This window comes from Streptomyces rubrogriseus, assembly GCF_027947575.1.
Taxonomy (GTDB): domain Bacteria; phylum Actinomycetota; class Actinomycetes; order Streptomycetales; family Streptomycetaceae; genus Streptomyces; species Streptomyces rubrogriseus.
On sequence record NZ_CP116256.1, the window covers coordinates 6,373,511 to 6,430,272 of the forward strand.

Consider the following 56,762-nt stretch of genomic DNA (forward strand, 5'->3'; position numbering starts at 1 on the left):
TCACCGGCGAGGAAGGACAGGATCTCCGACTCGGCACGCAGCCGGGCCGCCTGGTGGGTGCGGCGGGTCGCGACGTCGACGACCGAGGCGACGGAGAGCGCCACGCCCACGAATATGGCGAGCGCAAGCATGTTCCTGGGGTCGGCGATGGTGATCCGGTTGACGGGCGGCGTGAAGAACCAGTTCAGCAGCAGCGACCCGACCGCGGCCGAGGCGAGCGCCGGGTACAGCCCGCCGAGCAGGGCGGCGGCGACGGTGAGCGCCAGGTAGAACAGAACGTCGTTGGCGAGCCCGAGATGGACCGTGCTGAGCAGCAGCGTGAGCAGCACCGGCCCGCCCAGACCCGCGAACCAGCCCCAGACGATCCGGGACCGGCCGAGCCGCGCGCCCCTGGCCACCGGCAGCCCGCGCCCCTTGGCGACCTCTTCGTGGGTCACGATGTGGACGTCCAGGTCGGAGCCGGACTCGCGGGCGACGGTGGCGCCGACGCCGGGTCCGAAGACGTACTGCCAGGTCTTGCGGCGCGAGGAGCCGAGGACGATCTGGGTGGCGTTGACGCCGCGCGCGAAGTCGAGCAGCGCGGCCGGTATGTCCTCGCCGAGTACGTGGTGGAAGGTGCCGCCGAGGTCCTCCACGAGGGTGCGCTGGACCGCCAGCTCCTTCGGGGAGGCCGAGGTCAGCCCGTCGCTGCGGGCTATGTAGACCGCCAGCACCTCGCCGCCGGCACCCTTCTCGGCCAGGCGAGCGGCCCGCCGTATCAGCGTCCGGCCCTCGGGACCGCCGGTCAGGCCGACCACGATGCGTTCGCGCGAGCCCCAGATCTTCGAGACCCGGTGCTCGCTGCGGTACTGCTGGAGGTACTCGTCGGCCCGGTCCGCGACCCACAGCAGGGCCAGCTCGCGCAGGGCGGTGAGGTTGCCGGGGCGGAAGTAGTTGGACAGGGCCGCGTCGACCTTGTCCGGCTGGTAGATGTTGCCGTGGGCCATGCGGCGGCGCAGCGCCTGTGGCGACATGTCGACCAGTTCGATCTGGTCCGCGCGCCGCACCACCTCGTCCGGCACGGTCTCGCGCTGCCGTACGCCGGTGATGGACTCCACGACGTCGCCGAGTGACTCCAGGTGCTGGATGTTGACGGTCGAGACGACGTCGATGCCGGCGGCGAGGAGTTCCTCGACGTCCTGCCAGCGCTTGGCGTTGCGCACGCCGGGGACGTTGGTGTGGGCCAGCTCGTCCACCAGCGCCACCCGGGGGGCGCGGGCCAGTACCGCGTCCAGGTCCAGCTCGGTGAAGGCCGCGCCCCGGTACTCGACCTCCCGGCGCGGCACCTGTTCCAGGCCGCGCAGCATCACCTCGGTGCGTGCCCTGCCGTGGTGCTCGACGAAGGCCACGACGCAGTCGGTACCCCGTTCGACGCGCCGGTGCGCCTCGGAGAGCATCGCGTACGTCTTGCCGACGCCCGGTGCCGCACCGAGGTAGATCCGAAGCTTGCCGCGTCCCATGGCCTCATTGTCTTCCGGTCACCGCTGACTGCGCAGCGTCGACCCTACGACCCACAATGGCGGCAAAAGGGGCGGGGGCGGGGAAGCCGGTCGTCCTTGACGGAACCCTGACGGCCGCCCGCTCCCGGTGGCGTCACTCCTCGACGATCTCCCCGTCCCGCAGCTCCAGCACCCGGTCGGCGAGGTCGAGCAGGGTGGCGTCGTGGGTGGCGACCAGGGCGGTGACCTGCTCGCTGCGTACGACGGCCCGCAGCAGTTCCATCACGGAGTGCCCGGTCTCGGCGTCCAGCTGGCCGGTGGGTTCGTCGGCGATCAGGAGGGCCGGGTTGTTGGCGAGGGCGCGGGCGATGGCGACCCGCTGCTGCTGTCCGCCGGACATCTCGCCGGGGCGCTGGGCGGCGTGGTCGGCGAGGCCGACCAGGGAGAGCAGCAGCTCGACGCGTTCCTCGCGTTCGCGCGCCGCGACCCGGCGCAGCCGCATCGGCACGCCGACGTTCTCGGCGGCGGTGAGGATCGGGATGAGCCCGAAGGACTGGAAGACGAAGCCGACCCGGTCCCGGCGCAGCGCGAGCAGCCCGTCCTCGTCCAGCTCCGCGAGGTCCCGGCCGTCGACCTCGACCCGCCCGGCGTCCGGGGTGTCGAGACCGCCGACGATGTTGAGCAGCGTGGTCTTCCCGGAGCCCGACCGCCCCTTGAGCGCGACCAGCTCACCGCGCGGCACGTCGAAGGAGACGCCGCGCAGGGCGTGCACGGCGGCGCTGTCCCGGCCGTACGACTTGCGCACGTCCTCGACGCGCACCATGGTCTCCGTGACCACCTGGGTCATGTCGTGCCCTCCCCCGTCGTACTCGGTGAACCGGGCGCCAGTATCACCGGCGGCGGCGGACGGATCAACGGCCGCGGCCCGATCGGGCCGCACGACCCCGCCGACCGGCCGGCAGCGCGAAGGGCCGCGTCCTCCTGGGGACGCGGCCCTCGTGGCGCGCGCGTACGGCCGGCGGCCGTACCGGGTCCTGGCCTACCGCACCTCGGTGATCTCCGGTCCGCGCTGGAGCTGGCCCATGCCGCCGGCGAAGCGGGAGCCCTCCTCCTGCTGCACGCCCTCGGGGACCATCTGCGCGTCGTTCGGCAGCTTCAGGACGATGGGGTCGCGGGGGGCCATCGGGCCCTCGCCGCGGACGACGACCGTGTCCCGGAAGATCTGCTCCAGCAGACCGGCGGCCTGCGGCTGCACCGCGCCCTGGCCCGAGATCACACCGCGCAGGAACCAGCGGGGCCCGTCCACACCGACGAACCGCACGACCTGGAAGCCGCCCGTGCCGTCCGGCAGCTGCACCGGAACCTGGGCCCGCAGCTCCCAGCCCAGCGGACCCTCGACCTCGTCGATGATGCCGCCCTGCTGGGTGATGCCGGAGCCGATCTCCTCGCGCACCTCGCCCCAGATGCCCTCGCGCTTGGGCGCGGCGAAGCCCTGGAGCTGGATGGCGCTGTCGCGCAGCACGACGGTCGCGGCGACGATCGCGTCGCCCGCGACCTCCACCCGCAGTTCCATGCCGTCGACGCCGGGGATGAACAGGCCGCCCAGGTCGACGCGGCCCTCGCCCGGGTCGCGGACCTCCGTGCTGTCCCAGGGCCCGTCGGGGCGCGGCTCGGGCTCGAGCCGCACGCGTTCGCGCTCTTCGTCCGCCTCGGTGTCGACGCTGTCGACGACCTGCTCGGTCTCGCCGGCCGCGTCCTCGGCGGCGTCGTTCTTCTTGCGACGTCCGAACACGTCACTGTCCTTCCCGGTCGGATACGACCGAAGCGTATCGATTCCCACCCGTCGGGCCGCCTTCGGCGACCTGACCGCTTGTGCCGCTCGCAGGGTCCAGCCCGGCGTGCCCGCCGGTGGACCCGAAGCCCCCCTCGGCCCGCGCCGAGCCGGGAAGTTCCGCGACCTGACGGAAGCGGACCCTCTCGACCTGCTGGACGACCAGTTGGGCAATCCGGTCGAAGCGCTCGAACCGCACGCTTTCGCGCGGGTCGAGATTCACCACGATCACCTTGATCTCCCCACGGTACCCGGCATCAATCGTCCCCGGGGCATTCACCAGGGCGACGCCGCAGCGTGCGGCCAGTCCGGAACGTGGGTGCACGAAGGCCGCGTACCCCTCGGGGAGCGCGACAGACACGCCGGTGGGCAGGACGGCGCGTTCACCGGGCGACAGCTCGCGCGCGACGGTGGTGCGCAGATCGGCGCCCGCGTCCCCGGGCTGCGCGTACGCCGGGAGCGGCACGTCCGGGTCGACGCGGCGGAGGAGCACCTCCAGGTCGGCCCGGCTCACGGGTTCACCTCGAAGGCGCGGGCGCGGCGGAGCTGGTCGGGGTCGTCCATGGCGGCGCGGATCTCCTCCTCGCGGCCGTTCTGGACGAAGTGCTCGACCTTGACCTCGATGAAGAGGGCGTCGGCGCGGACGGCGACGGGGCCGTCGGGCCCGCCGATCCGGCCGGTGGCCGTGGAGTAGATCTTCCGGCCGGCCACCGCGGTGACCTCGGCCTCCAGGTACAGCGTGGTGTCCACGGGCACCGGCCGCCGGAAGTCGGTCTCGAGCCGTCCGGTCACCGCGATCGTGCGCAGCAGCCAGTTCAGCGAGCCCAGCGTCTCGTCCAGGGCGGTGGCCAGCACGCCGCCGTGCGCCAGACCGGGAGCGCCCTGGTGGGCCGGGCGGACGGTGAACTCGGCGGTGATCGACACGCCTTCGCCCGCGCGCGCCTGGAGGTGCAGTCCGTGCGGCTGGTCGCCGCCGCAGCCGAAGCACTGGCCGTAGTGGGCGCCGAGCAGCTCGCCGGGGGCGGGCGCGTCGGGGTGCCGTACGGGTTTCACGGCGTCGGCGGGGTGCTGGAGACCTGGGGAAGTACCACTCACAGGCGCAGACCTTACCCGCGCGTCGGCCGAACACCGATACCGTGCCAAGCTTGCTTCATGCAGCTCTCCACGGCTCCGTACGAAGAACGCCTCACCGCGCCCCGCTCCTGGTGGCTGGTCTCCTTCCTGGTGGGGCTGGCGTTCGCGCTGATCCTGCTGCCCTTCGGCACGCTGCCGATGCTGGGCGGTCTGGTGGGCGGCACCGCGGTGGCGGCGGTGGCGGCCAGTTCGTACGGCGCGGTCCGCATCCGGATCGTGGGCGACTCGCTGATCGCGGGCGAGGCGAAGGTGCCGCTCTCGGCGCTGGGCGAGGCGGAGATCCTCGATCCGGAGGAGGCCCGCGCCTGGCGCACCTACAAGGCCGACACCCGGGCGTTCCTGCTGCTGCGCGCCTACATTCCGAGGGCCGTGCGGGTGCTGGTCACTGACCCGCAGGACCCGACTCCGTACCTGTATCTGTCGACGCGCGAGCCGGAGCGGCTGATCGAGGCGCTGGAGGCGGCGAAGGCCGCGGCCGCGTAGGCGCGGCCCGCGGGTCAGCGGTCGTCTTCGCCGAATTTGCCGAAGTTTTCCCCGCGGCCGGGCCGGCCGGGCCCGATCCCCTTGGTGATCTCGCCCATGTCGAGGGCGTCCTGCGGGCGTTCCAGGGCCGGGAGGTCGCCCAGGGCGCTCCAGGCGACCTGGTTCCTGCGCAGGTCGGTCCGGATTCTCGCGGCCAGTTTCCGGGTGTCGCGCCGGTTCATGACGGCGCCCACGGCCGCGCCGACCATGAAGGGCATCAGGTTCGGCAGGTCGCGCACCATCCGCTTCATGATCTGCTGGCGCAGCTGGCGCTTCATGTGGCTGTTCATCGCCGAGCCGAGGGTCGACGGCTTGGACACGTCGACGCCGCGTTCGTCGGACCACGAGTTCAGGTACGCGGTGCTGCGCTGGGCGAGGCCGCCGGGCGGGCGTACGCCGTAGACCTCGTGGAGTTCGGCGATCAGCTTGAGCTCGATCGCCGCGACGCCGGTGATCTCGGCGGCCAGTTCCGTGGGCATCGCGGGTGGTACGGGCAGCATCGCCGCCGCTCCGATGCCCGCTCCGACGGTCGCCGTGCCCTTCGCCGCGCCGGCCACGAGCCGGTCGGCGATCTCCTCGGGGCCGAGGCCCGGGAACTGCCTGCGCAGCGCCGCCAGGTCCCGTACGGGCACACGCGGGGCCAGGTCGATGATCCGGTCGGCGAGGTGCCCCAGGGCGGCCCTGGCGCGGGCGCCGCCGTTGCGGACCCCCTGTCCCGCCTTCTCCCGGAACGCCGCTGCCCGGCGCCGGGCAGCGGGTGCCGGCGGCCGGGTGGTCGCCGGGAGGTCACTCCGGTCGGCCACTGGCTCGAGCGGGGCCTTCCCCGTATCGGTAGGGCCCCGCTCGTCGTCACGCGCGCTGTACGGACCGTCGGACGGTCCTTGGTCCGCTCCTCGTCGGGAGAAACGGCGCTTCCAGGGAGGGGTCGAGCCGGTCACGGCCGACCCCGCCTCAGTCGCAGTCGCGGCAGATCGGCTGGCCGTTCTTCTCCCGGGCCAGCTGGCTGCGGTGGTGCACCAGGAAGCAGCTCATGCAGGTGAACTCGTCCTGCTGCTTCGGCAGTACACGGACGGCCAGTTCCTCGTTCGAGAGGTCGGCGCCGGGAAGTTCGAGGCCTTCCGCGGCCTCGAACTCGTCGACGTCGACGGCCGAGGCGGACTTGTCGTTCCGCCGGGCCTTCAGCTCTTCGAGGCTGTCCGAGTCGACGTCGTCGTCGGTCTTGCGTGGAGTGTCGTAATCGGTTGCCATGGTCGCTCTCCCCCTCTGGGTGTCTGCGGTGTCTTCAGCGCACGTAACGCGTGAGAGGCCGGACTTGTGCCCGACCTGAGGCGGAGATTTTGCCTCACATCAAGGTCTGTTACTCAATCGACACCCAACCGGACTCCTCATGAGTGATCGGCTTGGATGGCGATGGGGACCGTACACGGTCCGAATGCCGCACTTCAAAGGCGTCTCACCGTGTACTTCCCGTGATCAGGGGCCCTGAAAACCGGGATTTTCCCGGCTTTCCGACAGGGTGCATGATCACGGAGAGTGGAGGGCGGGAAAGCCTTCGCTGTGATCGATCACACAGGCGACTCCAGGGCCGGTGGCCTGGAAATTCCGCTCAAAGCGAACATCCTCGGGTCTCGGTGAGATGTCGGGGTCATGATCTCAGATCTCAGACGGGCAGCGTCACGCGCATCACGAGTCCGCCGCCCTCGCGCGGCCGGGCGGAGATGTGGCCGCCGTGCGCCCGGGCCACGGACCGCGCGATGGACAGCCCGAGCCCCACGCCCTTGTCGCTGCCCGTCCGCTCGGTGCGCAGCCGCCGGAACGGCTCGAAGAGGTTGTCCACCTCGTACGCCGGTACGACGGGGCCGGTGTTGGTGACCACCAGGACCGCCTGGCCGTTCTCGACGCCGGTGGCGACCTCTACCCAGCCCTGTTCGGCCACGTTGTAGCGCACGGCGTTCTGGACGAGGTTCAGGGCGATCCGCTCCAGCAGGACGCCGTTGCCCTGGACCACCGCGGCCTCGCGCGTGCCGCGGACCTCCACGCCCTTGCTCTCGGCCTCGGCGTGCACCTGGTCGATGGCCTGGCTGGCCACCTCGGCGAGATCCACCGGCTTGCGCTCGACGATCTGGTTGTCGCTGCGGGCCAGCAGGAGCAGGCCCTCGACCAGCAGCTCGCTGCGTTCGTTGGTCGCGAGCAGCGTCTTGCCGAGCTGCTGCAGCTCCACCGGGGCGCCCGGGTCGGACAGGTGCACCTCCAGGAGCGTGCGGTTGATCGCCAGCGGCGTGCGCAGCTCGTGGGAGGCGTTGCCGACGAAGCGCTGCTGGGCGGTGAAGGCCCGCTGCAGCCGCTCCAGCATGTCGTCGAAGGTGTCGGCCAGCTCCTTCAGCTCGTCGTCCGGACCGTCCAGCTCGATACGGCGGGAGAGGTCGGAGCCGGCCACCGCGCGCGCGGTGCGGGTGATCCGCCCCAGCGGGGACAGGACGCGCCCGGCCATGGCGTAGCCGAAGGCGAAGGCGATCACGGCGAGACCGAGGAGCGCCAGCAGGGAGCGGCTGAGCAGGTTGTCCAGGGCGACCTTGCGCTGGTGGTCCATGCAGTCGCTGATGGCGGCGTTGAAGTCGGACAGCGACAGGCCGCCGTTGTCGACCACGGGACAGGTGCTGCTGGAGACCTTGAGGTCGGTGAAGTCGACGATCTTGTACAGCGGTTCGTTGCCGGTGCGCACCGCCTGGGCGGCGAGCAGGTAGATGATCGACAGCAGCAGGATGCCGGCGATCAGGAACATGCCGCCGTACAGCAGCGTGAGCCTTATCCGGATGGTGGGGCGCAGCCACGGCAGGGGCGTGGCCGAGCGCGGGTCCCACGTGGGCTTGGGGGGCGCCCCGGGGGGCGCGGGTGTCGTCGCCACGGCCGGTCAGATCCGGTAACCGGAGCCGGGGACGGTGACGATGACGGGCGGCTCGCCCAGCTTGCGGCGCAGGGTCATCACGGTCACGCGCACGACGTTGGTGAAGGGGTCGGTGTTCTCGTCCCAGGCCTTCTCCAGGAGCTGCTCCGCGGAGACCACGGCGCCCTCGCTGCGCATGAGGACCTCCAGGACGGCGAACTCCTTGGGTGCGAGCTGCACCTCCTTGCCGTCGCGGAAGACCTCCCGGCGGTTCGGGTCGAGCTTGATCCCGGCCCGCTCCAGGACGGGCGGCAGCGGCACGCTGGTGCGCCGGCCCAGGGCGCGCACGCGGGCGATCAGCTCGCTGAACGCGAAGGGCTTGGGCAGGTAGTCGTCGGCGCCGATCTCCAGGCCCTCGACCCGGTCGCTGACGTCGCCGGAGGCCGTGAGCATGAGCACGCGCGTGGGCATACCCAGCTCGACGATCTTGCGGCAGACGTCGTCGCCGTGCACGAGGGGGAGGTCGCGGTCGAGGACGACCACGTCGTAGTCGTTGACGCCGATGCGCTCCAGGGCGGCCGCACCGTCGTACACGACGTCGACGGCCATGGCCTCCCGGCGCAGTCCGGTGGCCACCGCATCGGCGAGCAGCTGCTCGTCCTCGACGACGAGTACGCGCACGTCGCTTGTCCTTCCTGTGTCCACCCGCGTAGCGCTTGTCGGACGCACGAGGGCAGGGGCCTGGTGGGTGTGTTGCCTCCATCCTGCCCTTTTCGGCCATAAGTCGGCTGTAAGCCGGGGGAGGAGCCGGTGCCGAAGCGGGGCGCGGAAAGGCCTCGGAAGCGGGAATGCGAGATTTTCTCGTGTGGTTGAGGTTTCCGCGAAGGGGAGCTGGGGGAGGACGGCTTTACACCCCGCGATCACGCTCTGCCTGTACCGCGTTACCGCGCGGTACGCCGCGGTCCGCTTCCGCAGAGCGGGCGTGGGTGTCCGGCACGGTCGCCGCCCGGCAGGGCAGCGCTGGGCACTCCACCGGAGGCGTGATCGTCCCTTCCGATCGGCACACCCCCGTGCCAACGACCCACGACCCAGGACGAGGGGGCGCAGCATGGACGCTTTCACCGCAGGACTTCTGCAGCGCATAAAGACGACCGAGTCCGACCTGTCCCGGGCCCGCGACGAGGGCGACGAGTTCCTTGTCGAGGTGGAGCTGGGCGAGCTCGACGATCTGCGCCGTCTCGCTGCCGAGCACGGTGTGGAGGTCAGCGCGACCAACGCCTGACCGGCCCGCGCAGAACGAGGCCCCGGCGAGATCCAGCGCCGGGGCCTCGTCGTGCGCGGTGCCGTGGTTGCGGTGCGTGTGTGCCCCGGCGAACACGGAGTAAGGGCAGCACGGGTGGGGTGGCCCGGGGCAGGTCGGACGGCAGGGCCGGGCAGAGTGACTGCCCGATCCGACCCGGCCGGGGGGCACGCCCGAGTGGTCTCCGGGACCACGCGACCCGGACGCGGTCGAACCCGTCCCGCGGGAGGCGCAGCCGACGCGGACGCGCGGTCCGGACCTACGCGCCGGGCCGTGCGGCCGACGGGCCGACCGCCCGAGCATGCCGGTGTCGGCCCGCTCGGGCGGAGGAGCCGCCGCCCCGCACCGGGCGCGGCGGCCGACGGGCCGCGGCGTGCCGCGGCCCCGCACGCGCGGGCGTCGTGTGCCCGCCCGGGCGCCCGGCACATCCGCGGGGCGGTCCCGGGGCAGCCCAGCGACGGGACTCCCCGCGGCGCCCGGCGCCGTCCTTCGCGCGACCGCCGGGGCCTACGCGCCGAAGTCCGTCAGGAGCCGCTGGAGGGGTTCGAAGACGGCCGGGGTGGCGGCGATGGTCAGGGCGCCGGTGGGGCGCTCACCGGGGCGGCCACCGGTCACCGCGCCCGCCTCCCGGGCGATCAGGTCGCCCGCCGCGAGGTCCCAGGGGTGCAGCCCGCGCTCGTAGTAGCCGTCGAGGCGTCCCGCGGCCACGTCGCACAGGTCGATCGCGGCCGAGCCGCCGCGCCGGATGTCCCGCACCAGCGGAATCAGCCGCCGCGCGATCTCCGCCTGCTCCGCGCGGACGTCGGCGACGTAGTTGAACCCGGTGGAGACCAGCGCCTGGTCCAGTGGGGCGGCGGACCGGCAGGCGAGCCTGCGTTCGCCCTCCCAGGCGCCCGTCGCCCAGGCGCCGCCGCCCAGCACCGCGTGGTAGGCCTCGCCCCGCATCGGGGCCACGACCACGCCGGCCACCCGCTCGCCGTCCTGCTCGGCGGCGATGGAGACCGCCCAGGTGGGCAGTCCGTAGAGGTAGTTCACCGTGCCGTCGAGCGGGTCGATGACCCAGCGGACGCCGCTGGTGCCCTCCGTGGCGGCGCCCTCCTCGCCGAGGAAGCCGTCGTCGGGGCGGCGCTCGGCGATCAGCCCGGTGATCAGCTTCTCCGCCGCGATGTCCATCTCGGTGACCACGTCGATCGGGCTGGACTTGGTGGCGGCGACCGCGAGGTCGGCCGGGCGGCCGTCCCGCAGCAGCTCGCCCGCGCGGTGGGCGGCCTCCTGGGCGATCCTCAGCAGGTCGGCGTGGAGCGGGTCGGGCGTCACGTCGGTCACGGGGGTCCTCACGCGTAGGGGCTGTCGACGCCCGCGGCGGCGGGCCGGGGGGCACGGGCCGGGCAGCAGCCGACCGGGCACAGGTTGTGGCTCGCGCCGAGCGTGCCGAGGGCGCAGGGCGTGACCTCCTGCCCGCGCTCGTCGCCCGCCCGCTCCAGGACCAGGTCGCGGACGGCCGCGGCGAACCGCGGGTCGGCGCCCACGGTGGCCGAGCGGCGGACCGGCAGCCCCAGCTCCTCGGCCTTGGCGGTGGCCTCCGTGTCGAGGTCGTACAGGACCTCCATGTGGTCGGAGACGAACCCGATGGGGGCCATGACCACCGCGGGGACGCCGGCCGCCTGCCGCTCCTCCAGGTGGTCGCAGATGTCGGGCTCCAGCCACGGGATGTGCGGGGCGCCCGAGCGCGACTGGTAGACGAGCTGCCAGGGGTGGTCGACGCCGGTGCGCTCGCGGACGGCGTCGGCGATCAGCCGCGCCACGTCCAGGTGCTGGCGCACGTACGCCCCGCCGTCGCCGTGCTCCTCGACCGGCCCGGAGCTGTCGGCGGCGGAGGTGGGGATCGAGTGGGTGCAGAACGCGATGTGCGCGCCGTCCCTGACCTCCTCGGGCAGCTCGGCGAGGGAGCGGACGACCCCGTCGACCATGGGCTCGACGAAGCCGGGGTGGTTGAAGTAGTGCCGGAGCTTGTCGATCTTCGGCAGCTCCAGCCCTTCGGACTCCAGGGCGGCGAGCGCGTCCGCGAGGTTCTCGCGGTACTGGCGGCAGCCCGAGTAGGAGGCGTAGGCGCTGGTGGCGAGGACCAGGATCCGGCGCCGGCCGTCGCCGACCATCTCGCGCAGGGTGTCCGTCAGGTACGGCGCCCAGTTGCGGTTGCCCCAGTAGACCGGCAGGTCCAGGCCGTGCTCGGCGAAGTCCTTGCGCAGGGCGTCCAGCAGGGCACGGTTCTGGTCGTTGATCGGGCTGACGCCGCCGAAGAGGAAGTAGTGCTGTCCGACTTCCTTGAGGCGTTCCTTGGGGATGCCGCGCCCCCGGGTCACGTTCTCCAGGAACGGGACCACGTCGTCCGGCCCCTCCGGGCCGCCGAACGAGAGCAGGAGCAGGGCGTCGTAGGGGCTGGCATCGAGCACGTCTGGCATGCCCCGATCCTGCCACCCGGCACTGACAGCGGGGAAACGGTGGGGTACCGACCGTGCGTTTCACCAGGTCCGAGGGGGTGTTTCCGGCCGCGCCGACGAGTAAGCTGTATCGACCACGTTCGCGCCTTACCAAGCCGTGACCGAGCCGCTCCGGAGACCTCGTTGGCCAGTCCCTACCGCGCCCTGTTCGCCGCCCCCGGCACCAAGGGCTTCTCCGCCGCTGGTTTCCTCGGCCGGATGCCGCTGTCGATGATGGGCATCGGCGTGGTCACGATGATCTCGCAGCTCACCGGGCGGTACGGGCTGGCCGGGGCGCTGTCGGCCACCATCGCGCTCGCCGCCGCCGTGGCCGGGCCGCAGGTCTCCCGCCTGGTGGACCGGTACGGGCAGCGCCGGGTACTGCGCCCGGCGACCCTGGTGTCGCTGACCGCGGCGGCGGTCCTGCTGCCCGCCGCGCACTACGGGTGGCCGGACTGGGTGCTGTTCGCGGCCTGCGTCGGCATCGGCTGCGTGCCGAGTCTCGGTGCGATGGTCCGGGCCCGCTGGGCGGCCCTGTACCGGGGCACGCCGCGACTGCACACCGCGTACTCCTTCGAGTCCGTGGTGGACGAGGTCTGCTTCATCTTCGGCCCGATCATCTCCATCGGCCTGTCCACGGCCTGGTTCCCGGAGGCCGGGCCGCTGCTCGCCGCCTGCTTCCTGGCGACGGGCGTCTTCTGGCTGACCTCGCAGCGTGCCACCGAGCCGGAACCGCACCCGCGCGAGCACAAGGGCGGCGGCACGGCGCTGCGCTCCCGGGGGCTCCAGGTCCTGGTGGGCACCTTCGCGGCCACGGGGACGATCTTCGGGGCCATCGACGTCGTCACCGTGGCGTTCGCCGAGGAGCAGGGGCACAAGGCCGCCGCCAGCCTCGTCCTCGCCCTCTACGCGGCGGGGTCGTGCACGGCCGCCATGATTTTCGGGCTGCTGCGCTTCGCCGGTCCGCCGGAACGCCGCTGGCTCCTGGGCGTGTGTGCGATGGCCGTGAGTATGATCCCCCTCCTACTGGTCGGAAACCTGCCGTTTCTGGCCGCGGCGCTGTTCGTTGCGGGTCTGTCCATCGCTCCCACGATGATCACGACCATGTCCCTCATCGAAGAGCACGTACCGCGCACGCAGCTCACCGAGGGCATGACCTGGGTGAGCACCGGACTCGCGGTGGGGGTCGCGCTCGGCTCCTCCGCGGGAGGCTGGGTGATCGACGCCTCCGGGGCGCGTGCCGGGTACGGGGTTCCGGCGGTGGCCGGGGCCGTCGCGGTCGCGGTCGGTTTCCTCGGGTACCGCCGGCTCAAGCGGCCGGAACCGCGTCGGGGAGGGACCGTTGAGCAGCACACGCACGGCGAACGGCAGGACGAGCGGCCGGAACGGCACATGGCGTAACTGGGGCGGAAACGTCTCGGCGCGTCCCGCGCGGGAGGTCACTCCCGCCTCCGTCGACGAACTGGCCGACGCCGTCCGCCGGGCGGCCGAGGACGGACAGCGGGTCAAGGCGGTCGGCACCGGGCACTCGTTCACGTCGATAGCCGCGACGGACGGTGTGTTGATCCGGCCTCAACTGTTGACGGGCATCCGCAGCATTGATCGCGACGCCATGACGGTCACGGTGGAGGCGGGTACCCCGCTCAAGAGGCTCAACATGGCGCTCGCGCGCGAGGGCCTGTCGCTGACCAACATGGGCGACATCATGGAGCAGACCGTCTCCGGGGCCACCAGCACCGGCACCCACGGCACCGGCCGCGACTCGGCCTCGATCGCCGCCCAGATCCGCGGCCTGGAACTGGTCACGGCGGACGGCTCGGTGCTGACCTGCTCCGCGGACGAGAACCCCGAGGTGTTCGCCGCCGCCCGGATCGGGCTCGGAGCACTGGGCGTCGTCACCGCGATCACCTTCGCCGTGGAGCCGGTCTTCCTGCTCACGGCCCGCGAGGAACCGATGCCCTTCGACCGGGTCCTGTCCGACTTCGACGCGCTGTGGTCGGAGAACGAGCACTTCGAGTTCTACTGGTTCCCGCACACCAACAGCACCAACACCAAGCGCAACAACCGCAGCGCCGGTCCGGAGCGGCCGGTGGGCCGGTTCCAGGGCTGGCTGGACGACGAGTTCCTGTCCAACGGCGTCTTCCAGGCGGCCAACTGGGTCGGCCGCGCGGCGCCCGCCACCATCCCGGCGATCGCCCGGATCTCCAGCCGGGCACTCTCCGCGCGGACGTACACGGACACTCCCTACAAGGTCTTCACATCCCCGCGCCGGGTGCGGTTCGTGGAGATGGAGTACGCCGTGGCGCGCGAGGCCGTCGTCGAGGTGCTGCGCGAACTGAGGACGATGGTCGACCGCTCAGGGCTGCGGATCAGCTTCCCGGTCGAGGTGCGCACGGCCCCGGCCGACGACATCACGTTGTCCACCGCGTCGGGCCGCGACAGCGCGTACATCGCCGTGCACATGTTCCGGGGCACGCCCTACCAGGCGTACTTCACGGCCGCCGAGCGGATCTTCACGGCGCACGAGGGCCGGCCGCACTGGGGCAAGGTGCACACCCGGGACGCCGGGTACTTCTCCCGGGTGTACCCGCGCTTCGGCGAGTTCACGGCGCTGCGGGACCGTCTTGACCCTGACCGTCTGTTCCAGAACGACTACTTGCGTCGGGTTCTGGGGTCGTAGCCGAGGCGTCCGGGTCGGGGGCTCCGGTGCCGTCGGCCTCCTCGTCGCCGTCGGCGTCCGGGGTGGGCGTCGGGCTGGACGCCGTACCGCCGCCCTCCGTCGAACCGGCGCCGGACGACGGGCTCCCGTCGGTTGCGTCCGGGCTCCCGGAGGGGGTGGGGGCCGGGGCCTCGCTGCCGGAACCGGAGTCCTTCGCGTCGCCCGGGTCACCGGAGCCCCCGGAGTCCCGGCCGTCCTGCGGGTCTTCCGCGCCGCCGGAGTCGCCGGACTCCCCCGAATCGGCGGCGGACTTGCCGTGTCCGGTGAAGGCGCTGCCGACGGTGGTGCTGTGGCCGCCGCTCAGGTTCTGGCCGGAGGCGACCTCGTACACCGTGATCCCGGCCATGGTGACGCCGAAGACGAGGGCCGCCGCGACCAGCGGGCGGCGCCAGCCCCTGGTCCGCGCGCGGTAGACGGTGCCCTCGGTGAACTCCCCCGAAGCCGAAGCCGAAGCCGGGTCCGGCGCCGCGGCCGGAACCGACGCGGTTCGCCCGTCGATCCGCACGGCAGCGACGGTGCGCTTCACCCGGATCTGCTCCCCGGTGCGCTTGAAGAAGTGCTGGAGCACCGAGCCCCCGCAGGTGGCGACGACACTGATCAGGCCGGCTCCGGCGATCGTGCCGTACACACCGAAGGAGGAGGCGAGTTTGGCGGCCACCACCGCCGCCAGGGCGCTGCCCGCGACCTGGGGGACGCTCAGGTCGATGCGCCTGGACTCCCCCTTCGAACGCACGTCCGCCACGCCCGCGTCATCGGACCTTTCACGCATCGTCGGACCTTGCCTGCCTTTCCCGTACGGGATCGATCAACTGCATGAGAAAGGGACGTGCGGCCGAAACCATTAGTTCCGTTTCTGGTGATTGCGTGAAGTACGCCACGTCCAAGATCGCGGAAATCGCGCCAGGGACGGCCGAGCGCCACCTCTTGCCAGAAGTTGGGCGGCGCGCCAATCCACGCACGTGGTCCGAATGGAGTACTGTTGCGAGCCCTGGAGCTGGTCTCCCGACAGGGGGTCCGGCACCTTGAAGGACCGCCGGGAGGGGGCTAGTTGCACAGGGTGACGAGGTTGGTCACTTAGCGTTGCGAACAGGTAACCGTGCCATAACGGCGATCCAGGGCCCGTGCCCGACACGCCGGGCAACTCGGCAAGGTTGTGGCAGGCTGCACCCGGGCAGGCCACACTCGACAGAGCGGAAGCAGCGACGCACGTGACGTCGGCAGGCACCACCCGGGAGGTCCCCATGCCCGAACTGCGTGTCGTGGCCGTCTCGAATGACGGCACACGGCTGGTGCTGAAGGCTGCGGACAGCACGGAGTACACGCTTCCGATCGACGAGCGGCTCCGTGCCGCCGTACGCGGCGACCGTCCCCGCCTCGGCCAGATCGAGATCGAGGTGGAGAGCCATCTCCGCCCCCGCGACATCCAGGCGCGTATACGTGCCGGCGCGACCGCGGAAGAGGTCGCCCAGATGGCCGGCATCCCCGTCGATCGCGTACGGCGCTTCGAGGGCCCCGTGCTGGCCGAGCGCGCCTTCATGGCGGAGCGGGCCCGCAAGACCCCCGTCCGCCGCCCCGGCGAGAACTCCGGGCCGCCCCTCGGCGAGGCCGTCCAGGAGCGGCTGCTGCTGCGCGGCGCCGACAAGGACACCGTCCAGTGGGACTCCTGGCGCCGCGACGACGGCACCTGGGAGGTCCTGCTGGTCTACCTGGTCGCGGGCGAACCGCACTCGGCGAGCTGGACGTACGACCCGCCCCGGCGGCTCGTCCAGGCCGTCGACGCGGAGGCGCGCGCGCTGATCGGGGAGTCCGACGACCTCGCCGCGCCCGAGCCCAGCTTCCCGTTCGTGCCGCGCATCGCGCGACTGCCGCGCGACCGGCCGCTGGACCGCACCCTCGACCGGGAGCAGCGGGAGCGTCCGAGCCTGCCCCCGCCGCCGTCCGAGCCGGTCGACGACACCGCGGCCACCGCCTCGGCCGAGCGCGAGCGCGACTCGCTCACCAGCCTGCTGGAGGCCGTACCGAGCTTCCGCGGCGACCTGGTGGTGCCCGAGCGCGCTCCGGATCCGGTGGAGGAGCCCGTCGAGGAACCCGAGGTGGAGGAGCCGCCCGCGCCCGCCGCGTCGGCCGGTTCCGCCTACGCCGACGTGCTCATGCCGCGCTCGGTGGCGAGCCACCGCGACCGCCTCACCGGCTCCACCGACCGCCAGGCCGAGGCCGACGGCGTCCGGCCGGGTCGCCGCGCGGCGGTGCCGAGCTGGGACGAGATCGTGTTCGGCACGCGGCGCAAGAAGCAGGAGTAGTCGGTCCTCGCCGAATGACGTGACCGAGGTCGGGGCCGCACCCGGGTGGGTGCGGCCCCGATCGCGTGCCAACGGCCGACTGCGCGTACGGACTTGCCGCGGACGGGTCGACGGGTTCGGCCCTCGTGCGGGCGCCGCGCCGCCCTCGGTGCCAGGTCCTGCTTCCGGACCGGCCCCCGCTCCCGGCGGGCATGGCCCCGCCACACCCCGGCCCGGGGTCCCACGCGCGGTGACCGGGGCCTCCTGCGCGCGAGTCCGCCACCCACGCGCAGCGCACCCCTCTACTGCGGGTCGGGGCCCACCGCGACCGGCCGGGCCGGGTCCGACGACCACTCGGACCAGGAGCCCACGTACAGCGCCGCCTCGATCCCCGCCACCGCCAGGGCGAGCACTTCGTGGGCACCCGACACGCCCGAGCCGCAGTACACGCCGACCGCGCCGTCCTCCGTGGCGCCGAGGGTCTTGAAGCGTGCCCGGAGTTCCTCGGCGGGCAGGAAGTGCCCGTCCGGGGCCACGTTGGCGGTCGTCGGCGCGGACACGGCGCCCGGGATGTGGCCGCCGACCGGATCGATCGGCTCGACCTCGCCCCGGTAACGCTCCCCCGCGCGGGCGTCGAACAGCACCCCGGACCGGGCCAGCGCGGCCGCCCCGTCCGCGTCCAACAGACCCGTGGCGCCCGGCGCCGGCGCGAAGTCGCCCTCCGCGGGCGCCGTGACGTCCGTCGACAGCGGCGCCTCCCAGGACGGCAACCCGCCGTCGAGGACCCGCACGTTCGGGTGACCCGTCCAGCGCAGCAGCCACCAGGCGCGGGCCGCCGCCCATCCCTGCCCGCCGTCGTAGACCACGACCGGCCGCCCGTGCGACACGCCCGCCCGGCGCATCGCCGCGCCGAACTCTCCCACCTCGGGCAACGGGTGCCGGCCGTGCGCGCCGGGCGCGGAGGCGAGTTCGCGGTCCAGGTCGACGTAGACGGCACCGGGCAGGTGCCCGGCCGCGTACTCGGCCCGGCCGTCGAACGGCGGGGCGCCGGCCGCCTTCGCCGTGCTCAGCTGCCAGCGGACGTCGAGCAGGACGGGCGGATTGGCGCCCGCCAGTTCGTCGACGAGTTCGGATGCGGAGATGATGGCGTTCATGGCCCCATCCTGACGTACCGAGTGGCCGAGGCGTCGTTGTCGGGCTACTCTGCCCGCCGGACAGTACCGATCACGAGGCGTACGGGTTCGGCCACATGCTGTACTGCCCGGGCAGGCGGGCTGCCCCACGAGCGCGAGCACGCCCGAAGCACGCACCGGAACCCGGTGCCGGTGCCGAGGCCCGTCGGAGCGGAAGCGGACGCACGGCCCGGAGGGCCGAGAAGAGGGTGACGATGACCGACGCACGGGGATCGGACGGCCGGATCGGCGAGACGAACGCCCGACGCGCGCCCGGCACGCCCTGCTGGGTGAGTCTGATGGTGCACGGACCGGCCGCCACCCACGACTTCTACGGTGCCCTGTTCGGCTGGGAGTTCCGGCCCGGCCCCCAGCAACTGGGCCCCTACGCGCGGGCCCTGCTCGACGGGCGGGAGGTGGCCGGCATCGGGCAGCTGCCCCCGGACCGGCAACTGCCCACCGCCTGGACGCCGTACTTCGCCTCCGACGACGTCAACCGGACGGCGGAAACGGTGCGCCTGTGCGGTGGCACGGTCGGTGTCGGCCCCCTGGACGCGGGCGAGGCCGGCCGCATGGCCCTGGGCTCCGACCCGGCCGGCGCCGTCTTCGGGGTGTGGCAGGCGGCCGCGCACCTGGGCACGGCCGTCACGGGCCGGCCCGGCACACCGGCCTGGAACGAACTGCTGACGTACGAGACGGCGGGCGTCGCCAAGTTCTACGAGACGGTCTTCGGCTTCGAACTGCTCCCGGATCCCTCCGCCGACCGCGACTACGTGACCCTGCGCATCGAGGGCCGCCCGGTCGCCGGCATCCACGGCGTGGGCGACGCCCTGCCGCGCGAGCGGGGTCCGCACTGGACGACGTACTTCGAGGTGGCAGACACGGACGAGTCCGCGGCGCACCTCGTCGACCTGGGCGGGCACGTGCTGGTCCCGGCCCACGACACGCCCCACGGCCGGGTGGCGACGGTGGCGGATCCGGAGGGGGCTCGGTTCACGCTGCTGCACGCTCGGCGGTGACGTGGTGACGGGACCGGCCGTACGCCTGCGACCTCCCGCAGGCCTCGGACCCGCTCAGCCGCTCACCACGGCGAGCAGGGCACGTACCGTCTCCGCCATCGTCTCCCGGCCGCGGGCGACGTAGGGGCGGGGGTCCGTCAGGTCGGGGCGCGCCGCCAGCGTCTCGCGCACCGCGCCCGTGAAGGCGATGTTGAGGGCGGTGCCGACGTTGACCTTCAGGATGCCCGCCCGGACGGCCCGCCGCAGTTCGTCGTCCCCGACTCCCGACGAACCGTGCAGTACCAGGGGTACGGGCACGGCCTCCCGGAGCCGTTCGATCAGCGCGTGGTCCAGGGACGCGGAGCGTTCGGTCATCGCGTGGCTGCTGCCGACGGCGACGGCCAGCGCGTCCACGCCGGTGTCCGCCACGTAGCTCGCCGCTTCCTGCGGGTCGGTGCGCACCCCGGCCGCGTGGGCGCTCGCGGGGGCGTCGGGTTTGCCCCCCACGTACCCGAGTTCGGCCTCCAGCCACAGGCCCGCGCCGTGGGCCCACTGTGCCGCGGCGCGGGTGGCGGCGAGGTTCTCGGCGTAGGGCTGTGCCCCGGCGTCGAACATCGCGGAGGAGAACCCGGCGTCGGCGGCCGTGCGCAGCAGCCGCATGTCCGTCACGTGGTCCAGGTGCAGCGCGACGTCGACGTCGCATGCCTTGCCGACCTCGGCCGCGGCCCGTGCGATCGGCTCGACGCGGCCGCCGTGGAACCGCACGGCGTTCTCGCTGATCTGCAGGATCACGGGGGCGCCCGCGGCCTGCGCACCGGAGGTGATCGCCTCGGCGTGCTCCAGCGTGATCACGTTGAACGCCGCGACGGCCCGGCCTGCGGCGGCGGCCTCCGAGACGAGTTCGCGCGTGGGAACCAGGGGCATGGGGGTGTTCCCCTCGCTTTCGTGTTGCTTCGACGGTCGGTCGGTCCGGCCGGTACGGCGGTTGCCGTCCGCACCGGCCGGTACGGGTGGGTGGGCGTTCGGGACTAGCGTGCGACGGAACTCACGTCGTCGTCCGCCGCACCCGGTGCCACGGAACTCTCGCCGCTCTTCTCGTCGCTGTAGACCATCAGCGTCGAACCCGCGAGGGCGAGCACGATGCCGAGGGCGCCCCACACGCTGGGCAGCGTCTGGTAGACCGCCAGGGACAGCACGATGGTCAGGACCGGGGCGAGTGCGTTGGTGATGGGGGCGACCACGGTGGCCTTGCCCCGGCTGAACGCCATGACCAGGAACAGCGCGCCGACCGCGTTGAGGACCTGCGTCACCGCGGTGAGGGCCGGTGCCTGCCAGGGAGCCCCGGACGGGAAACCGCCCATGATCGCGAACGCCACGGGAACCAGCAGCAGTCCGCTGATGGTCATCCATCCGAAGGTGGTCGCGTCGTTGACCCCGACGAGCGCGGCCTTGCGCATGCAGAACGCCTGCACGCCCCAGGCGACGCAGATCAGGATGGCCATCGGCAGCCACGGGCCGTGCGCGTCCGAGTCGCCACCGCCGCTGGGGATGCTGAGCAGCACGATCGCCACCAGCGCCGCGACCACGCCCACGACGGCGAGCCGGGTGATCCGCTCCCGCAGCAGCACCGTCGCCATGAGGACGGTGATGACCGGGGACAGGGACACCAGGGGGAAGATCAGGTACGCGGGCCCGTCGGCGAGCGCCTGGAACAGCAGCAGTTGTCCGCCGGCGCCGGTGAGGCCCGCGATCAGTCCGTACATCGCGGCGACCGGCCGGCGGTCGAACGTGTTGCCGCGCATCGCGAAGTACGCGGGGATGAGCATCGTGAAGGCCCAGATGATGTAGATCATCTCGTTGGGGTAGCCGTACCTGCTGTTCGGCTCGCTGGAGAAGGCGCCCCACACGCCCCAGAACAGGACCAGCAGCGACGCGTACAGGATCCAGCCTCTTGTGCCGTTCTTCATTGTTCGTCCTCTCCTGAGGCGAGGGACCCTGAGGCCTTGCGCAGCGCGTCGAGCGCCGGCCGGTCGAGCGGGGTTCCAGCGAGTTTCGCCGCGTACAGGGCGGCGCCCACGACGGGCTCGTACAGGGGGTGTCGCAGCTCGTAGCCCGCGAAGCGGCTCTTCAGCCCGGTGGTGAACGCCTCCAGGACCGGGGCGGCGCCGAAGGTACCGCCGGAGTAGGAGACGGGCACGGTCTCGTCCGGGCCGAACCCGAGCCGTTCGCGGGTGGCTTCGACCAGCAGGGCGAGTTCGCGGCCGGCCTCCGCGAGGATCGCCGCGGCGGTCTCGTCGCCCGCCGCGGCCGCCTCGGCCACCGAGCGGCTCAGTGCGGCGATCCGGCCGCGGTCGCCCTGCCACCGGTTGTGCACGACGTCGATCACGTCGAGGTCCGACTCCAGGCCGAGCCGGCTTCGGAACACCCCGGCCAGGGGGCCCTCGGGGAGCCGTCCGTCGCTCATCCGGGAGAAGGCGTTGAGGCCGCGGATCGCGATCCAGTACGCCGATCCCTCGTCGCCGAACGACTCGCTCCAGCCGCCGATGCGTACGCCCCGGCCCTGCCGCTCGCCGTAGGTCATCGAGCCGGTGCCGCTGATGACGTTGATGCCGTCGGCCGCGCCCAGCGAACCGGCCCAGCCGCAGACCATGTCGTTGTCGCACGCGTAGCGGTCGTGCCCGAGCACGGCCCGCGGTGTCGCGTCGAGCACGGGCAGGTCGCGGGCCGCCTCCCCGTAGCCGGGCAGGCCGAAGAAGGCGTACTCGATGTCGGCCGGGGACAGTTCGGCCGCCGCGCAGACGGTGCCGACGCCTTCCCTCAGCACCCGCTCGACGAGCTCGATGCCGTGGGAGAAGTAGTACGAGCTTGCCGCCTGGGCACGCGCCACCACTTGTCCGGACCGGTCGACCAGATAGAACGCGGTTTTCGTACCGCCGCCGTCGACACCCAGGAACATCGTCGTACCTCCGTCCGGCGCCCTCGATCCGCGCCGTTGCTGACTTCGATCAGTCGTTCAAGGAGTGCAGGGTCACGCCCTGCACCACGCGGTTGACCTCACCCGAGGGGAACGGGTTGTCGGGCCGCAGACCCCGGACCCGGGAGGCGCGCAGGGCGATGAGCTGGGCGTACACCACGGCGGGCAGTGCCAGGGCGGCGTCCTCGACGTCGCCGAGGCCCGGGAGCGGCCAGGCATCGGTGCCCTCCGTTCCCGCGCCGCTCTCCGCGGAGACCGCGACGACACTGCCGACGGGAAGGTTTCCGCGCAGCTCCGCGACGATGTCGTGGTCGTACTGGCGGGTGTACGGGTCGTTCGACACGTACACCACCGCGACGGAACGTTCGTTGAGCACCGCCTTGGGACCGTGCCGGAAGCCCAGTGAGGACTCCGCGACGGCCATGAGCGTCCCGCCGGTGAGCTCCAGCACCTTCAGCGCCGACTCCTCGGCGAGGCCCTTCAGCGGGCCGCTGCCGAGGAAGACGATGCGCTCGGGTGCGCGGTCCACCAGGGCGCCGGCCGTGCGGTCGGCGGCGTCGTCCTCGATGATCGACTCCGCTGCCCGTGCCAGGCGTTCGGCGAGCCCGTCGCGGCCGCCCCCGCCCAGGGCGAGCAGTGCCGCGAGCGTCATGCAGGTGAAGCTCGACGTCATGGCGAAGCCGCGGTCGTTGGACGCGGCCGGCATCAGCAGCACGTGCGACCGCTGCCGCTGCGCGTGTTCGCGCGCCAGGCGGCCCTGGTCGTTGCAGGTGATCACGAGGTGGTGCACCTCGGAGAGGACCTGGTCGGCCAGGGCGGTGGCGGCGACGGACTCCGGGCTGTCACCCGACCGGGCGAAGGAGACCAGCAGCGTGGGCAGGTCCTCGGCGAGGCACCCGCGGGGGTCGGCGACGAGGTCCGTGGTGGCAACCGCGTCGACGCGCCGCCCCAAGTGCCGTGCCAGGGAGGGCTGGAGCACCTGCCCGGCGAACGCGGAGGTCCCGGCGCCGGTGAGCACCACGCGCAGGTCGCCGCGTGCCACGAGCGGACCCAGGAACGCGTCCAGCGCTTCCCGGGAGGTTCCGACGATCCGGTCGACCTCCCGCCACAGGGCGGGCTGCTGGGCGATCTCGCGGACGGTGTGGACGGCGCTGTCGTCGACGGGCAGCGTGCCGGGGGGCGTGGTCACACGAACTCCCTCTGGTTCTGGTTCCGGTTCTGGTTCCGGTCCTGGTCGGCGGCGCGGTCGTAGTCGCGCAGGACGTCGCGGACGTGGTCCACGACCAGTTCGCGCGGGCGGGCGGCCAGCTCGCCGCGGCGGACGCGGGCGTACTGGAGCGGAAGGTGCGCGCTGAGCAGGGGCAACGGGACGGCCGTGGCCGAGAGGTTGGCCAGCAGTCGGGTCTGGGCCGCTTCGATCTCGGGGTCGGCCCAGTAGTAGCGCATCCGGTCGCTGTAGCTGTAGCGGCGTGCGAGGCGCTGCTCGGCGTCGCCGCCCGGGTAGTAACCCTCCCACTGGGCGGGCTCGGCGAGCATCCGCCGCTCGACGACCTCGGGAAGCCGTGACCGCTCGCCGGCCGGCACCAGCTCGTCCTCGATCGCGGCGAGGGCGAACAGCGCCTCGCGCAGGGCGAAGGTCAGCCCGGGGCCCACCTTGAGGACCGCCCAGTGGTCCTCGACCAGCGCGGTGAGCGCCTCGGCGGTCTGGTAGTCGGTCGAGTGGGCCTCGTAGACCATGGTGGGCTCGTCGTCGAGGACCTTGCGCAGTTCCTCGGTCGACTCCCGCCGGTAGTCGACGACCCGCAGGTGGTCGAACTCCACGGCCGGCTGCACCACCAGGGCCATGACGCGCGGCCAGGCCCCTTCGACGCCGTGCCGGGCGAACGCCTTCCGGTGCTGCTCCAGGGTCGCGCAGGCCGCCTCGGGCGTGGTGGGCACCAGGGCGCCGAGCGTCTCGTGCGCGCCGCCGGGCGTCGGCACCTCGGTACCGATCACATACCGGATCCGCTCCGCCCGCTCCGGGCCCACCGTGTCCTCGGCCACCCGGATCAGACGCGCGGCGCGTTCGGCGACCACGTCGTCGGTCAGCGGTGCGGGGTCACCGGCGCACGCGAAGCTGCAGTCCAGGTGGATCTTGGTGAAGCCCGCCTCCGCGTAGGCCGCGACCAGCGCGTCGGCCTCCCCCATCGCCTCGTCGGGCGTCAGGGACTGCCACCGGTTCGGTCCGAGGTGGTCGCCGCCGAGGACGACGCGGTCCAGTGGCAGACCGTGTTCCGTCGCGATGCCGTGCACGAGGTCGCGGAAGTCCGCGGGCCGCAGGCCCGTGTAGCCGCCGTACTGGTCGACCTGGTTGGAGGTCGCCTCCACCAGTACCGGACCACCGGTCTCACGTGCCTGCAGCACGGCCGCCTCGATGACCAGCGGATGGGCCGAGCACACGGAGGTGATGCCCTGCGGTCGTCCGGCCTTCTGACGCCGGACGACCTCGTCCAACGGGCTCTCCATCGCCAACCCCTCACTGAAGTGCGATTTGAGCCCGTTTGCCGCGATGGCCCGAAGCTCATGCGGAACGTTACTGGTCTTATTTTCGGCCGTCAATAGTCTCTATTGGTATGGTTCTGGTATGCCTCCATGTCTGCTGGAACGGCGACGGGCCGGGCGTCGGCTGCTCCGACGCCCGGCCCGGGCAGGTTCAGGTCTGGTCCGGTCTGGTCCGGTCGGTTCAGGTCTGGTTCGTGATGGAGGCCCGGAACCGGTAGCGGTCCCCCCGGTAGACCTGGACGGTCAGTTCGATCGGGCGGGCGTCCTGGTTGGAGGTCAGCTGGGTCGCGACCAGCATCGGCATGGTCGCCCCGATCTCGAGCAGCTCCATCTCCCGCGCCGTCGGATGGCGGGCTTCGACCGAGTAGTCGGCGACCCGGGGAAGCTGCGGCGGGTCGGCGGCGCGCAGGGTGGCGTACAGCGAGGCGGTGCTGAAGTCGGCGTCGGCCAGGGCCGGGCAGGCCGACAGCGGCAGCCGGTTGTGCTCCAGCACGACCAGCAGGCCGTCCAGGAAGCGCAGCCGGTGGAGGTCGAAGAGGTCGGCGCCCGGGGCGATCCGGAGCTGCTCGGCCTCCGCCACGGTGGCCGGGCGGACGGTGGCGGAGAGCACCTTGCTGGCCGTCGTCAGACCGTTGGCCTCGGCGTAGTCGGCGAATCCCTGGACCTGGGGGGCGGCCGAGGCCGGCGCCGTCACCGTTTCGGGGAACAGGCCGGGTTCGGCGACGAACCACCCGCGCGACGACGACGGCCGCACGACGCCTCGCGCCTCCAGCTGGGCGAGGGCGGCCCGCAGTGTCACCCGCGAGACGGCGTACCGGGTGACCATGGCCCGCTCGGAGGGCAGCCGGTCACCGGGGCGGGCGCCGGCGGCACGCAGGTCGTCGAGGAGCCGCGCGGCCGTGCGCTCGTACAGCGGGAGGGCGTCGTCGGCGAAGAGGCCCCTGGGCATCGGCGTACTCGCTTCGGTCATACCAGAAACATACCGGTTCGACCGGCCGCGCAGGCATCCGGATCCCTCGCCCCCTCACCGGGACGGGGTGAACTCCTGCGCCGCGGTGGACCATTGGACCATTGACATGCCAATCGAATACCACTTACGTTCTCGATGCAGGCCACCCGGAGCCCGAACGGTGCCGCCCTCGCCCTCACGGGTGTCCCGACTCCGTCCGAGGAGCCGGTTGCGGACGGAGCCTGCTCCGAGAGAGAGGCCGACATGACGGATGTGAACCGGCGCAGCGTACTGAAGGTGGCGCTGGGAGGTGCCGGCCTGGCCGCCTTCCCCTCGGTGGCCCTGGGTGCCACACCCGCGGCCGCGGCACCGCACGGCGGCCCCGAACTCGTCGGGGTCGGCGACACCTCCATCACCCTGGAGTTCGACGACCGGCTGCGCAGCCGGGTGGCTTTGCGGGGCGTCGACGTCACCCGCTTCGACGCCGGTGAGGCCCTGCTGGTGGACGGCGGGGCGATCGACGAGTTCACGTACGGCGGGCACGAGACCCGCAGGACCCGGCATTCCCGGCACGGCGCAGGCGTGAGCGTGACCGTCTGGGGCGAGTCCGCGACCGGAGTCCGCAAGACGGTGGAGCTGACCTCCTACCGGCGCCTGACCGGGATGATCGTGATGAAGGTGACCTACACCAACGGGACCGGCGCCCCGCTGGCGGTCACCGGATGGCGCAGCGGGGCCCACGAACTCCTGGAGGTTCCCGGCGGCTTCCACACCTTCTCGGGAACCACGTACGAGGACCGTCGCGACTGGGTGCGGCCGATGACGGACGGGTTCGTCCAGGAGAACTCGCTGGGGATGGACGCCTCCGACTACGGCGGCGGCACCCCGATGGCGACCGTGTGGCGGCCGGGGGCGGGTCTCTCCGTCGGACACGTCGAACCCGTGGCCAGGATGCTGCGCCTGCCCGTTCGCAGGACGGTCGGCGGAGCGAGCCTCGCCGTCGAGGGCGACACCCCCGTGACCCTGAAGCCGGGGCGGCGTCTGACCACCGACACCACGTTCCTGACCGCGCTGCCGGGCGACCACTTCGCACCGCTCCAGCGCTATCGCGACTACATGAGCGACATCGGCCGGCGTGCGCCCAGGACGCCCGGGCCGGCCCTGGAACCCATGTGGTGTGCCTGGGGCTACGAGCGGGACTTCACCGTCGAGCAGGTCGTCGCAACGCTCCCCAAGGTGCGTGAGGTCGGCCTCAAGTGGGCGGTCCTCGACGACGGCTGGCAGACCAACGAGGGCGACTGGGAGCTGGACCCGCGGAAGTTCCCGGGGGGCGCGGCGGACATGCGGGCCTTCACCCAGCAGATCCGGGACGCCGGTCTGCGGCCGCGCCTGTGGTGGGCTCCGCTGGCGGCGGACCCGGAGAGCAGCCTGTACCAGGACCACTCCGACATGCTCCTGCTGGACCGTGAGGGCAACAAGCAGCGGGTGAGCTGGTGGGACGCCTGGACCCTGTGCCCCGCGTACCGGCCGACGGTGGACTACTTCGTCGGGCAGGTGAAGCGGTTCATCGGCGACTGGGGATACGAAGGGCTCAAGATCGACGGCCAGCACCTCAACGCCGTCGCGCCCTGCTACAACCCGGCGCACGGGCATGCCCGCCCCGAGGAATCGACCGAGGGTCTCGCGCGGTTCTGGAAGGCGGTGTACGAGGCCGCGCACGAGGCGAACCGCGACGCCGTCGTCGAGCTCTGCCCCTGCGGCACCGCCTTCGCCTTCCACAACCTCCCCTACGTCGACCAGTACCCGAGCTCGGACCCGCTCTCCTCGTACCAGGTCCGTACGAAGGGCAAGACGATGAAGGCGCTGATGGGCCGGGGCAGCAGCTACTCCGGCGACCACGTCGAACTGAGCGACGGCGGCGACGACTTCGCCTCCAGCTACGGTGTGGGAGCCGTGCTGTCGACGAAGTTCACCTACCCCGCGGGCCCGGACGACGCCATCGTGCTCACGCCGGAGAGGGAAGCCCTCTGGCGCCGGTGGGTGAACCTGTACGAGGAGAACCTGCTGTCCACGGGCGAGTACCGGGGCGAGCTGTACGACATCGGTTTCGACAAGCCCGAGGCGCACGTGGTGGCCAAGGGCGCGACCCTGCACTACGCGTTCTACGCCGGGCGGTGGGACGGGACGGTCGAGCTGCGTGGCCTGGGCCGCGGCAGGTACCGCCTGACCGATCCGTTCAACGGCACCTCTCTCGGCACCGTCGACGCTCGGCACAACACCGTGGAGCTGGCCTTCGAGCGGTTCCAGCTCGTCGTGGCCGAGCGCATCGGCTGAGCAGAACCGGCGCGCACCGGTCCCGGCACTCAGGTGGCGGTGACCGGCAGCACGTCCGGCGAGAGCGCCGCCGCCCGCGCCGTAGCGCTCGTCATCCGCCTGCGGTGGTGGCGGCGGCACAGCACCTCGTAGCCGATCTCGTCGGGGGACTGGGCGACGTCCCCGACGACCACCTGGGCGCCCTCGACGACCATGACGCCGCCCACGGTGCGGGCGTTGTGCGTGGCGCGGGCTCCGCACCAGCACAGGGCCTCGACCTGGAGCACCTCGACGCGGTCGGCGAGTTCCACCAGCCGCTGGGAGCCCGGGAAGAGCTTGGAGCGGAAGTCGGTGGTGATGCCGAAGGCGTACACGTCGACGTCGAGGTCGTCGACCACGCGCGCGAGCTGGTCGATCTGGTCCGGCGCGAGGAACTGCGCCTCGTCCGCGATCACGTAGTCCACCCGGCCGCCCTGCGAGAGGTGGTCGACTACGTGGGCGTACAGGTCCTGGCCGTCCCCGACCTCGACCGCGTCGGTGACGAGGCCGAGGCGGGAGGAGAGCTTGCCCTCGCCCGCACGGTCGTCGCGGGTGAAGATCATGCCGGCCAGTCCGCGCGCCGATCGGTTGTGCTCGATCTGGAGAGCCAGTGTCGACTTCCCGCAGTCCATCGTTCCGGAGAAGAACACCAGCTCGGGCATGAGGGGTTGGGCACCTTTCGGCAGCGGGATCGGTGGGGCGCAGAGGGTCAGGAGCGTACTTCGAGCAGCGGGACGAGCTGCTCGGCAGGGGTCATCGAACCGTGGTTGCCGACCATCGCCGACTCCTTGGGCTCGCGCTCGGAGGCGATGACCAGGACGTCGTCGCGCGCCGCGGCGACCACGTCGCCGATGCGGTCGTACACCCGGTCGTCGATGCTCGGGCCGAACCAGCCCGCGTCGACCGCCTCGTCCCGGGACGCCACCCAGAACTGCTCGCCGAGCACCTCGCGCCAGCAGAACAGCACGTCGTTGTGGGCGCCGGGGACGGCGTAGACGTGGCGGGCGCGGCCCTCGCCGCCGAGGAGGGCGACGCCCGCCTTCAGCTCCCAGTCCTCGTCGAAGTCGATGCGGTGCTCCTCGTCGAAGGGCACGTCGACCATGCCGTGGTCGGCGGTGACGTACAGGGCGCTGCGCGGCGGCAGCTGCTCGGCGAGGCGCTGGACGAGCCGGTCGACGTGGCCGAGCTGCCCGCGCCAGGTGTCGGAGTCGACGCCGAAGCGGTGTCCGGCGCCGTCGACCTCGGCGTAGTAGGTGTAGACGAGGGCGCGGTCGGCGCGGGCCAGCTGTTCGGCGGCGCAGTCCATCCGGTCCTCGCCGGACAGGCGTCCGTGGAACTCGCCGCCGCTGAGCGCGACCTTGGTCAGCGGGGTGTTGGCGAAGGTGGGCGAGGAGACCTGGGCGGCGTGCACCCCCGCCTCGTGGGCCAGGCCGAAGACGGTGGGGTAGGGCTGCCAGGGGCCGGGCGCGGTCCACGGCTGCCAGCGGAGCTGGTTCATCAGGGCGCCGGTGTCGGGATTGCGCACCGTGTATCCGGGCAGGCCGTGGGCGCCCGGTGGGAGGCCGGTGCCGACGGAGGCGAGGGAGGTCGCCGTGGTCGCCGGGTAGCCGGCGGTGATCGGGCGCCCCGTGCCGCCGCGCGAGCTGCCCAGGAGGGAGCTCAGGAAGGGCGCGTCCTCGGGGTGCGCGCGCAGCTGCTCCCAGCCGAGGCCGTCGATCAGGAAGACGCAGTTGCGGTCGGCGGGGGTCAGTTCGGTGATCCCCGCGGTCATGCCGGGGACACCGAGGCCGGCGGCCAGGGTGGGCAGCAGGTCGGCGAGGGAGCCGCGGCCGTACTCGGGTACGGGGGCGGAGTCGACGGGGAGCGGTTCCGGGTGGGTGTCCCAGGCGGTGTGCTGCACCATCAGCGGGCGGAGTCCGCGGTCGCCTCGGAGAGGGCCTGGGCGAAGGTGAGCGCCTGGCGCACCGTCTCGGGGCCGTCCCCGGCCTCGCTGACACGCAGGCTGAGGTCGTCGGCCGTCGAGCTGCCCGTGTAGCCGTGGTCGGCCTCGCAGTTGGGGTCGCCGCAGGCGGCGGGCTCCAGGTCGAGCCGGGAGACGGCGCCCCAGCCGATGGTCAGCACGATCTCGCGCGGCAGGGTGCCCGGCTTGTACTGCTCCGGGTTGGCGACGACGCGGCTGACGACGATGGACGAGATCCGGCCGAGCTTGACGGACTCCGTGGACGTCGTGGCGTACGGCGTCGGGGAGGTGTCGTCGGCGGCCTGCTCGTCGGTGTGGCTGACGATGAAGCGGTTGCCGGTGAGCACCAGCACGGTCACGTGCCGGCGCACCTCGTTCTGGTCGAACGTCGTCTCCTGGTGGACCAGGTACGACCGCACGGGCTCGCCGCCCACGGCGGCCTCCACCGCCTCGGCCACGAGGGCCGGGTAGTAGCCGCTGCGCTCGATCGCCGCTCGCAGCCCCTGGGTCGTCGTACTGGTCTTGGCCATGCCGTCCATCCTACGGGGACCCGCTGACTGCGAGGCACGCTCCCGCGGTACCCGTCCGGGGCCGTACCCGGCGCGGGCACCGGGCCGGGTACGGGGCGTGGCGGGTCAGTAGGCCGGCAGGGTCCGCGGGCCCAGGTCGTCCCTGGCGGGAGGGGGCGCGAGGCGGACGGAGGCGCCGAGGACGCTCAGGCCGTGCGGGGCGACCACGACGGGCTCCAGGGTGACCGCGACGACCTCCGGGTGGTCGTCGACCAGCCGGGAGACCCGCAGCAGCAGCTCCTCCAGGGCGGCGGCGTCGACCGGGGCCGAGCCGCGCCAGCCGAAGAGGAGGGGGGCCGTACGGACCGAGCGGATGAGCGAGGTGGCGTCCCGGTCGGTGACCGGAATCAGCCGGTGCGCCATGTCGCCGAGCAGCTGGGTGGCGGCGCCGGCGAGGCCGAAGGAGAGCACCGCGCCGGCCGCCGGGTCGATGACCGCCCGTACGACGGTGTCGACGCCGCGCGGGGCCATGCCCTGCACCACCGGGCGCAGCTCCGCGGGCTTTCCGAACAGCTCGGTCAGTTCGGCGTAGGCCCGCCGCAGTTGCTCCTCGTCCGCGAGGTCGAGGCGTACGCCGCCCAGGTCGGCGCGGTGGCGCAGGTGCGGGGCGGTGGCCTTGAGGGCCACCGGGTAGCCGATGGTCCGCGCGGCGGCCGCTGCGTCGTCGGGAGTGGCGGCGGGCAGGGCGCGGTGGACGTGGACGCCGTACCGGCCGAGCAGGTCGCAGGTCTCCCGGCTGCCGAGGGTGAGCCCCTGCCCGCGCGCGAGGTGCCCCGCTATCTGCTGGGCGGCGCCCTTCTCGTCGATGTCCTCGTACTCCGGCACCTTGCCGGGGTCGGCGGCCTCGCGCCGCCACTGGGCGTAGGCGACCGCCTCGCCGAGGGCGCGGACGGCACGCTCGGCGGCGGGATAGGCGGGGATGAGGTGGGCTCCCTCCGGGGCCCTGACGACGGACTGCGTCCGGCCCGGGGTCGCGGACGGGCGGGGCGGCCCGGACGGGACGGGCGCGCCGGTCCCGGACGGGACGGACGGGACGGGCGCGCCGGACGGGGGCTGATCGGCGGGGCCGGGAGCGGCATGGGGTCCGGTGCCCGGGGTGGCTCGGGAGGCAGGGCCGCCCGGGGTGCCCTGCGGCACGGCACCCGGGTCGCCCGGCCGGGCCGCGCTCGAAGCCGCTTGGGCGGCGGTGCCCGCAGCCGCCTGGGAAGTGGTGCCCGCAGTGCTCTGAGCCGTCTGCGGGGCCGTGCTCGCCGCCGCGGACAGGGCCTCCGCCAGGCCGCCCAGCTCCACGTGGACCACGAGGACGGGCTTGGTGGGGACCGCGGCCGCCGCCGAGCGCAGGGCCTCCGCGAGCGCGGCGTCCCCGGCCGCCCCCTCCCCCAGCGTCGGGATGGCGGTCACCACGACCGCGTCGCACGTGTCGTCGGCCAGGGCCCTGGCCAGGGCCGCGTGGAAGTCGTCGGCCGAGGCGGCGGTCGTCAGGTCCAGCGGGGGCTGCGGGCGCAGGCCCTCGGAGAGGCACGCGTCGTACGTGAGCAGTCCCAGGGACTCCGAGTTGCCCAGGATGGCCACCCTCGGTCCGGCGGGCAGCGGCTGGCGGGCGAGGAGCAGCCCCGCGTCGACCAGGTCGGTGATGGTGTCGACGCGGATCACGCCGGCCTGCCGCAGCAGCGCGGAGACCGTCGCGTGGGGCAGCCGCGTCGCCCGTACGGCGTGCCCCTGGGGTGCCACGCCGCCGTGCCGGGCGCCCTGCACCACGACCAGGGGCTTGGCGGCCGCCGTGCGCCGGGCCAGGCGGGTGAACTTGCGGGGGTTGCCGATGGACTCCAGGTACATCAGCGCGACGTCGGTCTCCGGGTCGTCGTACCAGTACTGGAGGACGTCGTTGCCGGAGACGTCGGCGCGGTTGCCGGAGGAGACGAAGGTGGACACGCCGGTGACGCCGGTGACCCCGCCGCCGCGCCGGTGCAGCCGGGAGAGCAGGGCGATGCCGATGGCGCCGGACTGCGCGAACAGGCCGATCCGTCCCGCGCGCGGCATCTCGGGGGCGAGAGAGGCGTTGAGCCGCACGTCGGGGGAGGTGTTGATGATCCCGAAGGCGTTGGGCCCGATGATGCGCATGCCGTACGACCGCGCGTGCCGCACGAGGGCGCGCTGGCGTTCGCGCCCCTCGGGGCCGCTGTCGGCGTATCCGGCGGAGATCACCACCAGGCCCTGCACCCCGTGCTCGCCGCACGCCGTGACGACGTCCGGGACGTGCTCGGCGGGCACGGTGACGACGGCGAGGTCGACGGGCCCGTCGATGTCGCGCACGGAACGGCACGCCGGAACCCCGTCGAGCTCCTTCATGTCCTCGGGGAAGGCCCTGTTCACGGCGTACAGGCGCCCCGTGTAGCCGGCGTCCCGGATGTTGCCGAGGATGCTGCGGCCGACGCCGCCCGGGGTGCGGCCGGCGCCGACGACCGCGACCGAGCCGGGCTGCAGCAGCCGCTGCACGGAACGGGCCTCCGCGCGGTGCTCGCGCGCGTACTGCACGGCCAGCGAGCGGTCGGTGGGTTCGAGATCGAACTCCAGGCGGACCACCCCGTCCTCGAAGCTTCGCTTCTGGGTGTACCCCGCGTCCATGAAGACTTTGATCATCTTGTTGTTGGCGGGCAGCACCTCGGCGGCGAAGCGGCGGATGCCCCGCTCGCGGGCGACGGCGGCGATGTGCTCCAGGAGGGCGGAGGCGACGCCGCGCCCCTGGTGGGCGTCCTGGACGAGGAAGGCGACCTCGGCCTCGTCGGCCGGTGCGGTGGCGGGTGTTCCGCCGGCCCCGATCCGGTCGTAGCGTACGGTGGCGATGAACTCGCCGCCGATGGTGGCCGCGAGTCCCACCCGGTCCACAAAGTCGTGGTGCGTGAAGCGGTGGACGTCCTTGGCGGACAGGCGAGGGTACGGCGCGAAGAAGCGGTAGTACTTCGACTCGTCGGAAACCTGCTCGTAGAAGCTGACCAGGCGCTCGGCGTCATCGACGGTGATGGGGCGGACGCGCGCGGTGCCGCCGTCGCGCAGCACCACGTCGGCTTCCCAGTGGGCGGGGTACTCGTGCCGGTCCGACGAGGTCTGCATGGGCCCCAGAGTACGGCTCGCGTACGACAACGGCGCGGGGCAGTCTGTGGGGGACGGAGGTCCGGACCGAGGCCGCGGTCCGGGACCCGGACGGGGCGGCCCACGTGGTCGTCCCGGCTCGCTTCACGATGTGGGAAACTGGTCTAGACAAGACTGGTCTAGACAACTCCAACGCCTCTGAACACCTGAAGGGCAGCATCACATGGCTGAGCGCCGCGTCAACGTCGGCTGGGCCGAGGGTCTCCACGCCCGCCCCGCCTCCATCTTCGTCCGAGCCGCCACGGCCACAGGCGTCCCGGTGACGATCGCCAAGGCCGACGGGTCCCCCGTCAACGCGGCCTCCATGCTGGCCGTCCTCGGCCTCGGCGCCCAGGGGGGCGAGGAGATCGTCCTCGCGTCCGACGCCGAGGGCGCGGAGGCGGCCCTGGAGCGGCTGGCGAAGCTGGTCGCCGAGGGGCTCGAGGAGCTTCCCGAGACCGTCTGACGGACGGGACAGCAGCACCGAAAGGCCCGCCGGGACCACCGGGCGGGCCTTTCTCCTTTTCCGCTTCCGCTTCTGCCTCTGCTTCTGCTTCTGCTTCTGCTTCTGCTTCTGCTTCTGCACGTTCGGGACGGCAGAAATAGCCGCCGGAATTCCCCCGCTTTTGTATACGGAACCTGTGTTACCGGAGCGGGCTCGCGGTGTTTACGGAATGTTGCGTATTCCTCACACGCTCTGCCGTCGCGCCGCCGGAGGCGAACCGGAGCCGGTACCCGGACGCCGACCGCTCGATGTGCCGGGTCATGAGCGCCCGCGCGCGTTCGGCGTCGCCCCGGGCCACGGCGTCGGCGATCGCCGCGTGCTCCGCCCAGTGCTCCACCGGTCCGACCGGTGCCTCCACGACGTACATCCAGGCGATCTTGTGGCGGAGCTGGGTCAGCAGCGCGGTCAGGGAGGGGCTGTCCGCCGCCCTGGCGAGGGTCTCGTGGAACCAGCCGCCCAGGGAGCGCAGCTCGTCCACGGTGCCCCGCCCGGCCCGTTCCTGCCCCAGCCTGACCAGGCCGCGCAGCACCTTGAGGTGTGCGTCGGTGCGCCGCCGCGCGGCCCGGGAGGCGCCGAGCGGCTCGAGGAGCGTGCGGGTCTCCAGCAGGTCGGCGGCCTCCCGCCGGGTCGGTTCCGCGACGCACGCGCCCGCGTGCCGCCGGGTCACCACGAAGCCCTCCGCCTCCAGCGTGCGCAGGGCCTCGCGGACGGGGACGCGGGAGACGCCGTAACGGCGGGCGAGGATCTCCTCGGTGAGCCGGCTCCCGCGTCCGTGGACGCCGGTCACGATGTCGTCCCGAATCGCCGTGCACACCGAATGTGCCGGAATACGCATGACCGACCTCCGCCTTGATCCCCAGAAACGTCGACGATGGACGCGCTTTCAGCGACTCTAGGCCAATCAAGCCGGCATGGAATACAAAAAGCCCCGACTCGGGAAGCCGGGGCTTTTTCGTCAGACGTTCACTCCGTGGGAGCGGAGATAGGCGACGGGGTCCATGTCCGAGCCGTACTCGGGGCTGGTACGGGCCTCGAAGTGCAGGTGCGGTCCGGTGACGTTGCCGGTGGCACCCGAGACGCCGATCTGCTGGCCGGGCTCGACCGACTGGCCGACCGAGACGCCGATGGACGACAGGTGCCCGTACTGGGTGTACGTGCCGTCGTGCATCCTGATCACGACCTGGTTGCCGTACGCGCCGCCCCAGCCGGCCTCGACGACGGTGCCGACGCCCACGGAGTGCACGGACGTGCCGCTGGAGGCGTGGAAGTCGATGCCGGTGTGGCTGCCGGAGGACCACAGGGAGCTGCCGGCCTGGTAGGCGGTGGAGACGTACGAGGCGGTGATCGGCGCGACGAAGGTGTTGAGGCGCTCGCGCTCCGCCTCCCGCGCGGCGCGCTCCTTGGCCTCGCGCGCCTCCTTGGCCGCCTCGGCCGCCCGCTCGCGGGCCGCCTCGCGGGCGGCGGCGTCCGCGGCCGCCTGCTTCTGGGCGAGGGCCTGGGCGTCGATCTCGTCGGCTATGGAGTCGCCGATGGTGACGACCGGGGTGAGCCCGGTCTGTTCCACCTCGGGCTCGGCGGCCAGCGCCGGAGCCGCGAGGGTGCCGACCACGCCGGTGGTGGCGAGGGCCGCGACACCCGCCGCGCGGGCGGTGGTGCGGTGCACCCGACTGGGACGGCGGTGCTTCCCGGTGGCGCGCGTGAACGCCATGTAGAGGCTTGTCCTTTCCTTCCCTCTCGCCTACCGGGTTAGCTGACGGGTTCGGAGGTGGAAGGTCTCCTACGGACCCCCTCGCGGTGCGCGCGGGCGTCCGATTCACCCCAGGGACTTCGATGGGTCCCCGGCTCCCCTGGCTCGCGCCGTACGGGGACTCGGCGATGACTGTCCGGTGCCGCGGATGCGGCGCACTGCCTGACGAACAGCCCGGACGACGCTAAACGCGGCTGCGTTCAATCCTCAAACGCAACAGGCTTTTTGTAGCGCACGCCACAGGGCAGACGAGCAACCACTCCCCCAATCCGGACAAACGGCGGCCCCGGTGACACACCGGTCACCGGGGCCGCCGCGCGCGCGTGCCGCTACTCGGCCGCCACCACGGTGACTTCGCCGATGCCGAGGGCCTCGACGGGCTCCTTGATCTGCGCCGCGTCGCCGACCAGGACCGTCACGAGACGGTCCACCGGGAAGGCGTTCACGACCGCCGCGGTGGCCTCCACGGTGCCCGTGGCGGCCAGTTGACGGTAGAGCGTGGCCTGGAAGTCGTCGGGCAGGTGCTGCTCGACCTGGTCGGCCAGCGTGCTCGCCACGGCCGCCGCCGTCTCGTACTTCAGCGGCGCCACGCCCACCAGGTTCTGCACGGCCACGTCGCGCTCGGCGTCGGTGAGCCCCTCCGCGGCCAGCTTGCGCAGCACCGTCCACAGGTCCTCCAGGGCGGGACCGGTGTTGGGGGTGTCGACGGATCCGCTGATGGCGAGCATCGCGGCGCCCGTGCCGTCCGGCGCGGAGCGCAGGACCTGGCCGAACGCCCGCACACCGTAGGTGTAGCCCTTCTCCTCGCGCAGGACGCGGTCCAGGCGCGAGGTGAGGGTGCCGCCCAGGCAGTAGGTGCCGAGCACCTGCGCGGGCCACACGCGGTCGTGCCGGTCGGCGCCGGTGCGGCCGATCAGCAGCTGCGTCTGGACGGCGCCGGGACGGTCCACGATGACGACCCGGCCCCGGTCGTCGGCGGTCACCGGGGGCACGGGACGCGGCTCGGCGGCCGAGCCGGTCCAGGCGCCCAGGGTGTCGCCGAGCAACGCGTCCAGGTCGACGCCGGTGAGGTCGCCGACGACCACCGCGGTGGCCGTGGCGGGGCGGACGTGCCGCTCGTAGAAGGCGCGTACGGCCGCCGCGTCGATGGCCTCGACCGTCTCCTCCGTGCCCTGGCGCGGGCGCGACATGCGCGCGTCGGCCGGGAACAGCTCCTTGGAGAGTTCCTTGGCGGCACGCCGGGAGGGGTTGGCCAGCTCGTGCGGGATCTCGTCGAGCCTGTTGCGCACCAGCCGTTCGACCTCGCCGTCCGCGAAGGCGGGCGCCCTGAGGGCGTCGGCGAGCAGGCCGAGTGCCTTGCCGAGGCGCGAGGCGGGCACCTCCAGGCTCAGCCGGACGCCGGGGTGGTCGGCGTGCGCGTCCAGGGTGGCGCCGCAGCGCTCCAGCTCGGCGGCGAAGTCCTCCGCGGAGTGCTTGTCGGTGCCCTCGGAGAAGGCGCGCGCCATGATGGTGGCGACGCCGTCGAGACCGGCCGGCTCGGCGTCCAGGGGGGCGTCGAGGAGCACCTCGACGGCGACGACCTGCTGGCCGGGGCGGTGGCAGCGCAGCACGGTGAGGCCGTTGTCGAGGCTGCCGCGCTCGGGGGCGGGGAACGCCCACGGCTTGGGCTCGCCGGCCTGCGGCTGGGCGTGGAATTCCATGGTGGCGAGCTCGGTCACTTGGCCGCCTCCTCGTTCTCGTCGGTGGCGTCGGTCTCGTCGGCGGGGGCGGTGGGCTCGTAGACGAGCACCGCGCGGTTGTCGGGGCGCAGGCGGGCCTTGGCGACCTCCTGGACCTCCTCCGCGGTCACCTCGAGCACCCGCTGCACGGCGGTGAGGGCGAGCTGCGGGTCGCCGAACAGGACGGCGTACCGGCACAGTTCGTCCGCGCGGCCGGCGACCGTGCCCAGGCGGTCCAGCCACTCGCGCTCGAGCTGGGCCTGGGCGCGCTCCATCTCCTCGGCCGTGGGGCCCTCCTCGGCGAAGCGGGCCAGCTCCTCGTCGATGGCCGTCTCGATGACCGGCACCTCGACGTCGCCGGACGTCTTCACGTCCAGCCAGCCCAGGGAGGGCGCCCCGGCGAGCCGGAGCAGGCCGAACCCGGCGGCGACGGCGGTGCGGTCGCGGCGGACGAGCCGGTTGTACAGGCGGGACGACTCGCCGCCGCCCAGGACGGTCAGGGCCAGGTCGGCCGCGTCGCACGCGCGCGTGCCGTCCTCCGGCAGGCGGTAGGCCGCCATCAGGGCGCGGGCCGGGACCTCCTCCTCGACGACCTCCCGCAGTTCCCCGCCCATGACGTCGGGCAGCGCGCCGTCCCGGGGCGGCTGCTTGCCGTCGTGCGAGGCGATGGAGCCGAAGTACTTCTCGATCCACGCGAGTGTCTGCTCGGGGTCGATGTCGCCGACGACCGAGAGCACCGCGTTGTTCGGCGCGTAGTAGGTGCGGAAGAACGCGCGCGCGTCCTCCAGGGTCGCCGCGTCCAGGTCTGCCATCGAGCCGATCGGCGTGTGGTGGTAGGGGTGGCCCTCCGGGTAGGCGAGGGCGGTCAGCTTCTCGAAGGCGGTGCCGTAGGGGACGTTGTCGTAGCGCTGGCGGCGTTCGTTCTTGACGACGTCCCGCTGGTTCTCCATCGACTCGTCGTCCAGGGCGGCGAGCAGGGAGCCCATGCGGTCGGCCTCCAGCCAGAGGGCGAGCTCCAGCTGGTGGGCGGGCATGGTCTCGAAGTAGTTGGTCCGCTCGAAGCTGGTGGTGCCGTTGAGCGAGCCGCCGGCGCCCTGCACCAGCTCGAAGTGGCCGTTGCCCTTGACCTGGGCGGAGCCCTGGAACATGAGGTGCTCGAAAAGGTGAGCCAGGCCGGTGCGCCCCTTGACCTCGTGGCGCGAGCCGACGTCGTACCAGAGGCACACCGCCGCGACCGGGGTCAGGTGGTCCTCGGAGAGCACCACGCGCAGGCCGTTGGCCAGGCGGTGCTCGGTCGCTGTCAGGCCGCCGGAGCCTGCCTGGGCTGTGGCCGTGTGACCCATGGGCATGTACGTCCCTTCGATCGCGAGATCCTGGTGGAGTCACTGGGTGAACCACCGGGTGGAATCCATGGGCGGAACTGCGGAATTCCGCCGGTCCTGCCACTGTATGCAAGCGTGCGGGCGGCCGGTGGAGTTCCCGGGCCTCGTACGCCGAGAGCGAGAACGCGGTTGACGGGCCGCCGGAGACGGCTGCGCGGACGGCACCCCGGGACGAGGGCGTACCCTGCGGGCAGCGCCGGGCCGGCAGCCCGTGACGGGTCCTGGTCGGTCGCTGTCAGTGCCGCAGTCCACAATGGACGGCGTCAGATCACCGTTCACGCTTCAGCAAGGAGCCGGCAGCGATGGCCCGCCGTAGTACGAAGACCCCGCCGCCCGACGACTCGTACGAGGAGAAGATCCTCGACATCGACGTCGTCGACGAGATGCAGGGCTCCTTCCTCGAGTACGCGTACTCGGTCATCTACTCCCGTGCGCTGCCGGACGCCCGCGACGGCCTCAAGCCGGTGCACCGGCGCATCGTCTACCAGATGAACGAGATGGGCCTGCGGCCCGAGCGCGGCTACGTGAAGTGCGCCCGCGTCGTCGGCGAGGTCATGGGCAAGCTGCATCCGCACGGCGACGCGTCGATCTACGACGCCCTGGTCCGCATGGCCCAGTCGTTCTCGATGCGGGTGCCGCTGGTGGACGGCCACGGCAACTTCGGCTCGCTGGGCAACGACGACCCGCCGGCCGCCATGCGGTACACCGAGTGCCGGATGGCCGAGGCCGCAGGCCTGATGACGGAGTCCATCGACGAGGACACCGTCGACTTCGCCCCGAACTACGACGGCCAGGAGCAGGAGCCGGTGGCCCTGCCCGCCGCCTTCCCGAACCTGCTGGTCAACGGCGCCTCGGGCATCGCGGTCGGCATGGCCACGAACATGCCGCCGCACAATCTGCGCGAGGTGATCGCGGCTGCCCGGCATCTGATCCGGTACCCGAACGCCGACCTGGACGCGCTGATGAAGCACGTGCCGGGCCCCGACCTGCCCACCGGCGGCCGCATCGTCGGCCTGCCCGGCATCCGGGACGCGTACGAGACGGGCCGCGGCACCTTCAAGATCCGCGCGACGGTGTCCGTGGAGACGGTGACGGCCCGCCGCAAGGGTCTCGTCGTCACCGAGCTGCCCTTCGCGGTCGGCCCGGAGAAGGTCATCTCGAAGATCAAGGACCTGGTCGGCGCGAAGAAGATCCAGGGCATCGCGGACGTCAAGGACCTCACCGACCGCGCCCACGGACTGCGCCTGGTCATCGAGATCAAGAACGGCTTCGTGCCCGAGGCGGTCCTGGAGCAGCTCTACAAGCTGACGGCCATGGAGGAGTCCTTCGGCATCAACAACGTCGCCCTGGTCGACGGCCAGCCCCTCACCCTGGGCCTCAAGGAGCTGCTGGAGGTCTATCTCGACCACCGCTTCACCGTCGTCAGGCGCCGCAGCGAGTTCCGCCGCAGCAAGAAGCGCGACCGGCTGCACCTGGTGGAGGGCCTGCTCACCGCCCTGGTCGACATCGACGAGGTCATCCGCCTCATCCGCTCCAGCGAGAACTCCGCGCAGGCCAAGCAGCGCCTGATGGAGCGGTTCTCTCTGAGCGACGTCCAGACTCAGTACATCCTGGACACGCCGCTGCGCCGGCTCACCAAGTACGACCGCATCGAGCTGGAGTCCGAGAAGGACCGGCTGAACGCCGAGATCGAGGAGCTGACCCGGATCCTCGACTCGGACGCGGAGCTGCGCAAGCTGGTCTCGGCCGAACTGGCGGCGGTGGCGAAGAAGTTCGGCACCGACCGGCGTACGACTCTGCTGGAGTCGAGCGGCGCCCCGGTCGCCGCCGTGCCGCTCCAGGTGGCGGACGACCCGTGCCGGGTGCTGCTGTCGTCGACGGGCCTGCTGGCCCGCACCGCGAACGACGAGCCTCTCGTCACGGAGGCCGGGGCCAAGCGCGTCAAGCACGATCTGATCGTCTCGGCGGTGCCGGCCACCGCGCGCGGCGAAGTGGGCGTGGTGACGTCCGGCGGGCGGCTGCTGCGGGTGAACGTGGTGGACCTGCCCCAGCTCCCGGAGGCGATGCCGACGCCGAATCTCGCGGGCGGCGCGCCGCTGGCCGAGTTCGTGTCCCTGGAGGACGACGAGGACGTCGTCTGCCTGACCACGCTGGACGAGTCCTCGCCGGGGCTGGCGCTCGGCACGGAACAGGGCGTCGTCAAGCGGGTGGTGCCCGACTACCCGTCCAACAAGGACGAGTTGGAGGTCATCACCCTCAAGGACGGCGACCGCATCGTCGGCGGGGTCGAGTTGCGCACCGGTGACGAGGACCTGGTCTTCATCACGGACGACGCGCAGCTCCTGCGCTACCAGGCCTCGCAGGTCCGCCCACAGGGCCGTCCGGCGGGTGGCGTGGCGGGGGTCAAGCTCGCCGACGGGGCCAAGGTCATCTCCTTCACGGCGGTGGACCCGGCTATGGACGCGGTGGTCTTCACGGTGGCCGGATCGCGCGGCACGCTGGACGACTCCGTGCAGACCACGGCCAAGCTCACGCCGTTCGACCAGTACCCGCGCAAGGGTCGCGCCACGGGCGGGGTGCGCTGCCAGCGGTTCCTGAAGGGCGAGGACTGCCTGGCCTTCGCCTGGGCGGGCGCCACCCCGGCCCTCGCCGCACAGAAGAACGGCACACCGGCCCAGCTCCCGGACACCGACCCGCGCCGCGACGGCTCGGGCGTGTCGCTGCCCAAGACGGTGTCGGTGGTGGCGGGCCCGGTCTAGGGGCTGTCTGACAGTTCGCGTCGTCGCCCGAAGGGCGGCCGCGCGGCGTCAGGTGCGTGCTCTCGGTGGTCCGGCCCCAGACCCGCGTACTGGCCGTACTCGGGTCTGGGGCCGGTGCGGCGAGAGTGCGTGCATGGCGTCGCGCGGCAGACGGGAATCGTCAGACAGGCCCGGGGCCGTCCGGCGGCTCCTCGCCGTTGGCCACGTAACGCAGGACGCCCCACATGCCGTGTTCGTCGGCGGGTGGGGCGTCGGCGTCCCGGCGGCACGCGTCGAGTTCCTCGCCGAGGGCCGCCGCGTCGATCCCGGAGCCGATGAGGACGAGCTGGGTACGGCCGGCCTCCGGGGCGCCGGACGCGCCGGCGGCACCGGCCGGGGTCCAGGGCTCCGGGTAGAAGCGCAGGAAGCGTCCGACGGCGTGGACTGCGTACCGGTTCCGCGGGTCGTACGGGCCGAAGTCGACGTACCCCTTGATCCGGTACAGGCCCTCGGGACGGCTGTCGAGGAAGCGCATGAGCCGGCGCGGGTCGAGCGGGACGCCGGAGACGAACGACAGGGTGTCGTAGGCGGCGTGCAGGTGATCGGCTTGTGCGCCGCCCTCGGAGTGGTCGTGCAGGTCGTCGAAGGACAGCTGCCCCACGCGCTCCTCGCTGGGCCGGCAGTCGTAGAGGAACTCGGGGTCGATACGGCCGTAGGTCGCCGGGACGACGGCGGCGCCGTCCACGAGCGAGTGCACCAGGCCGAGCACCCGCTCGGCGTCGGTGGCCCGGTCCGTCTTGTTGACCACGACCAGGTCGGCGAGGGCCAGGTGCCGGTCGATCTCGGGGTGCCTGGCGCGGGTGTCGTCGAACTCGGCGGCGTCGACGACCTCGACCAGCCCGCCGTACACGATCCCCGGTTGCTCGCTGGCCAGCAGCATGCGTACCAGTTCCTGCGGTTCGGCGAGGCCGCTGGCCTCGATGACGATGACGTCGATGCCGGCCTCGGGACGGGCGAGCCGCGCCAGGTACCCGTCCAGTTCGCTCGCGTCGACGGCACAGCACAGGCATCCGTTGCCCAGCGACACGGTGGAGTCGCCGAGGGCTCCAGCGACGGCCATCGCGTCGATCTCGATCGATCCGAAGTCGTTGACGACGGCGCCGATCCGGCTGCCTCCGCTGCGGTGGAGGAGGTGGTTGAGCAGGGTGGTCTTCCCGGACCCGAGGAATCCGGCGAGCACGACGACCGGGATCTGCTGCGGAGTCGAGCGCTGCCCCACCGTGCGACCTCTCTCTCACCCATGCGTACGCCGGCCCGCGCCAGGGCGTACACCCACGTACGGAATTGCCTGCTCAGGATACGAGCCGGCGGAGTACCCGCGGAGTGAACGATTGTTAGCAGCACTTGGTGGGCAGACGTTTTCCAAGGCGCCGGACCGTGCGACCCTCGCTTCCCTCCGTGCGCCTCCTCTCCGCCTCCCCGTCGATCAGCGCCGCTCGGCACCCTGGAGGTGGCAGCACCAAACATCGCTCGCCGGTCCCCGTCAGCCGACCCGCACTCGACGACCGGCGGGCGGTCGCCTGATTCGGGGGTTGACATGGTCACACGGAAGAAGGTCACGGGGAGGTTCGGCTCCGCCGCGGCCGGGATGTTGCTGGCCACGGCCGGGATATCGCTCGCCGCGCGCCGGCAGCGGCGCGAGGCAGCGCATATGCACGAACGGCTGCTGGAACTGGAGGAGCTGGCCATCCGGCGCCAGTCGTTGGCACATCAGCAGCGCATGCACTGGGAGTTGCTCACCAGGGCCATCGACGATCCGTCGCTCGCCGAAGTCATCGACACCTACGACAAGAGCATCCCGGCCGAGCGGCGGCGCCAGTTCTTCTATGCGAATGCCTGGTACGTCAACCTCTACCACGTGCACCGTGCGGGGCTCCTGGACCAGGAAGGGCTGCAGGGGCGCCTCAGGGAGTTCTTCCAGAGCCCGGTCTTCCGCGAGTACTGGGAGGCGACGAGGAACATGCGCGCCGCCTTGGACCAGAACTCCGACGAAGCCCGGCTGGGGCTGGTGGTCGACGCTCTGGCCAAGGACTTCGAGGACGCCGACACGGACGAATGGTGGGTGGTCGGGACGCCTCCCCACGACTGAGGGTCGCCTGCTCCGAACGGGGGCCATACCGTCAACCTCAAGGAGCAACAGGGGACTTCCGAGGCCCCGTCGGTCACACGGGCCACTCGGCACCCAGTAGCGTGGGGACTCATCAATCTGCCAGCAACCTTGCCCATAAGGACCGGTACCTTGAAGATCGTGCGCCGCATCGGTGTGCCTCCCAGCGCTCGTGGCAGTACCACGGGATCCACCTGCCCCGACCTGTTCGAACTGAGTGACGGCAACTTCGCCGTCATCGGCACCGAGGCCACCGAGGCGCTGGAGCGTGAGCTGCCCGCCGACGCCGCCAGGGCCGACTACGAACGCATCGTGGTCATCAGCCGGGAGACCCTCATCCGGGCCAAGGCGGACATCCCCGACGCCTGACTTCACCCGCGCCGTCGGCCGTACCCCACCGCCGACGACGCACGGACCCCCACCACCGGCGAGCAACCCGGCACCCCGTCCTTGCTCGACGCTCCCCCGACCAGGCCTGGCGCCCGAACGGCACCAGGCCGCTCGTGTTTCTCAGGCCGCCGCCGGGACTCCGACCGGCGCCCCCGGCCCCACATACCGCGCCGCCGGACGGATGATCTTGGAGTCGGACGCCTGCTCCAGAATGTTGGCGCTCCAGCCCACCACCCGTGCCGCCGCGAACGTGGGAGTGAACATCTCGCGGGGCAGGCCGCACAGTTCCATGACCACGCCCGCGTAGAACTCGACGTTGGTGTGCAGTTCGCGTCCCGGCTTCAGCTCCGCGAGGATCGCCTCGACCTGCCGCTCCACCTCGACGGCGAACTCCACGCGCGGCCCGCCGAAGCCCCGCGCCACCTCACGCAGCATCCGTGAGCGCGGGTCCTCCGTGCGGTAGACGGCGTGGCCGAAGCCCATGATGCGGTCACCGGCGAGTACCCGCTCGCGGATCCACGCGTCGATGCGATCGGGCGTGCCGATCGCGTCCAGGGTGTCCAGCGCCCGGCTGGGCGCGCCGCCGTGCAGCGGGCCGGACAACGCCGACACCGCTCCGGCCAGGCAGGCCGCGACGTCCGCACCCGTCGACGCGATGACCCGCGCGGTGAAGGTCGACGCGTTGAACCCGTGGTCGATGGTGGAGATCAGGTACTGCTCGATCGCCCGGGTGCGCGCCTCGTCCGGCTCCTGGCCGGTCAACATGTACAGGTAGTTCGCGGCGAACGAGAGGTCCTCGCGCGGCTCCACCGGCTCGAGCCCCCGCCCCAACCGGTGCAGCGCGGTCAGCAGCGTCGGTACGGCCGCGGCGGCCACCAGGGTGTCCTGCCGACGCTGGTCGACCGACAGGTCGTACACCGGCCGGAAGCCCAGGGCCGCGCCCAGCAGGGACAGGCCGGTGCGCATGCCGGCGAGCGGACCGGAGCGTCCGCCGGCCTCGGCGATGGCGGGCAGGGCGGCGCGCACCGCGTCGGGGAGCCGCCGCAGCGCCGCGGTCTCGGCGGCGAAGGCGGCCCCGGTTCGCGCGTCGGGGAGTTCCCCGTGGACCAGGAGGTGCCAGACGTCCTCGAAGCCGCGACTCCGGGCGAGTTCGACGGCCGAGTACTGGCGGTAGTGGTAGAACCCCTCGAGTCCCCGTACATCGCCGACCTCGGTTTCGGCCACCACGACACCGGCGAGCCCGCGCGGCACCTCGACGGGCGTCGCCGCGGCTGCGGTTCTGTTGACGGACATGATTACCTCCTTGAACTTGACTCAACTGTCCATACTTGACTACAGCTCTGTCAATATTGATTCAATCAATGCATAATATTGCGGCGACTCAACACGGACCGCCTCCGATCGATACGGTGACCTCATGCGCGATCACGAGCCCGACCACCCCGCAGACAGCGAGCGGCGCCTGACCACCAGGGAGGCGGCCGAACTGCTCGGGGTGAAGCCCGAGACCGTGTACGCGTACGTCAGCCGCGGCCAGCTCGGCAGCCGACGCGCGCCCGGCTCCCGGGGCAGCACCTTCGACGCCGACGAGGTGCGGGCCCTCGCCCGGCGCAACCGGCGCGACGGCGGCACCAACCCGGCCTCGGCCGCCGGTCAGGAGCTGACCGTGCGCACCCGCCTCACGCTCATCGAGAACGACCGGTTCTCCTACCGGGGCGTCGACGCGGTCGAACTCGCCGCGCGCCACACCTACGAGGAGGTGGCCGAGTGGCTCTGGACCGGGGAGCTGCGCCCCGGCACCGCGTTCTCGGCCCCCGAGTCCTCCGTCGCCGTCGCCCGCCGGGCCGTCGACGCCCTGCCCGAACACGCCGGTCCCGCGGACCGGCTCCGTGTCGCGGCGATCGCCGCGGCGGTCACGGACCCGCTCCGCTTCGACCTGTCGGAGGACGCGGTGCTGGGCACGGCGCGCGTCCTCATCCCCACCCTCGTCGCCGCGCTTCCCCCCGTACTGCGCGACGGACACGACCGGGACCCGATCGCCCGCCGCCTGTGGACCCGGCTCAGCGGGCAGGAGCCCGACGAGCCGACGCTGCAGGCGCTGGACACGGCGCTCGGACTCCTCGTCGACCACGATCTGGCGGCCTCCACGCTCGCCGTGCGCGTCGCCGCGTCGGCGCGGGCGCACGCCTACGCCGCCGTCTCCGCCGGGCTCGGCGTGATCGAGGGACCGCTGCACGGCGCCGCCGGGGGACTGGCGCACCGGATGCTGCTGGAGGTTCTCGACCTGGGCAGCGCGGCCCCGGTGGTCGCGGAGGAGTTGCGGGCCGGCCGGCGCATCCCGGGGCTCGGCCACCGGCTCTACCCCGGTGAGGACCCGCGCGCGCGTGCCCTGTTCGCGCTCCTGGAGGACGTGCCCCGGGCGGCGCCCGCGCTCGCGGCGGCCCGGGACGTCCAGGCCACCGCCGCCCGCCACACCCCGCTGCACGCCAATGTCGACCTGGCGCTCGCCGCGCTCACCGTGTCCTCCGGCATGGCCTCCACCGCGGCCGAGACGATCTTCGCGGTGGCCCGTACGGCGGGCTGGATCGCGCACGCCCTGGAGGAGTACGGGGAGCGCCCGCTGCGGATGCGGCCGAGTGGGCTGTACTCGGGGCCGAGGCCCCCGCGGCCGCTGCCGGAGTAGCGCGCAGGCGCGGCTGGAGGCCGCCGCGGGCCAAGTCAGGTTAGGCTCACCTCTGTGAGTACGTGCTCAACCGCCTCCCGGGACCTCGACGAGCCCGTTTCGGGCACCGCACCCGTCGCGAGGACCTGGTTGCTGCTCGAACAGCCCGGCCCGTGGGGCGCCAAGGCGCTCACTTCGAGCCACCTGGACCCCGCGCTGGGGCGCGCCCTCGACGCGGCGGCAAAGGGGACGGGTGTACGCATCGCGCTCGTGCGGCGTCCCGGGCGCCACGCGGACCGGGGCACGACCGCCGCACGCAGGGTGTACGCGGCCCACACCGTGCCGGGAAACGTGTGGCTGCACGGCACCACCCTCAAGGACCCCCGCCGGCTGCTCGGCCTCGATTTCGCGGCGCTCGGCCGGGGCGACCACCGCGCCTTCGACTCGGTGCTGGACGGCCGCCCCCACACGGGCGATCCGCTCGCCCTCGTCTGCACCAACGGCAAGCGCGACCGGTGCTGCGCCCTCCTGGGCAGGCCCCTGGCGGCCGAACTCGCCGCCTCCGGAGCCCACGGCGTCTGGGAGGTCACCCACCTGGGCGGGCACCGCTTCTCTCCGACCGTGCTCGTGCTGCCCCACGGATACGTCTACGGCCGGGTCCAGGCGCACACCGTCAAGGAGATCCTGCACGGCGCGCGGGAGGACCGGATCGTCGTCGAGGGCTGCCGCGGGAACTCCGCGTGGGACCGCCCCGGCCAGGCGGCCGAGCTGGCCCTGCGATCGGCCCTCGGCGAGGACAAGGCCCAGGCACTGACCGTCGTACGGACGGACGGCGCCGCACCGCGCTGGGAGGTGACCCTGGCGCACCGCGACGGCCGGCACTGGCGGGTCACCGTCGTACAAGGGGCGTCCGTGCCGCCGCGACCGGAGAGCTGCGCGGCGTCGGTACTGGGCTCGCCGGCGCGGATGGAGGTCACGGCGGTGCACGCCCTGCCGGTGACGGCGGCACTGGCGAGCTGACCCCACGGGCGACGCACGCCCCGGGGGAGATACGTGCCACACCCCGCTACGGCATCCCACCGGCCCCACGTACCGTCATGGCCATGAGCTCCACTCCCCCCGTCCGCCGACTGCGCCTGGGCCTGCCGCGGCGGGTGTTCTCACAGGTGCTGCTGATGCAGCTGGCGATCGCCGCGGGCGTCGCGGTACTCGCGACCGGGCTGTTCCTGGCGCCGCTCGGCGACCAGCTGGACGACCAGGCGATGCGCCGGGCGCTGGCGATCGCGCAGACCACCGCGCAGCAGCCGCAGGTCGTGCGGGACCTGCGTACCACCCGGCCGACGGCGAACGGCCCGGTGCAGCGGGAGGCGGAGCGGGTCCGGGAGGCCACCAGGGCGGAGTACGTGGTCGTGATGGACCGGCAGGGCGTGCGCTGGTCGCACACGGACCCGGAGCGCATCGGCGAGGTCGTCTCGACCGACCCTGGGCAGGCTCTGGCCGGACGCGAGGTCATGGAGATCGACGACGGCACCCTGGGCCGCTCCGCCCGCGGGAAGGTGCCCCTGCGCGACGGCGACGGCGAGATCGTCGGGGCGGTCTCGGTGGGCATCGCCTACGACAGCGTCCGGGCGCGGCTGATCCATGCCATTCCCGGTCTGTTCGCGTACGCCGGTGGCGCGCTGGCCGTCGGCGCCCTGGCCTCCTGGATCATCTCGCGCCGGGTGCAGCGGCAGACCCGGGACCTGGCCTTCTCCGACATCGCGGGGCTGCTGGCGGAGCGGGAGGCCATGCTGCACGGCATCCGGGAGGGCGTCGTCGCCCTCGACCGGGGCGGCCGGGTGCGCCTGCTCAACGACGAGGCGCAGCGCCTGCTCGGCATCGGCGGCGAGGCCGTCGGCCGCTCCCCCGACGAGGCGCTCGGCGCGGGACGCACGGCCGACGTGCTGGCCGGCCGGGTGACCGGCACCGACCTGCTGACCGTGCGCGGCCAGCGGGTCCTGGTCGCCAACCGGATGCCCACCGACGACGGCGGGGCCGTGGCCACACTGCGCGACCGTACCGAGCTGGAGCAGCTCGGCCGGGAGCTGGACTCCACGCGCGGCCTGATCGACGCGCTGCGCGCCCAGGACCACGAACACGCCAACCGCATGCACACCCTGCTGGGCCTGCTCGAACTGGAGATGTACGACGACGCCGTGGAGTTCGTCGGCGAGGTGGTCGGCGACCACCGGGTCACCGCGGAGCAGATCACCGAGCGGATCCACGACCCCCTGCTCGCCGCCCTGCTGGTCGGCAAGGCCACCGTCGCGGCCGAACGGGGAGTCGCCCTGTGGGTCTCGGACCGGACGCGGCTGCCGGACCGGCTGGTCGATCCGCGGGGGCTCGTCACGATCGTCGGCAACCTGGTCGACAACGCGCTCGACGCCGCCGCGGGGACAGCGCACGCGCGCGTGGAGGTCGAACTGCGGGCCGAGGGGCGCGCCGCCACGCTCACGGTGCGCGACACGGGGCCCGGGATCGCGGCGGACCATCGTGAGCTGGTGTTCGCCGCGGGCTGGTCCACCAAGGAGCCGCCCGCCCACCGCGAGCGCGGCATCGGACTGCCACTGGTGCGCCGCCTGGCCGAGCGGCAGGGCGGCACCGCGACCGTCGGGGAGGCGTACGGCGGGGGCGCGGAGTTCGTCGTCGTCCTCCCGGAGGCGCTGACCGAGGCGGCCCCGGAACCCGCCTTCACCGCCCCCGTGACCACCGCTGCCGAGGAGGAGTCCCGATGATCGAGGTCCTGGTCGTGGACGACGACACGCGCGTCGCGCGCGTCAACGCCGCGTACGTCGAGAAGGTGCCGGGCTTCCACGTCGCCGGTGAGGCGCACAGCGCGCTGGAGGCACTGGACGCGGTGGAGCGGCTGCCCCGCCTGGACCTGATCCTGCTGGACCACTACCTGCCCGACCGGACCGGTCTGGAGGTCGTCCAGGAGATGCGGCGACGGGGACGCCAGACCGACGTGATCATGGTGACGGCCGCCCGGGACGTGTCGACCGTGCAGGCGGCGATGCGCCAGGGGGCACTCCAGTACCTGGTGAAACCGTTCGCCTTCGCCGGTCTGCGCGCCAAACTGCAGGCGTACGCCGAACTGCGCCGCACCCTCGACGGGGGCGGCGAGGCCGAACAGGCCCAGGTCGACCGGATCTTCGGCGCCCTGTCGGCACCCTCCGAACCCGGGCTCCCCAAGGGCCACTCCCCCGCCACCGCCGAGTCGGTGCGCCAGTGCCTGCTGACGGCCGACGGACCGCTCTCCGCCCAGGAGATCGCCGAACGGACCGGCGTGAGCCGCCAGACCGCGCAGCGCTATCTGAAGCTGCTGGAACGCACCGGACGGGCCGTCCTGACCCTCAAGTACGGCGAGGCGGGCCGCCCCGAGCACCGTTACGCGTGGGCGACCCGCACCTGAGACGACCCCCGGCCTGCGGGAGCCCCCTCGCCGTCCCTACACGGCCCCCGCCCCGGTCAGCGACCGCACCTCGGTCTCGGCGTGCCTGGCCTCGTCCGGGACCTCCGGGGAGGTCACCGTGCCCAGCCAGCCGGCGACGAAGCCGAGCGGGATCGAGACGAGGCCCGGGTTCTGCAACGGGAAGTACTGGAAGTCCAGGTCCGGGAAGAGCGACTGCGGGCTGCCGGAGACCACCGGGGACAGCAGCACGAGCACCACGGACGGCACCAGACCGCCGTAGACCGCCCAGACCGCGCCGCGCGTGGTGAAGCCGCGCCAGAACAGCGAGTAGAGCAGCACCGGCAGGTTGGCGGAGGCGGCCACGGCGAAGGCGAGGCCCACCAGGAAAGCGACGTTCAGGTCGCGGGCGAGCAGACCGAGCCCGATCGCCACGGCGCCGATGCCGACGGCGGCGACCCGCGCCACGGCGACCTCGCTGCGCGGCTTTGAGCGGCGGCGCCGCAGGGACGCGTACAGGTCGTGGGCCACGGACGCCGAGGACGCCAGGGTGATGCCGGCCACCACCGCGAGGATGGTGGCGAACGCGACGGCGGCCACGACGGCGAACAGGACCGTCCCGCCGGTGGACTGCGCGCCGCCGCCCAGATCGAGGGCGAGGAGCGGCACCGCCGTGTTCCCGGCGGCGTTGGACGCACGCACGGCGTCCGGCCCGACCAGGGCGGCGGCACCGAATCCCAGCACGATCGTCATCAGGTAGAAGCCGCCGATGAGACCGATCGACCAGACCACGGACCGCCTCGCCGCCCGCGCGGTGGGCACGGTGTAGAAGCGGGACAGGATGTGCGGCAGCCCGGCCGTACCCAGGACCAGGGCGAGTCCCAGGCTGATGAAGTCGAAGCGGGCGACCCAGTCCCCGCCGTAGGCGAGGCCGGGCGCGAGGAACGCCTCACCGTGGCCACTGCGCTCGGCCGCCGTGCGCAGCAGCCGGTCGACGTCGCCGTGGAAGCGCACCAGGACGAGCGTGGTCAGCGCCACGGTGCCGCCGAGCAGCAGGACCGCCTTCACGATCTGGATCCAGGTGGTGGCGCGCATCCCGCCCAGCGACACGTAGATCACCATGAGGGCACCGACGCCGATGACGGTCCACGTCCGCGCCGCCTCGCTCGTCCCGCCCAGCAGCAGCGCGACCAGGCTGCCCGCGCCCACCATCTGCGCCACCAGGTACAGGACGGAGACGGTGACCGAGGAGGTCCCCGCTGCGATGCGCACCGGCCGCTCCCTCATCCGGGCGGCCACGACGTCGGCGAGGGTGAACCGGCCGCAGTTGCGGACCAGTTCGGCGACGAGGAACAGGACCACGAGCCAGGCCACCAGGAAGCCCACCGAGTAGAGCATGCCGTCGTAGCCGTTGAGCGCGATGAGCCCCGAGATACCGAGGAAGGATGCGGCCGACATGTAGTCGCCGGAGATGGCAAAACCATTCTCCATCGGCGAGAAGAGGCGTCCTCCGGCGTAGAACTCCTCGGCGGATCCCTGCCGGTGGCGGCCCACCCAGGTGGTGATCCCGAGGGTGACGGCGACGAACGTGCTGAACAGCAGCAGGGCCAGCGTCTGGTGGTCGTCCGTCATGACGCACCGCCTCGCACTCCGCGCGTCAGCTCCTGGGTGTCCCAGCGCAGTTCGAGCGCGGCCCGGTCCCTGCGCAGCCGGGCGTGGCGGGCGTAGGCCCAGGTGAGCAGGAACGTAGTGAGGAACTGCCCGAGCCCCGCGACCATCGCCACGTTCACCGCACCGGCCACCGGCCGGGCCATCAGGGCGGGCGCCGACGTGGCGGCCACCACGTAGGCGACGTACCAGAGGAAGAAGCCGGCGACCGCCGGCACCACGAACCTCCGGTACCGGCTGCGGACCTCCTGGAAGGCCTCGCTGCGCTGGACCTCCAGGTACACGTCGGCCGCGGCCCGGGGCGGCTCCGCCGGGGCTTTCCGGCGCATCGGTGGCACCGTCGGCTCGGGGGACGCGGGACCGGCCGACTCGCCCCAGCCGGAGGCGAGGGCGTCGTACCACGGGTCGTCGTACCGCGGGCCGTCGTACCCCGCCCCCTGGCCCGTCTCGACGTAGGCCCTGCCCGGCACGGCGCGGTGGTCGGCCGCGCATTCCGGACCGCCCCCGGCGCCGCGGGGCGGATCGTTGCTTGACTGCATGCCCAAGGATGGACAGAACGGGAAGATCCCCGACTCTTCTTCCCCGCGCGCTTCACCCCATCAGGTGATTCATCTCCCTGGTGGCCGCACCAGCCCCTTCCCATAGGCGTAACGCACCGCCTGTGCGCGGTCCTTGAGGCCCGTCTTGGCGAACAGGTTGTTGATGTGGGTCTTCACCGTGGCCGTGGAGACCCGCAGTCTGCTCGCGATCTGGTGGTTGCTGAGCCCCTCGGCGATGAGGACCAGCACCTCGGTCTCCCGGGTGGTGAGCCCGTCCGGGGGCTCGGGCGGTCCGGTCGGCCGCGGCTCGGACTCGGACAGCCACTCCAGCAGGCGTCGTTGGATGCTCGGCGACAGTCCCGCGTCTCCGGACAGCACGCTGTGCACCGCCCGGACGATCTCGTCCCCGCCCGCGTCCTTGGTGAGATAGCCACGCGCCCCCGCGTGCAACGCCGGGAACAGCGACTCGTCGTCCGCGTACGTCGTGAGTACGACGACCTGCGTCCCGGGGTGCTCGGACCGGATCCGACGGGTGGCCTCCACCCCGTCGCACCTGGGCATGCGCAGGTCCATCAGCACCACGTCCGGAGCGAGTTCGGCGACGAGCCGGACCGCCTCCTCGCCGTCACCGGCGGCGCCCACCACGTCCACGCCGGGCAGGAGTCCGAGCAGCATCACGATCCCCTCGCGCACCACGGTCTGGTCGTCCACGACCACCACCCGCGCGGGCCTCTTGCCGGACTCCTCACTCATACGGGCACCTTCAACGTCACCACGAACCCCTCCTCGCCCGGCCCTGCCCGCAGCGAACCGCCCAGCAGCTCGGCACGCTCCCGCATGCCCAGCAGACCGTACCCACCTCCGGTGCCGGTGTCTTCGCCGTGCGGGCCTCCCGAATCCCGCACGTCCAGCACCACTTCGTGGGCGGCGTAGTCCAGCCGCACCCGCACGCCGGCGCCGGGGGCGTGCCTGCGGGCGTTCGTCAGCGCCTCCTGGGCCACCCTGCGCACGGCCTGTGACGCCTCGGCCGGCAGTGGTCTGCGTTCGCCCGTAATGGTGACCTCTGCCGTGCCCCCCGCGGTCTTGACGAGCTGGGCCAGGAAGTCCTCCAGCGGCGTCAGGTCGCCGCGCAGCGCGGACAGCGCCTGCCGGGTCTCGGCGAGTCCGTCGCGGGCCATCCCCCGCGCCGCCACCACCCGGTCCAGGATCTGCTGCCGGTCCGCGTCCCGCTCGATGAGCAGTCGGGCCGCCTCCAGGTGCACCATCTGCGCCGAGAGGCTGTGCGCCAGCACGTCGTGGATCTCCCGGGCGATACGGGCCCGCTCCGCGAGTGCCGCGGTCTCCGCCTCGGCCGCCCGGGCGGCCCGCTCCTGGGTCAGCAGCCGCTGCGCGCTCCCCCGTGCCTCGGCGTCGAGTCGCAGGACGTATCCGGCGAGCACCAGTCCGCCCGCCGTCGCCACCGTGGTCAGCCATGCGTCGTCGCCGACCGCGGCGTAGCAGGCCAGCGCGACCGAGGCCACGGGCAGGGCGGCGGCGATGGGCAACCGCTCCAGGGCCACGACGGCGCAGCCGCACCAGATGACCAGTGCGGGGACACCGAAGCCGACGGACCGGGCCGCCACCGCGATCGCGAGCAGGACGACGACGAGTGCCAGGGACGGCCACAACCGGTGCGCGAGCGTGGTCCGGAAGAAGGCCCATGCCGCGCACACGGCGGCCACGAGGCCGACGGCCGCCGCGGCCGATCCCCATCCGTGCAGACGGCTGCTGGTGAACGCACCCCACAGCAGCATCCCGAACACCACCAGGCGCACCGCCCCGGTGAGAAGGCGGCGGGGCCTGGAGACTCTCTCGGGCAGGAGCGCCTCCCTGGAAGGCCACCTCGTCCAGATGCTCTCCGTCACGCGGGCTCCTTCCAGGCGGGCCGGGGCACGGCGTCACGGTACGCGGGACCGGGTGCTCCGACGGGGCGTGAGCCCTGAAGGCGCCAGGCCAGGACGCCGGACCGGACCAGCAGGGTCACCGCCAGGCCGAACAGCAGGGCGGAACCGTCCTGTCGCACTCCCAGGACCGCACCGATCCCGTAGAGGCCGGCGCGCAGCGCGATTCCGACGGCCCACACGGCGACGCTCGCCCTGGTGCCCCTGCTCCATACCGCGCCGTCGGCCTCCGCCCATATCCGGGTGGTCCAGGCCCACCCGGCCCCGGTGAGCAGACCGACGATCACCTCGGCGGCGAACAGCAGCAGGGCGGCCGTCTGGTGGTGGGCGTCGATCATGCCCGGTTGGCGCAGCGCGACGATGCCCAGCACCACGGGCAGCACCCACTGACGTCGGCCGGTGTCGATCCGGCTGGCGCGGAACTGCCGGGTGATCACCAGGCCGGCCACCGCCGTGACGACCAACGCGTCGAAGAGCCCGGACATCGTGCCTCCGTGAGCGGAAGAAGGGTGATGTCGGCGGAGTCCCGCCGACGCCTTCGACGTTACGGAAAGTGCGAGGTCACGGGATCGGAGCCCGGGTGGATCATGGGTGGAGTTCTGTCCGGCAGGGCACTCCACCCAGGGGTGGAGAGAACGACGGACCGCACACGACGGATGGCACACGACGGACCGCACACGTCGGACCGGGCCCGGTTCACGCTCCCGGGCCCGGTCCGACGGCTGAGCTGCCTCAGGCGTCGATGCGCGACCGGTCCAGCGTCGCCGCCGAGCTGGAGATGAACTCCTTGCGGGGTGCGACGTCGTTGCCCATCAGCAGGTCGAAGACCTGCTCGGCGGAGTCCAGGTCGGTCAGGTTGATCCGGCGCAGGGTCCGGCGGCGCGGGTCCATGGTCGTCTCCGCCAGCTGGTCGGCGTCCATCTCGCCGAGGCCCTTGTAGCGCTGGATGGAGTCCTTGTACCGGATGTTCTTGCTCTGGAACTCCATGAGCTTGTCGCGCAGCTCGCGGTCCGAGTACGTGTAGACGTACTTGTCCTGGCCCTTCTTCGGCTGCACCAGCTCGATGCGGTGCAGCGGCGGCACTGCGGCGAACACCCGGCCGGCCTCGACCATGGGCCGCATGTAGCGGTGGAAGAGGGTCAGCAGCAGGGTGCGGATGTGGGAGCCGTCCACGTCGGCGTCGGTCATCATGATGATCTTGCCGTAGCGGGCCGCGTCGATGTCGAAGGTACGGCCCGACCCGGCTCCTATGACCTGGATGATCGCCCCGCACTCGGCGTTCTTCAGCATGTCCGTCACGGAGGACTTCTGGACGTTGAGGATCTTGCCCCGGATCGGCAGCAGCGCCTGGAACTCGGAGTTGCGGGCGAGCTTGGCGGTGCCCAGCGCGGAGTCGCCCTCGACGATGAACAGCTCGCTGCGGTCGACGTCGTCGCTGCGGCAGTCGGCGAGCTTCGCGGGCAGCGACGACGACTCCAGGGCCGTCTTGCGGCGCTGGGCGTCCTTGTGCTGGCGCGCCGCGATACGGGTACGGGCCGCGGCGACGGCCTTCTCCATGACCACCCGGGCCTGCTGGGCCGCGTCACGCTTGGTCGAGGTGAGGAACGCCTTCAGTTCCCTGCTGATCACGCTGTTCACGATCCGGCGGGCCGCCGAGGTGCCGAGGACCTCCTTGGTCTGGCCCTCGAACTGCGGCTCGGCGAGGCGGACGGTGACGACCGCCGTCAGCCCTTCCAGGGCGTCGTCCTTGACGATGTCGTCCTCGGCGACGCGCAGCATCTTCTTGGTGCGCAGCACCTCGTTCATCGTCTTGGCCACGGCCTGCTCGAAGCCCGCGACGTGGGTGCCGCCCTTGGGCGTGGCGATGATGTTGACGAACGACCTGACCGTGGTGTCGTAACCGGTGCCCCAGCGCAGTGCGACGTCGACACCGAGGTCACGGGTGACCTCGCTGGGCGTCATCTGACCGTCCTCGTCCAGGACCGGGACCGTCTCCTTGAAGCTGCCCTGTCCACTGAAGCGCAGGACGTCGCAGACAGGCCGGTCGGCGGCCAGGAACTCGCAGAACTCGCTGATGCCCCCGTCGAAGCGGAACGACTCCTCGCCCTTGCTGCCGCCGTCGCCGAGACCGAACTCGTCGCGGACGACGATGGTCAGTCCGGGCACCAGGAACGCGGTCTGGCGGGCCCGCTGGTGCAGGTTGTCCAGGGAGAGCTTCGCGTCCTTGAGGAAGATCTGGCGGTCCGCCCAGTACCGCACGCGCGTGCCCCTGCGGCTCTTGGGGACCTTCTTCACCTTGCGCAGCCCGCTCCCGGCCTCGAACTTCGCGTCCGGCCCGGCCTTCGCGAACGTCCCCGGGACCCCGCGCCGGAAACTGATGGCGTGGGTGTGCCCGCCGAGGTCGACCTCGATGTCCAGGCGGGCGGACAGGGCGTTCACCACGGAGGCGCCGACGCCGTGCAGGCCGCCGGAGGCGGCGTAGGCGCCGCCGCCGAACTTGCCGCCGGCGTGCAGCTTGGTCATGACGACCTCGACGCCGGACAGGCCGGTCTTGGGCTCGACGTCGACCGGGATGCCCCGGCCGTTG

The 56,762-nt window shown here is 72.5% G+C and carries 50 protein-coding genes and 1 riboswitch (2 of these 51 running past the window's edge); of the genes, 15 read left to right on the forward strand and 35 right to left on the reverse strand.

What is annotated here, in order from left to right:
- The 5 genes from Sru02f_RS28650 to Sru02f_RS28670 all read right to left on the reverse strand — a co-directional run.
- Nucleotides 1–1,499, reverse strand: the 5' portion of a protein-coding gene (locus Sru02f_RS28650) for a sensor histidine kinase (protein WP_109029878.1). Its footprint begins 1,096 nt before the window's first position; only the first 1,499 of its 2,595 coding nucleotides appear in the window; it begins with the start codon at nt 1,497–1,499; the stop codon falls past the left edge of the window.
- Nucleotides 1,500–1,632: 133 nt separating this feature from the next.
- Entirely contained in the window at nt 1,633–2,325 is a 693-nt protein-coding gene (locus tag Sru02f_RS28655) for an ABC transporter ATP-binding protein (RefSeq protein WP_109029879.1), read from the reverse strand.
- A gap of 192 nt (nt 2,326–2,517) precedes the next feature.
- The gene (locus Sru02f_RS28660) at nt 2,518–3,270 is read right to left on the reverse strand and encodes a DUF3710 domain-containing protein (protein WP_003973152.1); all 753 of its coding nucleotides are present in this window, start codon (nt 3,268–3,270) and stop codon (nt 2,518–2,520) included.
- A gap of 1 nt (nt 3,271) precedes the next feature.
- Nucleotides 3,272–3,823: a dUTP diphosphatase gene (gene dut / locus Sru02f_RS28665; RefSeq protein WP_109029880.1), complete on the reverse strand. Its 552-nt coding sequence runs from the start codon at nt 3,821–3,823 to the stop codon at nt 3,272–3,274.
- Nucleotides 3,820–4,404 (reverse strand): PaaI family thioesterase, encoded by a 585-nt coding sequence (locus Sru02f_RS28670; RefSeq protein WP_109029881.1) that lies wholly within the window; start codon nt 4,402–4,404, stop codon nt 3,820–3,822. Before Sru02f_RS28670 ends, dut begins: the two co-directional genes overlap by 4 nt.
- A 57-nt stretch (nt 4,405–4,461) precedes the next feature.
- Between Sru02f_RS28670 and Sru02f_RS28675 the strand changes: the two genes are divergently transcribed.
- The gene (locus Sru02f_RS28675) at nt 4,462–4,926 is read left to right on the forward strand and encodes a DUF3093 domain-containing protein (RefSeq protein ID WP_109029882.1); all 465 of its coding nucleotides are present in this window, start codon (nt 4,462–4,464) and stop codon (nt 4,924–4,926) included.
- 14 nt (nt 4,927–4,940) lie between these two features.
- On the opposite strand, the gene Sru02f_RS28680 is transcribed toward Sru02f_RS28675, so the two are convergent.
- The 4 genes from Sru02f_RS28680 to Sru02f_RS28695 form a co-directional block, all read right to left on the reverse strand.
- Nucleotides 4,941–5,903 (reverse strand): hypothetical protein, encoded by a 963-nt coding sequence (locus tag Sru02f_RS28680; protein ID WP_109029883.1) that lies wholly within the window; start codon nt 5,901–5,903, stop codon nt 4,941–4,943.
- A 13-nt stretch (nt 5,904–5,916) separates the two neighbouring features.
- On the reverse strand, nt 5,917–6,213 hold the full coding sequence (locus Sru02f_RS28685) for a DUF4193 domain-containing protein (RefSeq protein ID WP_003993510.1): 297 nt from the start codon (nt 6,211–6,213) through the stop codon (nt 5,917–5,919).
- 412 nt (nt 6,214–6,625) lie between these two features.
- Complete coding sequence (locus Sru02f_RS28690; RefSeq protein ID WP_109029884.1) at nt 6,626–7,870, reverse strand: sensor histidine kinase; 1,245 nt, start codon at nt 7,868–7,870, stop codon at nt 6,626–6,628.
- 6 nt (nt 7,871–7,876) lie between these two features.
- Nucleotides 7,877–8,530, reverse strand: a complete 654-nt coding sequence (locus tag Sru02f_RS28695; protein ID WP_003993508.1) for a response regulator transcription factor — start codon at nt 8,528–8,530, stop codon at nt 7,877–7,879.
- Nucleotides 8,531–8,957: 427 nt separating this feature from the next.
- Between Sru02f_RS28695 and Sru02f_RS28700 the strand changes: the two genes are divergently transcribed.
- The gene (locus tag Sru02f_RS28700; protein ID WP_007387792.1) at nt 8,958–9,131 is read left to right on the forward strand and encodes a hypothetical protein; all 174 of its coding nucleotides are present in this window, start codon (nt 8,958–8,960) and stop codon (nt 9,129–9,131) included.
- A gap of 525 nt (nt 9,132–9,656) precedes the next feature.
- On the opposite strand, the gene Sru02f_RS28705 is transcribed toward Sru02f_RS28700, so the two are convergent.
- Complete coding sequence (locus Sru02f_RS28705) at nt 9,657–10,475, reverse strand: inositol monophosphatase family protein (protein ID WP_109029885.1); 819 nt, start codon at nt 10,473–10,475, stop codon at nt 9,657–9,659.
- Nucleotides 10,476–10,483: 8 nt separating this feature from the next.
- A complete protein-coding gene (locus Sru02f_RS28710) occupies nt 10,484–11,611 on the reverse strand; it encodes a ferrochelatase (protein ID WP_109029886.1) in 1,128 nt (375 codons plus the stop codon).
- 162 nt (nt 11,612–11,773) lie between these two features.
- Here Sru02f_RS28710 and Sru02f_RS28715 point away from each other — a divergent pair, with 162 nt between their 5' ends.
- Together Sru02f_RS28715 and Sru02f_RS28720 are read left to right on the forward strand one after the other, a co-directional pair.
- A complete protein-coding gene (locus tag Sru02f_RS28715; protein WP_109029887.1) occupies nt 11,774–13,030 on the forward strand; it encodes an MFS transporter in 1,257 nt (418 codons plus the stop codon).
- Nucleotides 12,972–14,309 (forward strand): D-arabinono-1,4-lactone oxidase, encoded by a 1,338-nt coding sequence (locus Sru02f_RS28720; RefSeq protein ID WP_109029888.1) that lies wholly within the window; start codon nt 12,972–12,974, stop codon nt 14,307–14,309. Before Sru02f_RS28715 ends, Sru02f_RS28720 begins: the two co-directional genes overlap by 59 nt.
- On the opposite strand, the gene Sru02f_RS28725 is transcribed toward Sru02f_RS28720, so the two are convergent.
- Nucleotides 14,233–15,117, reverse strand: a complete 885-nt coding sequence (locus tag Sru02f_RS28725; RefSeq protein ID WP_109029889.1) for a hypothetical protein — start codon at nt 15,115–15,117, stop codon at nt 14,233–14,235. The two genes, Sru02f_RS28720 and Sru02f_RS28725, sit on opposite strands and share 77 nt — an antisense overlap.
- Before the next feature lie 472 nt (nt 15,118–15,589).
- On the opposite strand from Sru02f_RS28725, the gene sepH reads away from it, so the two are divergent.
- Nucleotides 15,590–16,648 carry a septation protein SepH gene (sepH, locus tag Sru02f_RS28730; RefSeq protein WP_109029890.1) on the forward strand — a complete coding sequence of 353 codons (1,059 nt, stop codon included), beginning with the start codon at nt 15,590–15,592 and terminating at the stop codon, nt 16,646–16,648.
- A 281-nt stretch (nt 16,649–16,929) separates the two neighbouring features.
- Here sepH and Sru02f_RS28735 read toward each other — a convergent pair whose 3' ends face one another.
- Entirely contained in the window at nt 16,930–17,781 is an 852-nt protein-coding gene (locus tag Sru02f_RS28735) for a sulfurtransferase (protein ID WP_109029891.1), read from the reverse strand.
- A 233-nt stretch (nt 17,782–18,014) separates the two neighbouring features.
- Here Sru02f_RS28735 and Sru02f_RS28740 point away from each other — a divergent pair, with 233 nt between their 5' ends.
- Nucleotides 18,015–18,818 carry a VOC family protein gene (locus Sru02f_RS28740; protein WP_109029892.1) on the forward strand — a complete coding sequence of 268 codons (804 nt, stop codon included), beginning with the start codon at nt 18,015–18,017 and terminating at the stop codon, nt 18,816–18,818.
- 54 nt (nt 18,819–18,872) lie between these two features.
- Here the strand turns inward: Sru02f_RS28740 and Sru02f_RS28745 are convergent, their stop codons facing one another.
- The 6 genes from Sru02f_RS28745 to Sru02f_RS28770 all read right to left on the reverse strand — a co-directional run bounded on the left by Sru02f_RS28745 (nt 18,873) and on the right by Sru02f_RS28770 (nt 25,282).
- The gene (locus Sru02f_RS28745; protein WP_109029893.1) at nt 18,873–19,721 is read right to left on the reverse strand and encodes a class II fructose-bisphosphate aldolase; all 849 of its coding nucleotides are present in this window, start codon (nt 19,719–19,721) and stop codon (nt 18,873–18,875) included.
- Nucleotides 19,722–19,825: 104 nt separating this feature from the next.
- A complete protein-coding gene (locus Sru02f_RS28750; RefSeq protein ID WP_109029894.1) occupies nt 19,826–20,764 on the reverse strand; it encodes a DMT family transporter in 939 nt (312 codons plus the stop codon).
- A complete protein-coding gene (locus tag Sru02f_RS28755) occupies nt 20,761–21,753 on the reverse strand; it encodes a BadF/BadG/BcrA/BcrD ATPase family protein (RefSeq protein WP_109029895.1) in 993 nt (330 codons plus the stop codon). The genes Sru02f_RS28750 and Sru02f_RS28755 overlap by 4 nt, the downstream gene beginning before the upstream one ends.
- 49 nt (nt 21,754–21,802) lie before the next feature.
- On the reverse strand, nt 21,803–22,960 hold the full coding sequence (locus Sru02f_RS28760; protein WP_109029896.1) for an SIS domain-containing protein: 1,158 nt from the start codon (nt 22,958–22,960) through the stop codon (nt 21,803–21,805).
- The gene (locus Sru02f_RS28765; protein ID WP_109029897.1) at nt 22,957–24,276 is read right to left on the reverse strand and encodes a D-tagatose-bisphosphate aldolase, class II, non-catalytic subunit; all 1,320 of its coding nucleotides are present in this window, start codon (nt 24,274–24,276) and stop codon (nt 22,957–22,959) included. Before Sru02f_RS28765 ends, Sru02f_RS28760 begins: the two co-directional genes overlap by 4 nt.
- Before the next feature lie 217 nt (nt 24,277–24,493).
- On the reverse strand, nt 24,494–25,282 hold the full coding sequence (locus tag Sru02f_RS28770) for a GntR family transcriptional regulator (RefSeq protein WP_164278889.1): 789 nt from the start codon (nt 25,280–25,282) through the stop codon (nt 24,494–24,496).
- Between the two features lie 243 nt (nt 25,283–25,525).
- On the opposite strand from Sru02f_RS28770, the gene Sru02f_RS28775 reads away from it, so the two are divergent.
- Nucleotides 25,526–27,595: a glycoside hydrolase family 36 protein gene (locus Sru02f_RS28775; protein WP_109030010.1), complete on the forward strand. Its 2,070-nt coding sequence runs from the start codon at nt 25,526–25,528 to the stop codon at nt 27,593–27,595.
- Between the two features lie 29 nt (nt 27,596–27,624).
- Here the strand turns inward: Sru02f_RS28775 and Sru02f_RS28780 are convergent, their stop codons facing one another.
- The 4 genes from Sru02f_RS28780 to Sru02f_RS28795 form a co-directional block, all read right to left on the reverse strand.
- On the reverse strand, nt 27,625–28,275 hold the full coding sequence (locus Sru02f_RS28780) for a thymidine kinase (RefSeq protein ID WP_003973175.1): 651 nt from the start codon (nt 28,273–28,275) through the stop codon (nt 27,625–27,627).
- A gap of 47 nt (nt 28,276–28,322) precedes the next feature.
- Complete coding sequence (locus Sru02f_RS28785) at nt 28,323–29,516, reverse strand: alkaline phosphatase family protein (protein WP_109029899.1); 1,194 nt, start codon at nt 29,514–29,516, stop codon at nt 28,323–28,325.
- The gene (locus tag Sru02f_RS28790; RefSeq protein WP_003973177.1) at nt 29,516–30,112 is read right to left on the reverse strand and encodes a DUF5998 family protein; all 597 of its coding nucleotides are present in this window, start codon (nt 30,110–30,112) and stop codon (nt 29,516–29,518) included. The genes Sru02f_RS28785 and Sru02f_RS28790 overlap by 1 nt, the downstream gene beginning before the upstream one ends.
- A gap of 96 nt (nt 30,113–30,208) precedes the next feature.
- Nucleotides 30,209–33,253: a bifunctional acetate--CoA ligase family protein/GNAT family N-acetyltransferase gene (locus Sru02f_RS28795; RefSeq protein ID WP_109029900.1), complete on the reverse strand. Its 3,045-nt coding sequence runs from the start codon at nt 33,251–33,253 to the stop codon at nt 30,209–30,211.
- 202 nt (nt 33,254–33,455) lie between these two features.
- Between Sru02f_RS28795 and Sru02f_RS28800 the strand changes: the two genes are divergently transcribed.
- Nucleotides 33,456–33,737, forward strand: coding sequence for an HPr family phosphocarrier protein (locus Sru02f_RS28800; protein WP_003973180.1), 282 nt, complete (start codon nt 33,456–33,458; stop codon nt 33,735–33,737).
- 178 nt (nt 33,738–33,915) lie between these two features.
- Here Sru02f_RS28800 and Sru02f_RS28805 read toward each other — a convergent pair whose 3' ends face one another.
- The 4 genes from Sru02f_RS28805 to Sru02f_RS28820 form a co-directional block, all read right to left on the reverse strand.
- Nucleotides 33,916–34,611: a GntR family transcriptional regulator gene (locus Sru02f_RS28805; protein WP_109029901.1), complete on the reverse strand. Its 696-nt coding sequence runs from the start codon at nt 34,609–34,611 to the stop codon at nt 33,916–33,918.
- 120 nt (nt 34,612–34,731) lie between these two features.
- Complete coding sequence (locus Sru02f_RS28810; protein WP_109029902.1) at nt 34,732–35,484, reverse strand: M23 family metallopeptidase; 753 nt, start codon at nt 35,482–35,484, stop codon at nt 34,732–34,734.
- Between the two features lie 12 nt (nt 35,485–35,496).
- Nucleotides 35,497–35,661, reverse strand: a riboswitch (cyclic di-AMP (ydaO/yuaA leader).
- 191 nt (nt 35,662–35,852) lie between these two features.
- Nucleotides 35,853–37,241, reverse strand: coding sequence for a M16 family metallopeptidase (locus Sru02f_RS28815; protein WP_109029903.1), 1,389 nt, complete (start codon nt 37,239–37,241; stop codon nt 35,853–35,855).
- A complete protein-coding gene (locus tag Sru02f_RS28820) occupies nt 37,238–38,590 on the reverse strand; it encodes a M16 family metallopeptidase (RefSeq protein ID WP_109029904.1) in 1,353 nt (450 codons plus the stop codon). The genes Sru02f_RS28815 and Sru02f_RS28820 overlap by 4 nt, the downstream gene beginning before the upstream one ends.
- Nucleotides 38,591–38,925: 335 nt before the next feature.
- On the opposite strand from Sru02f_RS28820, the gene Sru02f_RS28825 reads away from it, so the two are divergent.
- Nucleotides 38,926–41,382 carry a DNA gyrase/topoisomerase IV subunit A gene (locus Sru02f_RS28825; RefSeq protein WP_109029905.1) on the forward strand — a complete coding sequence of 819 codons (2,457 nt, stop codon included), beginning with the start codon at nt 38,926–38,928 and terminating at the stop codon, nt 41,380–41,382.
- 160 nt (nt 41,383–41,542) lie between these two features.
- Here the strand turns inward: Sru02f_RS28825 and Sru02f_RS28830 are convergent, their stop codons facing one another.
- Nucleotides 41,543–42,640, reverse strand: a complete 1,098-nt coding sequence (locus tag Sru02f_RS28830) for a CobW family GTP-binding protein (protein ID WP_109029906.1) — start codon at nt 42,638–42,640, stop codon at nt 41,543–41,545.
- 318 nt (nt 42,641–42,958) lie between these two features.
- Between Sru02f_RS28830 and Sru02f_RS28835 the strand changes: the two genes are divergently transcribed.
- Together Sru02f_RS28835 and Sru02f_RS28840 are read left to right on the forward strand one after the other, a co-directional pair.
- On the forward strand, nt 42,959–43,510 hold the full coding sequence (locus Sru02f_RS28835) for a DUF6082 family protein (RefSeq protein WP_167469333.1): 552 nt from the start codon (nt 42,959–42,961) through the stop codon (nt 43,508–43,510).
- Nucleotides 43,511–43,660: 150 nt separating this feature from the next.
- Entirely contained in the window at nt 43,661–43,897 is a 237-nt protein-coding gene (locus Sru02f_RS28840; protein WP_003973188.1) for a hypothetical protein, read from the forward strand.
- Between the two features lie 141 nt (nt 43,898–44,038).
- On the opposite strand, the gene Sru02f_RS28845 is transcribed toward Sru02f_RS28840, so the two are convergent.
- Nucleotides 44,039–45,211 carry a citrate synthase/methylcitrate synthase gene (locus tag Sru02f_RS28845; protein ID WP_109029908.1) on the reverse strand — a complete coding sequence of 391 codons (1,173 nt, stop codon included), beginning with the start codon at nt 45,209–45,211 and terminating at the stop codon, nt 44,039–44,041.
- Nucleotides 45,212–45,335: 124 nt separating this feature from the next.
- Between Sru02f_RS28845 and Sru02f_RS28850 the strand changes: the two genes are divergently transcribed.
- The 4 genes from Sru02f_RS28850 (at nt 45,336) to Sru02f_RS28865 (ending at nt 50,031) form a co-directional block, all read left to right on the forward strand.
- Nucleotides 45,336–46,601 carry a citrate synthase gene (locus Sru02f_RS28850; protein ID WP_109029909.1) on the forward strand — a complete coding sequence of 422 codons (1,266 nt, stop codon included), beginning with the start codon at nt 45,336–45,338 and terminating at the stop codon, nt 46,599–46,601.
- Between the two features lie 54 nt (nt 46,602–46,655).
- Nucleotides 46,656–47,600, forward strand: coding sequence for a sucrase ferredoxin (locus Sru02f_RS28855; protein WP_109030011.1), 945 nt, complete (start codon nt 46,656–46,658; stop codon nt 47,598–47,600).
- An 83-nt stretch (nt 47,601–47,683) separates the two neighbouring features.
- Complete coding sequence (locus Sru02f_RS28860) at nt 47,684–49,354, forward strand: ATP-binding protein (RefSeq protein WP_164276208.1); 1,671 nt, start codon at nt 47,684–47,686, stop codon at nt 49,352–49,354.
- Nucleotides 49,351–50,031, forward strand: a complete 681-nt coding sequence (locus Sru02f_RS28865; RefSeq protein WP_109029910.1) for a response regulator — start codon at nt 49,351–49,353, stop codon at nt 50,029–50,031. Before Sru02f_RS28860 ends, Sru02f_RS28865 begins: the two co-directional genes overlap by 4 nt.
- Nucleotides 50,032–50,067: 36 nt before the next feature.
- Here Sru02f_RS28865 and Sru02f_RS28870 read toward each other — a convergent pair whose 3' ends face one another.
- From Sru02f_RS28870 to Sru02f_RS28895, 6 genes are all read right to left on the reverse strand, one after another.
- Complete coding sequence (locus tag Sru02f_RS28870) at nt 50,068–51,660, reverse strand: solute symporter family protein (protein ID WP_109029911.1); 1,593 nt, start codon at nt 51,658–51,660, stop codon at nt 50,068–50,070.
- Nucleotides 51,657–52,235, reverse strand: coding sequence for a DUF485 domain-containing protein (locus Sru02f_RS28875; RefSeq protein WP_109030013.1), 579 nt, complete (start codon nt 52,233–52,235; stop codon nt 51,657–51,659). The genes Sru02f_RS28870 and Sru02f_RS28875 overlap by 4 nt, the downstream gene beginning before the upstream one ends.
- Before the next feature lie 69 nt (nt 52,236–52,304).
- The gene (locus Sru02f_RS28880) at nt 52,305–52,988 is read right to left on the reverse strand and encodes a response regulator (RefSeq protein ID WP_109029912.1); all 684 of its coding nucleotides are present in this window, start codon (nt 52,986–52,988) and stop codon (nt 52,305–52,307) included.
- A complete protein-coding gene (locus Sru02f_RS28885) occupies nt 52,985–54,139 on the reverse strand; it encodes a sensor histidine kinase (RefSeq protein ID WP_109029913.1) in 1,155 nt (384 codons plus the stop codon). Before Sru02f_RS28885 ends, Sru02f_RS28880 begins: the two co-directional genes overlap by 4 nt.
- A complete protein-coding gene (locus Sru02f_RS28890) occupies nt 54,136–54,660 on the reverse strand; it encodes a DUF1453 family protein (protein WP_109029914.1) in 525 nt (174 codons plus the stop codon). The genes Sru02f_RS28885 and Sru02f_RS28890 overlap by 4 nt, the downstream gene beginning before the upstream one ends.
- A 247-nt stretch (nt 54,661–54,907) precedes the next feature.
- Nucleotides 54,908–56,762, reverse strand: partial view of a DNA gyrase/topoisomerase IV subunit B gene (locus Sru02f_RS28895; RefSeq protein ID WP_109029915.1) — the 3' portion only. The gene runs 269 nt beyond the window's last position; 1,855 of the gene's 2,124 nt are visible here — the last part of the coding sequence; its start codon lies beyond the right edge, outside the window; it ends in the stop codon at nt 54,908–54,910.

Excerpts from the sequence above, each read along its gene's own strand:
- Sru02f_RS28735 (WP_109029891.1), bottom strand. The coding sequence starts at position 17,781 with ATGAACGCCATCATCTCCGCATCCGAACTCGTCGACGAACTGGCGGGC.
- Sru02f_RS28860 (WP_164276208.1), top strand. The coding sequence starts at position 47,684 with ATGAGCTCCACTCCCCCCGTCCGCCGACTGCGCCTGGGCCTGCCGCGG.
- Sru02f_RS28775 (WP_109030010.1), top strand. The coding sequence starts at position 25,526 with ATGACGGATGTGAACCGGCGCAGCGTACTGAAGGTGGCGCTGGGAGGT.
- Sru02f_RS28795 (WP_109029900.1), bottom strand. The coding sequence starts at position 33,253 with ATGCAGACCTCGTCGGACCGGCACGAGTACCCCGCCCACTGGGAAGCC.
- Sru02f_RS28870 (WP_109029911.1), bottom strand. The coding sequence starts at position 51,660 with ATGACGGACGACCACCAGACGCTGGCCCTGCTGCTGTTCAGCACGTTC.
- Sru02f_RS28810 (WP_109029902.1), bottom strand. The coding sequence starts at position 35,484 with ATGGCGTTCACGCGCGCCACCGGGAAGCACCGCCGTCCCAGTCGGGTG.
- Sru02f_RS28800 (WP_003973180.1), top strand. The coding sequence starts at position 33,456 with ATGGCTGAGCGCCGCGTCAACGTCGGCTGGGCCGAGGGTCTCCACGCC.
- Sru02f_RS28655 (WP_109029879.1), bottom strand. The coding sequence starts at position 2,325 with ATGACCCAGGTGGTCACGGAGACCATGGTGCGCGTCGAGGACGTGCGC.
- Sru02f_RS28755 (WP_109029895.1), bottom strand. The coding sequence starts at position 21,753 with ATGTTCCTGGGTGTCGACGGCGGCGGTACGAAAACCGCGTTCTATCTG.
- Sru02f_RS28790 (WP_003973177.1), bottom strand. The coding sequence starts at position 30,112 with ATGGACGGCATGGCCAAGACCAGTACGACGACCCAGGGGCTGCGAGCG.
- Sru02f_RS28780 (WP_003973175.1), bottom strand. The coding sequence starts at position 28,275 with ATGCCCGAGCTGGTGTTCTTCTCCGGAACGATGGACTGCGGGAAGTCG.
- Sru02f_RS28835 (WP_167469333.1), top strand. The coding sequence starts at position 42,959 with ATGGTCACACGGAAGAAGGTCACGGGGAGGTTCGGCTCCGCCGCGGCC.
- Sru02f_RS28880 (WP_109029912.1), bottom strand. The coding sequence starts at position 52,988 with ATGAGTGAGGAGTCCGGCAAGAGGCCCGCGCGGGTGGTGGTCGTGGAC.
- Sru02f_RS28805 (WP_109029901.1), bottom strand. The coding sequence starts at position 34,611 with ATGCGTATTCCGGCACATTCGGTGTGCACGGCGATTCGGGACGACATC.
- Sru02f_RS28710 (WP_109029886.1), bottom strand. The coding sequence starts at position 11,611 with ATGCCAGACGTGCTCGATGCCAGCCCCTACGACGCCCTGCTCCTGCTC.
- Sru02f_RS28745 (WP_109029893.1), bottom strand. The coding sequence starts at position 19,721 with ATGCCCCTGGTTCCCACGCGCGAACTCGTCTCGGAGGCCGCCGCCGCA.
- Sru02f_RS28850 (WP_109029909.1), top strand. The coding sequence starts at position 45,336 with ATGCGCGATCACGAGCCCGACCACCCCGCAGACAGCGAGCGGCGCCTG.
- Sru02f_RS28700 (WP_007387792.1), top strand. The coding sequence starts at position 8,958 with ATGGACGCTTTCACCGCAGGACTTCTGCAGCGCATAAAGACGACCGAG.
- Sru02f_RS28765 (WP_109029897.1), bottom strand. The coding sequence starts at position 24,276 with ATGGAGAGCCCGTTGGACGAGGTCGTCCGGCGTCAGAAGGCCGGACGA.
- Sru02f_RS28725 (WP_109029889.1), bottom strand. The coding sequence starts at position 15,117 with ATGCGTGAAAGGTCCGATGACGCGGGCGTGGCGGACGTGCGTTCGAAG.
- Sru02f_RS28875 (WP_109030013.1), bottom strand. The coding sequence starts at position 52,235 with ATGCAGTCAAGCAACGATCCGCCCCGCGGCGCCGGGGGCGGTCCGGAA.
- sepH (WP_109029890.1), top strand. The coding sequence starts at position 15,590 with ATGCCCGAACTGCGTGTCGTGGCCGTCTCGAATGACGGCACACGGCTG.
- Sru02f_RS28785 (WP_109029899.1), bottom strand. The coding sequence starts at position 29,516 with ATGGTGCAGCACACCGCCTGGGACACCCACCCGGAACCGCTCCCCGTC.
- Sru02f_RS28685 (WP_003993510.1), bottom strand. The coding sequence starts at position 6,213 with ATGGCAACCGATTACGACACTCCACGCAAGACCGACGACGACGTCGAC.
- Sru02f_RS28750 (WP_109029894.1), bottom strand. The coding sequence starts at position 20,764 with ATGAAGAACGGCACAAGAGGCTGGATCCTGTACGCGTCGCTGCTGGTC.
- Sru02f_RS28825 (WP_109029905.1), top strand. The coding sequence starts at position 38,926 with ATGGCCCGCCGTAGTACGAAGACCCCGCCGCCCGACGACTCGTACGAG.
- Sru02f_RS28890 (WP_109029914.1), bottom strand. The coding sequence starts at position 54,660 with ATGTCCGGGCTCTTCGACGCGTTGGTCGTCACGGCGGTGGCCGGCCTG.
- Sru02f_RS28820 (WP_109029904.1), bottom strand. The coding sequence starts at position 38,590 with ATGCCCATGGGTCACACGGCCACAGCCCAGGCAGGCTCCGGCGGCCTG.
- Sru02f_RS28675 (WP_109029882.1), top strand. The coding sequence starts at position 4,462 with ATGCAGCTCTCCACGGCTCCGTACGAAGAACGCCTCACCGCGCCCCGC.
- Sru02f_RS28865 (WP_109029910.1), top strand. The coding sequence starts at position 49,351 with ATGATCGAGGTCCTGGTCGTGGACGACGACACGCGCGTCGCGCGCGTC.
- Sru02f_RS28845 (WP_109029908.1), bottom strand. The coding sequence starts at position 45,211 with ATGTCCGTCAACAGAACCGCAGCCGCGGCGACGCCCGTCGAGGTGCCG.
- Sru02f_RS28740 (WP_109029892.1), top strand. The coding sequence starts at position 18,015 with ATGACCGACGCACGGGGATCGGACGGCCGGATCGGCGAGACGAACGCC.
- Sru02f_RS28770 (WP_164278889.1), bottom strand. The coding sequence starts at position 25,282 with ATGACCGAAGCGAGTACGCCGATGCCCAGGGGCCTCTTCGCCGACGAC.